General features: G+C 34.7%; 51 protein-coding genes and 2 pseudogenes (2 of these 53 cut by a window edge). 9 read left to right on the top strand and 44 right to left on the bottom strand.

The window, feature by feature from the left end; translation table 11 throughout:
* The 10 genes from MG290_RS00820 to MG290_RS00775 all read right to left on the bottom strand — a co-directional run.
* Positions 1 to 173 carry the beginning of a lipopolysaccharide biosynthesis protein gene (locus tag MG290_RS00820; protein ID WP_264562044.1) on the bottom strand. Its footprint begins 1,243 nt before the window's first position, so the window shows 173 of its 1,416 coding nt (coding positions 1-173); the start codon lies at positions 171 to 173; its stop codon lies beyond the left edge, outside the window.
* Between the two features lie 7 nt (positions 174 to 180).
* A complete protein-coding gene (locus tag MG290_RS00815; RefSeq protein ID WP_264562043.1) occupies positions 181 to 1,638 on the bottom strand; it encodes a nucleotide sugar dehydrogenase in 1,458 nt (485 codons plus the stop codon).
* Between the two features lie 33 nt (positions 1,639 to 1,671).
* The gene (locus MG290_RS00810; RefSeq protein ID WP_264562042.1) at positions 1,672 to 2,046 is read right to left on the bottom strand and encodes a four helix bundle protein; all 375 of its coding nucleotides are present in this window, start codon (positions 2,044 to 2,046) and stop codon (positions 1,672 to 1,674) included.
* A gap of 96 nt (positions 2,047 to 2,142) precedes the next feature.
* Positions 2,143 to 3,117 (bottom strand): SDR family oxidoreductase, encoded by a 975-nt coding sequence (locus tag MG290_RS00805; RefSeq protein WP_264562041.1) that lies wholly within the window; start codon positions 3,115 to 3,117, stop codon positions 2,143 to 2,145.
* A gap of 12 nt (positions 3,118 to 3,129) precedes the next feature.
* Entirely contained in the window at positions 3,130 to 4,515 is a 1,386-nt protein-coding gene (locus MG290_RS00800; RefSeq protein ID WP_264562040.1) for a nucleotide sugar dehydrogenase, read from the bottom strand.
* Between the two features lie 50 nt (positions 4,516 to 4,565).
* Entirely contained in the window at positions 4,566 to 5,423 is an 858-nt protein-coding gene (rfbA, locus tag MG290_RS00795; protein ID WP_264562039.1) for a glucose-1-phosphate thymidylyltransferase RfbA, read from the bottom strand.
* Positions 5,424 to 5,581: 158 nt separating this feature from the next.
* Positions 5,582 to 6,010 (bottom strand): adenylyltransferase/cytidyltransferase family protein, encoded by a 429-nt coding sequence (locus tag MG290_RS00790; protein ID WP_264562038.1) that lies wholly within the window; start codon positions 6,008 to 6,010, stop codon positions 5,582 to 5,584.
* Between the two features lie 52 nt (positions 6,011 to 6,062).
* Positions 6,063 to 6,665: an ArsR family transcriptional regulator gene (locus MG290_RS00785; RefSeq protein ID WP_272585829.1), complete on the bottom strand. Its 603-nt coding sequence runs from the start codon at positions 6,663 to 6,665 to the stop codon at positions 6,063 to 6,065.
* A 1,093-nt stretch (positions 6,666 to 7,758) separates the two neighbouring features.
* Positions 7,759 to 9,069 (bottom strand): ATP-binding protein, encoded by a 1,311-nt coding sequence (locus MG290_RS00780; protein ID WP_264562036.1) that lies wholly within the window; start codon positions 9,067 to 9,069, stop codon positions 7,759 to 7,761.
* A 437-nt stretch (positions 9,070 to 9,506) separates the two neighbouring features.
* On the bottom strand, positions 9,507 to 10,109 hold the full coding sequence (locus MG290_RS00775) for a hypothetical protein (RefSeq protein WP_264562035.1): 603 nt from the start codon (positions 10,107 to 10,109) through the stop codon (positions 9,507 to 9,509).
* A gap of 567 nt (positions 10,110 to 10,676) precedes the next feature.
* Between MG290_RS00775 and MG290_RS00770 the strand changes: the two genes are divergently transcribed.
* Positions 10,677 to 11,042, top strand: coding sequence for an endonuclease domain-containing protein (locus MG290_RS00770; RefSeq protein ID WP_264562034.1), 366 nt, complete (start codon positions 10,677 to 10,679; stop codon positions 11,040 to 11,042).
* Between the two features lie 529 nt (positions 11,043 to 11,571).
* Here the strand turns inward: MG290_RS00770 and queA are convergent.
* The 12 genes and pseudogenes from queA to MG290_RS00715 form a co-directional block, all read right to left on the bottom strand.
* On the bottom strand, positions 11,572 to 12,621 hold the full coding sequence (queA, locus tag MG290_RS00765; RefSeq protein WP_257499214.1) for a tRNA preQ1(34) S-adenosylmethionine ribosyltransferase-isomerase QueA: 1,050 nt from the start codon (positions 12,619 to 12,621) through the stop codon (positions 11,572 to 11,574).
* A gap of 124 nt (positions 12,622 to 12,745) precedes the next feature.
* Positions 12,746 to 13,972, bottom strand: a complete 1,227-nt coding sequence (locus tag MG290_RS00760; RefSeq protein ID WP_264562033.1) for a 3-phosphoshikimate 1-carboxyvinyltransferase — start codon at positions 13,970 to 13,972, stop codon at positions 12,746 to 12,748.
* 100 nt (positions 13,973 to 14,072) lie between these two features.
* Positions 14,073 to 14,669: a porin family protein gene (locus tag MG290_RS00755; protein WP_264562032.1), complete on the bottom strand. Its 597-nt coding sequence runs from the start codon at positions 14,667 to 14,669 to the stop codon at positions 14,073 to 14,075.
* Between the two features lie 141 nt (positions 14,670 to 14,810).
* Positions 14,811 to 15,137, bottom strand: a complete 327-nt coding sequence (locus MG290_RS00750) for a nucleotide pyrophosphohydrolase (protein WP_264562031.1) — start codon at positions 15,135 to 15,137, stop codon at positions 14,811 to 14,813.
* A gap of 204 nt (positions 15,138 to 15,341) precedes the next feature.
* Positions 15,342 to 15,794: a D-aminoacyl-tRNA deacylase gene (gene dtd / locus MG290_RS00745; RefSeq protein ID WP_264562030.1), complete on the bottom strand. Its 453-nt coding sequence runs from the start codon at positions 15,792 to 15,794 to the stop codon at positions 15,342 to 15,344.
* Positions 15,795 to 16,760 carry a ribosome small subunit-dependent GTPase A gene (gene rsgA / locus MG290_RS00740; RefSeq protein WP_264562029.1) on the bottom strand — a complete coding sequence of 322 codons (966 nt, stop codon included), beginning with the start codon at positions 16,758 to 16,760 and terminating at the stop codon, positions 15,795 to 15,797. It abuts the gene before it with no gap.
* A 213-nt stretch (positions 16,761 to 16,973) separates the two neighbouring features.
* Complete coding sequence (locus MG290_RS00735) at positions 16,974 to 17,495, bottom strand: hypothetical protein (RefSeq protein ID WP_264562028.1); 522 nt, start codon at positions 17,493 to 17,495, stop codon at positions 16,974 to 16,976.
* Positions 17,496 to 17,550: 55 nt separating this feature from the next.
* Positions 17,551 to 18,633, bottom strand: coding sequence for a chorismate mutase (locus MG290_RS00730; RefSeq protein ID WP_264562027.1), 1,083 nt, complete (start codon positions 18,631 to 18,633; stop codon positions 17,551 to 17,553).
* A 75-nt stretch (positions 18,634 to 18,708) separates the two neighbouring features.
* Positions 18,709 to 19,473 (bottom strand): annotated as a pseudogene (locus MG290_RS00725) (IS982 family transposase); the annotation flags it as partial.
* Between the two features lie 17 nt (positions 19,474 to 19,490).
* On the bottom strand, positions 19,491 to 20,372 hold the full coding sequence (locus MG290_RS00720) for an IS982 family transposase (RefSeq protein WP_264562026.1): 882 nt from the start codon (positions 20,370 to 20,372) through the stop codon (positions 19,491 to 19,493).
* Positions 20,373 to 20,424: 52 nt separating this feature from the next.
* A pseudogene (locus MG290_RS14830) lies at positions 20,425 to 20,574 on the bottom strand (IS982 family transposase); the annotation flags it as partial.
* 166 nt (positions 20,575 to 20,740) lie between these two features.
* Entirely contained in the window at positions 20,741 to 21,727 is a 987-nt protein-coding gene (locus MG290_RS00715) for a T9SS type A sorting domain-containing protein (RefSeq protein ID WP_264562025.1), read from the bottom strand.
* A gap of 91 nt (positions 21,728 to 21,818) precedes the next feature.
* Here MG290_RS00715 and gldA point away from each other — a divergent pair, with 91 nt between their 5' ends.
* Positions 21,819 to 22,715, top strand: a complete 897-nt coding sequence (gene gldA / locus MG290_RS00710) for a gliding motility-associated ABC transporter ATP-binding subunit GldA (protein ID WP_264562024.1) — start codon at positions 21,819 to 21,821, stop codon at positions 22,713 to 22,715.
* Positions 22,716 to 23,010: 295 nt separating this feature from the next.
* Here gldA and MG290_RS00705 read toward each other — a convergent pair whose 3' ends face one another.
* The 10 genes from MG290_RS00705 to MG290_RS00660 form a co-directional block, all read right to left on the bottom strand.
* On the bottom strand, positions 23,011 to 25,278 hold the full coding sequence (locus MG290_RS00705; protein WP_264562023.1) for an inorganic phosphate transporter: 2,268 nt from the start codon (positions 25,276 to 25,278) through the stop codon (positions 23,011 to 23,013).
* A gap of 101 nt (positions 25,279 to 25,379) precedes the next feature.
* Complete coding sequence (locus tag MG290_RS00700; RefSeq protein ID WP_264562022.1) at positions 25,380 to 26,111, bottom strand: DUF2807 domain-containing protein; 732 nt, start codon at positions 26,109 to 26,111, stop codon at positions 25,380 to 25,382.
* Positions 26,112 to 26,216: 105 nt separating this feature from the next.
* Positions 26,217 to 27,317 (bottom strand): acyloxyacyl hydrolase, encoded by a 1,101-nt coding sequence (locus tag MG290_RS00695; protein ID WP_264562021.1) that lies wholly within the window; start codon positions 27,315 to 27,317, stop codon positions 26,217 to 26,219.
* A 1-nt stretch (position 27,318) separates the two neighbouring features.
* Positions 27,319 to 27,933, bottom strand: coding sequence for a deoxynucleoside kinase (locus MG290_RS00690; protein ID WP_257499227.1), 615 nt, complete (start codon positions 27,931 to 27,933; stop codon positions 27,319 to 27,321).
* A gap of 6 nt (positions 27,934 to 27,939) precedes the next feature.
* Complete coding sequence (locus MG290_RS00685) at positions 27,940 to 28,653, bottom strand: hypothetical protein (RefSeq protein WP_264562020.1); 714 nt, start codon at positions 28,651 to 28,653, stop codon at positions 27,940 to 27,942.
* A 52-nt stretch (positions 28,654 to 28,705) separates the two neighbouring features.
* The gene (locus tag MG290_RS00680; RefSeq protein ID WP_264562019.1) at positions 28,706 to 29,200 is read right to left on the bottom strand and encodes a dihydrofolate reductase; all 495 of its coding nucleotides are present in this window, start codon (positions 29,198 to 29,200) and stop codon (positions 28,706 to 28,708) included.
* A gap of 34 nt (positions 29,201 to 29,234) precedes the next feature.
* The gene (locus tag MG290_RS00675) at positions 29,235 to 30,059 is read right to left on the bottom strand and encodes a thymidylate synthase (protein WP_264562018.1); all 825 of its coding nucleotides are present in this window, start codon (positions 30,057 to 30,059) and stop codon (positions 29,235 to 29,237) included.
* Between the two features lie 2 nt (positions 30,060 to 30,061).
* The gene (locus MG290_RS00670; RefSeq protein WP_257499233.1) at positions 30,062 to 30,730 is read right to left on the bottom strand and encodes a bifunctional nuclease family protein; all 669 of its coding nucleotides are present in this window, start codon (positions 30,728 to 30,730) and stop codon (positions 30,062 to 30,064) included.
* Positions 30,731 to 30,865: 135 nt separating this feature from the next.
* Positions 30,866 to 31,693, bottom strand: coding sequence for a hypothetical protein (locus tag MG290_RS00665; protein ID WP_264562017.1), 828 nt, complete (start codon positions 31,691 to 31,693; stop codon positions 30,866 to 30,868).
* A gap of 3 nt (positions 31,694 to 31,696) precedes the next feature.
* Positions 31,697 to 32,305 (bottom strand): hypothetical protein, encoded by a 609-nt coding sequence (locus MG290_RS00660; protein WP_264562016.1) that lies wholly within the window; start codon positions 32,303 to 32,305, stop codon positions 31,697 to 31,699.
* 159 nt (positions 32,306 to 32,464) lie between these two features.
* Between MG290_RS00660 and MG290_RS00655 the strand changes: the two genes are divergently transcribed.
* Positions 32,465 to 33,211, top strand: a complete 747-nt coding sequence (locus MG290_RS00655; RefSeq protein ID WP_264562015.1) for an electron transfer flavoprotein subunit beta/FixA family protein — start codon at positions 32,465 to 32,467, stop codon at positions 33,209 to 33,211.
* A gap of 30 nt (positions 33,212 to 33,241) precedes the next feature.
* Positions 33,242 to 34,210, top strand: a complete 969-nt coding sequence (locus MG290_RS00650; protein ID WP_264562014.1) for an electron transfer flavoprotein subunit alpha/FixB family protein — start codon at positions 33,242 to 33,244, stop codon at positions 34,208 to 34,210.
* A 131-nt stretch (positions 34,211 to 34,341) separates the two neighbouring features.
* Here MG290_RS00650 and MG290_RS00645 read toward each other — a convergent pair whose 3' ends face one another.
* Positions 34,342 to 35,205: a PPK2 family polyphosphate kinase gene (locus tag MG290_RS00645; protein ID WP_264562013.1), complete on the bottom strand. Its 864-nt coding sequence runs from the start codon at positions 35,203 to 35,205 to the stop codon at positions 34,342 to 34,344.
* A 41-nt stretch (positions 35,206 to 35,246) separates the two neighbouring features.
* Between MG290_RS00645 and MG290_RS00640 the strand changes: the two genes are divergently transcribed.
* The gene (locus MG290_RS00640) at positions 35,247 to 36,041 is read left to right on the top strand and encodes a DUF6929 family protein (RefSeq protein WP_264562012.1); all 795 of its coding nucleotides are present in this window, start codon (positions 35,247 to 35,249) and stop codon (positions 36,039 to 36,041) included.
* A gap of 74 nt (positions 36,042 to 36,115) precedes the next feature.
* Here MG290_RS00640 and MG290_RS00635 read toward each other — a convergent pair whose 3' ends face one another.
* The 5 genes from MG290_RS00635 to MG290_RS00615 all read right to left on the bottom strand — a co-directional run bounded on the left by MG290_RS00635 (position 36,116) and on the right by MG290_RS00615 (position 40,690).
* Positions 36,116 to 36,727, bottom strand: coding sequence for a hypothetical protein (locus tag MG290_RS00635; RefSeq protein WP_264562011.1), 612 nt, complete (start codon positions 36,725 to 36,727; stop codon positions 36,116 to 36,118).
* A 110-nt stretch (positions 36,728 to 36,837) separates the two neighbouring features.
* On the bottom strand, positions 36,838 to 37,326 hold the full coding sequence (locus MG290_RS00630; protein ID WP_264562010.1) for a glutathione peroxidase: 489 nt from the start codon (positions 37,324 to 37,326) through the stop codon (positions 36,838 to 36,840).
* 51 nt (positions 37,327 to 37,377) lie between these two features.
* Positions 37,378 to 39,534 (bottom strand): S9 family peptidase, encoded by a 2,157-nt coding sequence (locus tag MG290_RS00625; protein ID WP_264562009.1) that lies wholly within the window; start codon positions 39,532 to 39,534, stop codon positions 37,378 to 37,380.
* A gap of 59 nt (positions 39,535 to 39,593) precedes the next feature.
* Positions 39,594 to 40,028: a DUF2750 domain-containing protein gene (locus MG290_RS00620; protein WP_264562008.1), complete on the bottom strand. Its 435-nt coding sequence runs from the start codon at positions 40,026 to 40,028 to the stop codon at positions 39,594 to 39,596.
* Positions 40,028 to 40,690, bottom strand: coding sequence for an ABC transporter ATP-binding protein (locus MG290_RS00615; RefSeq protein ID WP_264562007.1), 663 nt, complete (start codon positions 40,688 to 40,690; stop codon positions 40,028 to 40,030). Before MG290_RS00615 ends, MG290_RS00620 begins: the two co-directional genes overlap by 1 nt.
* 104 nt (positions 40,691 to 40,794) lie before the next feature.
* On the opposite strand from MG290_RS00615, the gene msrA reads away from it, so the two are divergent.
* Complete coding sequence (gene msrA, locus MG290_RS00610) at positions 40,795 to 41,340, top strand: peptide-methionine (S)-S-oxide reductase MsrA (protein ID WP_264562006.1); 546 nt, start codon at positions 40,795 to 40,797, stop codon at positions 41,338 to 41,340.
* A gap of 48 nt (positions 41,341 to 41,388) precedes the next feature.
* Positions 41,389 to 41,691 carry a hypothetical protein gene (locus MG290_RS00605; protein WP_264562005.1) on the top strand — a complete coding sequence of 101 codons (303 nt, stop codon included), beginning with the start codon at positions 41,389 to 41,391 and terminating at the stop codon, positions 41,689 to 41,691.
* Between the two features lie 60 nt (positions 41,692 to 41,751).
* On the opposite strand, the gene MG290_RS00600 is transcribed toward MG290_RS00605, so the two are convergent.
* The 6 genes from MG290_RS00600 to MG290_RS00575 form a co-directional block, all read right to left on the bottom strand.
* On the bottom strand, positions 41,752 to 44,157 hold the full coding sequence (locus tag MG290_RS00600; RefSeq protein WP_264562004.1) for an alpha-ketoacid dehydrogenase subunit alpha/beta: 2,406 nt from the start codon (positions 44,155 to 44,157) through the stop codon (positions 41,752 to 41,754).
* 194 nt (positions 44,158 to 44,351) lie between these two features.
* Positions 44,352 to 47,336: a protein translocase subunit SecDF gene (gene secDF, locus MG290_RS00595; protein ID WP_264562003.1), complete on the bottom strand. Its 2,985-nt coding sequence runs from the start codon at positions 47,334 to 47,336 to the stop codon at positions 44,352 to 44,354.
* 203 nt (positions 47,337 to 47,539) lie between these two features.
* Positions 47,540 to 49,480: a DNA topoisomerase (ATP-hydrolyzing) subunit B gene (gyrB, locus tag MG290_RS00590; protein WP_264562002.1), complete on the bottom strand. Its 1,941-nt coding sequence runs from the start codon at positions 49,478 to 49,480 to the stop codon at positions 47,540 to 47,542.
* A 115-nt stretch (positions 49,481 to 49,595) separates the two neighbouring features.
* Complete coding sequence (locus MG290_RS00585) at positions 49,596 to 50,042, bottom strand: hypothetical protein (protein ID WP_264562001.1); 447 nt, start codon at positions 50,040 to 50,042, stop codon at positions 49,596 to 49,598.
* Between the two features lie 215 nt (positions 50,043 to 50,257).
* On the bottom strand, positions 50,258 to 52,006 hold the full coding sequence (locus tag MG290_RS00580; protein ID WP_264562000.1) for a TonB-dependent receptor: 1,749 nt from the start codon (positions 52,004 to 52,006) through the stop codon (positions 50,258 to 50,260).
* A gap of 6 nt (positions 52,007 to 52,012) precedes the next feature.
* Positions 52,013 to 55,021 carry a tetratricopeptide repeat protein gene (locus MG290_RS00575; RefSeq protein WP_264561999.1) on the bottom strand — a complete coding sequence of 1,003 codons (3,009 nt, stop codon included), beginning with the start codon at positions 55,019 to 55,021 and terminating at the stop codon, positions 52,013 to 52,015.
* Between the two features lie 289 nt (positions 55,022 to 55,310).
* Between MG290_RS00575 and MG290_RS00570 the strand changes: the two genes are divergently transcribed.
* Together MG290_RS00570 and MG290_RS00565 are read left to right on the top strand one after the other, a co-directional pair.
* On the top strand, positions 55,311 to 56,816 hold the full coding sequence (locus MG290_RS00570) for a hypothetical protein (protein WP_264561998.1): 1,506 nt from the start codon (positions 55,311 to 55,313) through the stop codon (positions 56,814 to 56,816).
* 51 nt (positions 56,817 to 56,867) lie between these two features.
* Positions 56,868 to 57,671 carry the beginning of a cytochrome-c peroxidase gene (locus MG290_RS00565; RefSeq protein ID WP_264561997.1) on the top strand. 987 nt of this gene lie beyond the right edge of the window, so 804 of the gene's 1,791 nt are visible here — the first part of the coding sequence; the start codon lies at positions 56,868 to 56,870; the stop codon falls past the right edge of the window.

Below are 57,671 nucleotides of genomic sequence, written 5' to 3'. Positions count from 1 at the left end.
TGAATAATCACAGAAAAAACCATTGCCATTCCAATGATTCCGAAATCGGAAGGAACTAACAGTTTTGCTAATATCAACTGTAAGAGAAACTGCAAACCAGCTTTCCCAACAAAGTCCAATCCTGTCCAGACTACACCTTTTTTTATACTTTTATTTAGATTGTTTTTTTCCACTTATCACTTACAACCTATTATCACTATTTTCTAAAATCCCTTTCACATCATACACCACTCCGTTGTCTTTGAGGTATTGATTTAATTCTAAATCTAAAAACTCTTTATGTGCTACCGTTAGGACGATGGCATCAAATTGGTGACTGGGTGACTGGATGACTGGGTGAGATTGCTTCGCCGATTTGCTGTTGCTCGGGTCTGAAACAAGTTCAGATTGACACACTTCGGCAGGCTCAGTGTCCAAATTTGAATGACTTACTAAATTATATTCATGTAATACTTCTTCTGGGTTAGCCCATGGGTCGTAGGTGGTTACGGTGATGCCATAATCTTGTAAATGATGAATGACATCTACGGCTTTGGTATTGCGCACATCGGGGCAGTTTTCTTTAAAGGTAATACCTAAATTCAAAACGTTCGCACCATTTACATTAATACCTTTTTTAATCATGCATTTCACCACTTGCGAGGCTACATATTCGCCCATAGAATCGTTCAATCGGCGTCCTGCCAAGATAATCTCTGGGTGATAGCCCTTTTCTTGTGCTTTTTGAGCCAAATAATAAGGGTCAACACCAATACAGTGACCGCCTACCAAACCTGGTTTAAACGGCAAGAAGTTCCATTTGGTTCCGGCTGCTTCCAACACGGCATGCGTATCAATTTCTAACAAATTAAAAATCTTTGCTAGTTCGTTCACAAATGCAATATTGATATCGCGCTGAGAGTTTTCAATTACTTTGGCAGCTTCGGCTACTTTAATGGTTGGTGCCAAATGCGTACCTGCGGTAATTACTGATTTGTATAAGTCATCTACTATTTTGCCAATCTCGGGCGTAGAACCTGAGGTTACTTTCAATATTTTTTCTACGGTATGTTCTTTGTCTCCTGGATTGATACGCTCTGGTGAATATCCTGCAAAGAAATCTACATTGAATTTTAAACCAGATACTCGCTCCAATACTGGAATGCATTCTTCCTCAGTTACACCAGGATATACGGTAGATTCGTAAATCACAATATCACCTTTTTTCAACACTTTACCAACTGTTTCAGATGATTTGTAAAGTGGTGTAAGATCCGGACGATTGTTTTTATCTACCGGTGTTGGAACGGTTACTACATAGATATTAGCTTCTTTGATGTCATCGATATTTGCTGAGCAGTAGAGACCGGAGGTGGCTGGGTGGCTGGGTGATGGGGTGATGCGGTGTGAAAACGGATTTTCATTGACCAATACATATTGTAGCACCTCATCAGAAACCTCAAGCGTACTATCTGTCCCCTTGTTTAATTCTGCTATTCTTGATTGGTTGATATCAAAACCTACTGTCGGATATTTAGTTGCAAATAATCTTGCCAACGGCAAACCAACGTATCCGAGACCTATCACGGCGATTTTGTGAAGAGGTGACTGGGTGTTGGGGTGACTTTGTGACGATAAGTCTATATTTCTTGATTCCATTTTGTTAATTTGCTATATTTTAAAAAAATTTAATTATAGTGACCATTTATCTGGGTTTATCATCATGGAAACGAGCATTCCCAATAAATGATTGTATTTTAAATTCAATTCATTAAACAATTCTTGACTGATGTAATTACAGCCCAATGCATATTCGAGCCAAACTTGTGTTTCTGCAGCTTCCCCATCCGAATCAGAAAGCTTAGCTACAAAAGATTTTGGATAACGTCTTTTTCGCCATGCCTCAGCAATATTTCCTGAAACAGAACGAGAAGAACGACGGATTTGATCTGTAAGCGAGTACATTTCTTCCCGAGGAAAAGTTTTGGTCAATTCATAAATTTCCATTCCTAACTCAAACGATAATTTATAAACTCTTAATTCGGTATGACAAACAATTTTAGCCATAATTTACTTAATAAACACTCTAATTCTCCAATTCTCCTCTTCTCCAATTCTCCTCTTCTCCAATTCTCCTCTTCTCCAATTCTCCTCTTCTCCAAATTACAACATCTCTTTATGCTCCCAATACCAATCAACAGCTTCTTTTAAACCTTCTTTAATCACGTGAGTAGGTTTATAACCCAATAATTGTTTTGCTTTCTCTACAGATGCCAAAGAATGCGGAATATCACCTACCCTATTCGGTCCATGATTCACTTTTATTGCAGCAATAGACTCATCATAAGTAGTTAAAAACTCTTTGATATAGCTAACCAATTCATTAAGATTGGTGCGATCGCCTACAGCTGTATTGTACACTGTATTTACCGCTTCAAGATTTTCGGTTAGCATCGCACGTTCGTTCATCTGAATGACGTTATCAATATAGGTGAAATCACGAGAATTTTCACCTGTTCCGTTGATGGTTGGGCTTTCGTGTTGTATCAATAATTTTGTAAACAACGGAATCACAGCAGCGTACGCCCCACGCGTGTTTTGACGACGCCCAAACACATTAAAATAACGTAAGCCAATAATCTCCATACCATATGTTTTAGCAAAAACATCGGCATACAACTCATTCACATATTTGGTTACCGCATAAGGTGATAAGGGTTTTCCAATGATGTCTTCTACTTTTGGTAAAGCTTCGGAATCGCCATAAGTAGATGAACTTGCGGCATAAATCATACGTTTAACACCGCCATCCCTAGCCGCTACCAACATATTTAAAAACCCAGAAACATTGACTTCATTGGAAGTGATAGGATCGTTTACCGAACGAGGAACTGAACCCAATGCTGCCTGATGCAACACATAATCCATTCCTTCAACTGCTTTATGACATGTTTCTATATCACGAATATCGCCTTCTATCAATTCATAATTAGCATTATCTAAAAATTCTTCGATATTATGACGATATCCAGTAGAGAAATTATCTAAACATCTTACAAAATAACCTTTGTTTAAAAAATACTCCGTTAGATTAGAGCCAATAAAACCTGCTCCTCCTGTAATTATTATTTTTTTCATCATAATTTTTAATTATTCTCCACCAATGGTATAAAGAACAAAACCATTCTCTTTTAAACTTTTACCATCTAAAACATTTCTACCATCAAACACAAACGCCGGCTTATACATATTGTCATAAATATTTGACCAATCATACGTTTTAAATTCATCCCATTCGGTAAGAACTGCCACGGCATGTGCTTTGTTGCACGCTTCATAAGGATCATTTACCACCTTTAGCAATCGGCGATTTTCTTCAGGAGAGCGTGTACCTAAATAGTCTAAATCGGCATAAATTTTTTCAGCTGGTACCTTTGGATCGTATACGGTAATAAATGCTTCTTCCTCTAGCAAGTGATCTGCAACATAAATGGCAGCAGACTCACGCGTGTCATTGGTGTCTTTTTTGAATGCCCACCCCAAAAAGGCGATATTCTTACCGTTTACGGTATTATACAATGTTTTAATAATATTATCGGAAAAGCGCTCCTTCTGATGATCGTTCATAATGATAACCTGCTCCCAATAATCTGCGACTTTATGCAAATTATAAGAACGGGCAATATAAACCAAGTTCAAGATGTCTTTTTGAAAGCAAGATCCGCCAAAACCGACTGATGCTTTGAGAAACTTAGCGCCGATACGACTGTCTTTTCCAATAGCATACGCCACTTCATTCACATCTGCTCCTGTTACTTCGCATAATTCTGAAATGGCATTGATACTTGAAACTCTTTGCGCTAAAAAAGCATTTGCTACTAATTTAGACAATTCTGAAGACCATAGATTTGTAGTAATGATTTTCTCTTGAGGCACCCAAGTGCCATAAATGTTTACCAAAGCTTGAATAGCTTCTTCATTTTCACCACCAATTAATACCCGATCCGGGTTTTGTAAATCTTGAATAGCAGTTCCTTCTGCCAAGAATTCTGGATTTGAGAGAATATGGAAATTAACACCATTACCTGTATTGTGCAAAATGCTTTTTAAAGCTTCTGCGGTACGTACCGGTAAGGTTGATTTTTCTACCACAATTTTATCATTTGTAGCAACTGCAGCAATCTGACGGGCACATAATTCAATGAATTTTAAATCGGCAGCCTGTCCTTTACCCTTTCCATAAGTTTTGGTGGGTGTGTTTACAGAAATAAAAATCATATCTGCTTGTTGAATTGCCTGTTCTACATCTGCAGAAAAGAAAAGATTTCTACCACGAGCTTCTGAGACAATCGCATCAAGCCCAGGTTCATAAATAGGTAATTTAGATAAATCACTATCATTCCACGCTGCTATACGTGCTTCATTTAGATCAACAACTGTAACAGTGATGTCAGGGTTTTTCTGAGCGATTACCGACATCGTTGGGCCGCCCACATAACCTGCACCAATACAGGTGATATTTTTTATTTGTTTCATTATTTTAAACTACAATAACTTTATTAAAACTATTCAATTTTACAATTTTATTATTTAAGCCTTATCAAATACTCTCCATACCCACTTTTCTTTAGTGGTTCGGCAGCTTTTATTAATTGTTCTTTATTGATGTAGCTCATGCGGTAGGCTACTTCTTCAATGGCGCCGATTTTCATACCTTGGCGTTCTTCGATGACCTGCACAAACTGCCCCGCTTGCATTAAGGATGCAAAGGTACCAGTATCTAACCAAGCAGTGCCACGATCGAAAACGCCTACACGCAATTTGCCTTGTTTTAAATATTCTTTGTTTACATCGGTGATTTCGTATTCACCACGCGCTGATGGTTGGATATTTTTAGCAATCTCCACCACCGAATTGTCGTAAAAATACAATCCTGGAACTGCGTAGTTTGATTTGGGTTGCGCTGGTTTTTCTTCAATGGATAATACGTTGTTATCCGCATCAAATTCTACCACTCCGTAACGTTCCGGATCGTGTACCGGATATGCAAATACTACGCCACCATCTTCTTTGGTACAGTCTTGCAGCAACTTGCTCATACCACTGCCATAGAAAATATTATCGCCCAATACCAAGGCTACTTTATCATCACCGATAAATTTTTCACCAATCACAAATGCTTGTGCCAAACCATTAGGTTCGGGTTGCTCGGCATATTCAAAACGGCAACCGATTTGAGAGCCATCGCCTAATAATTTTTTAAAATGCGGTAAATCATGCGGTGTGGAAATGATTAATATTTCATTGATCCCTGCCAACATTAGGGTTGATAACGGATAATAAATCATTGGTTTATCATACACCGGCATTAACTGTTTGCTAACTGCTAACGTTAAAGGGTGTAAACGGGTTCCTGACCCACCAGCTAATATGATTCCTTTCATTCTTTGTTGCTATATGGTTATATAGTTAAAAGGGTATAAAGTTAAATTTGTATAACTACCCCCATTCGGTACTTCTATAGTTCGACAAACTCACTAACCACAAGCTCAGTGACCGAGCTCAGAAACCGAAGATTAGTGCTTGACTTTAATTTATTTTGTTATTCAGCTAGTTTTGTTATTTCCTTTTCGATTACTTCTTTGCGTAAACCAGAGCTTGAAAAACGGTGGTCTCTGCTATTGTAATACAGCTCAATACCTTTTTCTTCGCAGTAGGTTCGACCTGTAAAATTCTTATCTTTATATTCATCACCCAAAATACGCAGATCGATTTTAAAAGAACGCAAAATATCTTCTAAATCTTGTTCGGTGGCATACGGAACTACCTCATCTACAAACGAACACGCCTTTAACTGAATGTAGCGTTCTACCACTGTTTGAACCGGGCGGTTTTTTTCCGGACGGTCAATAGTAGGGTCGGTTTGTAATCCACAAATCAAGTAATCGCACTGACGCTTGGCATCTTCCAGCATTTTGATATGACCAGCATGCAATAAATCGAATGCACTAAAAGTAATTCCTATTTTCATAAACTTTTTTTTAATTAATACATTAAGCAAACTTTTCATAAAGCAATACCGTTCAACCTATCGAACTTTTATAACTAGAATCGTTTGCGCTTATTTGTCCTTCACCCCCAAACAGTACAATGCCGTCTTTTGAGAGTGGTTTGTTGTAATAAAAACAAATACTGCGGTGGGCAATATCTTTTATTTTAGGGATGATGTTTTCGGTGTATTCCGTATTGATGTCGGTGCCCACAATGTTTATTTCAATGGTGCCGCTATCAATGCCTTTGGCGTAATCACCGATTAATTCAATCTGCTTTACATCGCCCATGCGCTCTAAAATCTGCTCTACAATGGCATCTAACCCTAAATATTTGTGCACCACTTGTTGCAATAATTGAAACATGGGGTGTTTGGTATTGGCATTGTAGGCAATTTTGTTGCTTACTTCTTTTTTTTGCAAATATCCGGCTTCCGATAAATGGTTCAACTCTTTCCGAATGGCATTGGTTGACTCGTTAAACTCGGATGCCAAACCTCGCAAATGCCCTGAATTGGCGGAAGTTACAAAAAACTTTACCAATAGCTTTACACGGGTTTTTGAGGTAATTAATGATTCTAACATATACATTGCCCAAATGAGCAGTAAAGGTACTCGTTTTTTGTTAATGAACAAATTTTTGCTAAAAGTTTTACGATTTGGTAATGTGTTTTTTTTTACTGTATAGCGTATGAATGTATATTGTATGTCCGGGTGATGTGGTTGATAGCGCCATTCGTGGGATTCTTTTAATCTGGGGTTGATTTGTTTAAAGTTTAAGGTTTAAAGTTTGAATGAAACACTAATTCTTGTTTTGAAGCTGAAAAACTCCCCCTTTGAAGGGGGATTAAGGGGGATGTAATTTTTGTCTGTATATTGTATGAATGTATAGTGTATGTTTGGGTGATGTGGTTGATAGAGCCATTCGTGGAAATTTTTTAATCTGGGGTTGATTTGTTTAAAGTTTAAAGTTGTAGTGAAATGCGGATTCGACTGTTTACTTATATTTTTTTACATTATACAACAATACAGTTTACAATATACATTTGTGTATTATAAATATTGCAACATCCCCCCTGCCCCCCTTCAAAGGGGGAATATTTGCAGTTTTGTTTTTAGTTTGGGATTATAAAAAAGTTACTTTAAACTGGAAGTTTTAATAGGAACTACCATCTTATTTTGAAGCTGAAAAACTCCCCCTTTGAAGGGGGATTAAGGGGGATGTAATTTTTGTCTGTATATTGTATAAATGTATAGTGTGTGTCTGGGTGATGTGGTTGATAGCGCCATTCGTGGCAATCTTTTAATCTGGGGTTGATTTGTTTAAAGTTTAAAGTTGCAGTGAAATGCTGATTCGACTGTTTACTTATATTTTTTTACATTATACAACAATACAATTTACAATATACACATAATTTTTTTTCGGTATAGTGTATGAATGTATAGTGTATGTGCGGGTGATGTGGTTGATAGAGCCATTCGTGGGATTCTTTTAATCTGGGGTTGATTTGTTTAAAGTTTAAGGTTGCAGTGAAAAGCGGATTTGACTGTTTACTTATATTTTTTTCACATTATACAACAATACAATTTACAATATACACATAATTTTTTTTCGGTATAGCGTATGAATGTATAGTGTATGTCTGGGTGGTGTGGTTGATAGAGCCATTCGTGGAAAAATTTTAATCTGGGGTTGATTTGCCTTTAAAAATTATTTTAATTGTTAGTTTTACATGTTGGTTAATGAAAAACCTTGATAATCTATTTGATAATTTTTAAACTGTGATTGTAAGTTTTGTGTTTTTTCTTTTAATTTTTTTATATCTATTTTATTCTGATTTCTCTTAACTTCTCCAAAAAGTACTTTTTTATCCAAATCGTTAACAGCCACTATGTCAATTTCATTTTGATTATTACGCTCCCAATACGATCCAATATTATTGTAGCTTTTAGTATCACTTAATTTTTCAATAAAATACCGCTCTAATATTTTTCCGCTGTATACAGCATAATCACGTTGAATAATATTTTTAACATATTCTAAATTACCTATTTCTACCGCACTGCGGTATTTATAAATGAATCTGAACCAAAATTGAAGAAAATTATCTTCTATGCTGTATTTTACACTTCTACTATTTGGTTTTGCCAAGATTGGACGTGTTTTTTTTATAAGTCGATATTCATTTTCCAAACGATCTAGGAAACCTCCTGTTTGCATTTCCATAATCGATTCTATTTCTGTTCTAGACGTTTTGCCTGAAGCAATTAGGCTTAAGATTGAAAAATAGTTACCATAATCTTTACCAAATTCGTCAATCAATACATTTTTTCCTTCTTCTAAAAACAAAGAGTTTTCTGTAAGTATCTCTTCTAAAATAGCTTCAAGTGAAAATGCTTTGGCCTGTACCAGCAATTCTACATACTTTGCAACGCCACCGGTAAAAAGAAAAAATGCCAGTAGATCTTCGTTTGAATAGTTGGGTGAGTAATCATTGAGAATCTCTTTTAATGTTGCAAGATTAAAAGCTTTAAGATATATTCTTTGTGTTGCTCTTCCAAAAAGCGGTTCTTTAGCATTTTCGAAAATACGCATCATCATAGAATATACAGAACCACATAAAATTAAGTTTATTTTACTGTACGATTTATTAGCATCCCATATGTGCTGCATTTCAGAATATACGGACGGATTTACCGAAGTGAATTCTTGAAACTCATCAATTATCAATGTAAAGCGCCGCGTTTTTGATAATTCCATTAAAAAGCCAAATATTTCTTTAAATGTTTTTATTTCACCAAAAACAGGTATATTCAACACTTGCTTGATTTCATCTACAAACTCTGCACAAAGCAATACTTCACTTTTTTTTGCAATAAAAAAATATAAACATTCCGATTTTTCTGTAGCTTTAATTAATAAACTAGTTTTTCCGATACGTCGCCTACCTACCACAAAGGTCATTTGAGCGGCTTCAGCAGAACGATCGCTTATATTTCTTAGTTTGTTAAGTTCTTTATCTCTGTTATAAAATTTCATAATATCGCAATACGAATTACAGTAATGTAGATTACAATAACAAAAATACAAAAATAATTTGTATGAATAGTAAGATATCACTTTTATTCAGGTAAATAAATACGGTTAGATCAGAAAAATGGTTTTACTTGATGTATATTGTATATTGTATATAGTATTTTGTATCACACCCATCCGAAAGTTGGATAAAAAAAAGTGCCTGAGAATGCTTTACTTTGAAAAACATCTCAACTTTTTTCAACGATGGCATTATTCAGGCGTTCCAAAAATACAAATAAACCGTTACTTGGTCAAATTATTCAATTAATTCCCAAACATTTACTTAATAACGAAATCCGTAAGCACCAATCAGACAAAGGTTGCCTTAGAATTTTTCTGTAACAAATTAATAAAATGACAATGAAGAAAGTTTTATATACCTTTCCAAAATTCATCAGTTAAATAAAAAACGGTATCAATGAAGTATAAAATATCATTTTGTGTAGAACATTTTCATCATGTAAATCTTCCAATATGATTCCTATTTCCTTATTGATATAATCATTGTTACGGTTATTATAAAAACCATTTGCAGTCAAAAAACTTTTTACCTTATCTAAATCGGTTACAGATGTAACAGAAACATAGTTTTGCTGCACAACCGCATATAAAACATTATTATCTTTAGTAAATCCTTTTAATTCATAAGCTGTATCGGCGAAAAAGAAATTATGAAGAAGTAAATTAAATAAATAATCTCGCCAAGAACTATAATAAAAAGCGTCGTTTAATTTTAATACATATTCGCTATCTTTCAGATAAACCTTTTGTTCAGCTCCCTCACTTACATACTGCGAAAAATCAATGTTATTAATCCACAAATGATTTGCGGTTATATAACTTTCTAAGACCTTTGTTTCTTGTTCTTTGAAAGACTTTTCAACTTCAGTTGTTGTGCTTGCTTGCGTGCCATTGCTAAGGTAACTGGTAATTGCTTGGATAACTGTTCCAAACCTAACTTGGCTCTTTCCTGAAAGGATATGGTATAATTCATGTTTCAAACTATTTTGCATCTACAAATATAAAGAATATTTTTATTTCACTAAAAGAGATGATTCAATGGATAAATGTGAATTTGCTGATAAACAAATGATTCGCTGAAATAAATCTAGTTCAGAATGCAATATGTAGAAATTATTTATATATGGTTTATTTGTTTAAAGTTTTGTTTGCTGTATAACGTAAAATGTATATTGTATGATCGGGTGATGTTGTAAGTAGCGTAATTCGTGGAAAACCATTAATTTGTCGCGAATTGGTTTAAAGTTTAAGTTTGTTGTGAAATGCGGATTCGACTGTTTACTTATATTTTTTTACATTATACAACAATACAGTTTACAATATACATTTGTGTATTATAAATATTCTAACATCCCCCCTGCCCCCCTTCAAAGGGGGAATATTTGCAGTTTTGTTTTTAGTTTGGGATTATAAAAAAAGTTACTTTTAAACTGGAAGTTTTAATAGGAACTACCATCTTATTTTGAAGCTGAAAAACTCCCCCTTTGAAGGGGGATTAAGGGGGATGTAAGTATCATGAAATCAAAGTGATTTATTATTTTTACATTATGAAAAACAAAATTATTCCTTACAATCAAAGGCTAACAGAGTACGCTCGATATCTCAGGAATAACAGCACGTTAGCTGAAATATTATTGTGGCAAAAAATAAAAAGAAAAGCCCTTTCGGTAGAATTCCATAGACAAGTACCTATGCTCAATTACATTGTTGACTTTTATTGTCATGAATTGATGTTGGCAATAGAAATTGATGGAAATAGCCATGATTTTAAATATGAATACGATACTAATCGTCAAGGTGAACTTGAAAGATGGGGTGTGCAGTTTATTCGTTTCACTGACGTGGAGGTAAAAAAAGAAATTTTTAGTGTTATTTTAGCAATTGAACAGCAAATTGAACAACTTAAAAATTAAATCTACATCCCCCCTGCCCCCCTTCAAAGGGGGAATATTTACAGTTTTGTTTTTAGTTTGGGATTATAAAAAAGTTACTTTTAAACTGGAAGTTTTAATAGGAACTACCATCTTATTTTGAAGCTGAAAAACTCCCCCTTTGAAGGGGGATTAAGGGGGATGTAATTTTTGTCTGTATATTGTATAAATGTATAGTGTGTGTCTGGGTGGTGTGGTTCATAGCGGAATTTGTGGGAATATTTTAATCTGGGGTTGATTTGTTTAAAGTTGAGTGAAAAAGCTGATTTAAGTTGTCTTTTGCGTTAGGGATGGAAGTGGATAGCCCACAGCGAGGAGGCACGACGAGCGAGGACTTGGAACAAACAGCCCGACCCGACTATTTGAAAGGATGGTTTGTTTTGCACATAGTGTAATCAAATTAAATTTTGCTCTTGAAACGAAAATGGAGGGGAACGCCCTGAACAAAATCAAAAAAACTCACCTGATTGCCAGATGAGTTCTCTTTTAACTATATAACTAAATAAAAAAACTATAAAATTAGCATGGCATCACCATACGAATAAAATTTATATCCTTCTTTTACGGCTTCGTCGTATGCCTTCATCATTAAATCGTGACCTGTAAATGCAGAAATCATCATTAATAAGGTTGATTTGGGCATGTGGAAGTTGGTTATCATACAATCGGCTATGCTGAAATCGTATGGTGGAAAGATGAACTTGTTGGTCCAACCTTGGTATGGATTTAGTGTGTGGCTCGATGAAACAGAGCTTTCTAAGGCACGCATAGAGGTGGTACCTACGGCACAAACTTTACTTTTTTTAGCTTTTGCGTTGTTTACCACATCACAGGCTTCTTGGGTAATGATTAATTCCTCTGAATCCATTTTGTGTTTTGATAAATCTTCTACTTCCACCGGGTTAAAGGTTCCTAAACCTATATGCAGCGTGATTTTTGCAAAATCAATGCCTTTTATTTCTAATCTTTTTAATAAATGCTTAGAAAAGTGCAAACCTGCTGTGGGTGCTGCTACGGCGCCTTCTTCGGTTGCATAAATGGTTTGGTAACGGTCTTCGTCTTCTGGGGTTACATCGCGGTTGATGTATTTTGGTATGGGAGTTTCTCCTAATTCGCGTAATTTTAAACGAAATTCTTCATACGAACCATCGTACAAAAAGCGTAGGGTACGTCCGCGCGATGTGGTGTTATCAATCACTTCGGCTACTAATGAATCATCATCGCCAAAATATAATTTATTTCCTATACGAATTTTTCGGGCTGGATCTACTAAAACATCCCAAAGGCGTTGCTCTGAATTTAATTCGCGCAATAAGAACACTTCGATACGTGCACCGGTTTTTTCTTTATTACCATACAAACGTGCCGGAAAAACTTTGGTGTTGTTTAGAACCATTACATCGCCTTCATCGAAATAATCGATTAAATCTTTGAACAACTTGTGTTCAATGGTACCTGTTTTGCGGTTTACTACCATTAAGCGAGATTCATCGCGGTTTTCAGCAGGAAATTCTGCTAATAATTCGGTTGGTAAATTAAAATTAAAATTTGATAACTTCATACAAAAAAGTCCGTTTTAGTTGCGCTTAATCAAAAAAATTAAGTGTGCAAATATACGACTTGCAGATAGCCTTTGTCAAGTAAATACCGATATATTTTAAAAAACAAAAACAAATTGTTGATTATCAACCTTTTAAACAACTCTTAATATCGCTCCAAAAATCGGGATATGATTTTGAAACAACTTCGGCATTTTTAATTTCTAAAGATTGTTTTAAAGCTAATGGTGCAAATGCCATTGCCATGCGGTGGTCTTGATAGGTTTCTATAGCGATACAATGATTTTGAAAAGTTATAGAATTCGTTAACTGAATGGTATCAACAGAAATGAAAACTTCTGCACCGAATTTCGTTAACTCGTTTTTCAACGCTTGCAATCGATCGGTTTCCTTGATTTTTAGGGTATGTAAACCTGTTAAATCGCAGGTAATACCTAATCCCAAGCAAGTTACAATGATGGTTTGGGCAATATCGGGTGCATCATTCAAATGCAGTTTTATATGTTTTATGGATGGATTTTCAATTTTTGTAAGGATCATCTTTTGGTCTTCAAATGTGGTCTGAACTCCAAATTTTTGATAGATTTCAGCCAAATTGGCATCGCCTTGCAAACTGTGCTGCTTGAAATATCCCAATGTAATTTGCGTATCGGTTTTTGATAAGGCAATAAAACTATAAAAATACGATGCCGAAGACCAATCTGATTCTACCGTAAACGTATCTTTTGCAAGTTTTTCGGTAAATGGAATTTTTATGATATTATCGTGAAATGATGCTTTAATTCCTAATGCTTGCAACACCGAAAGTGTCATTTTTATATACGGAATAGACGTAACAGTGCCTTTTAATGCTATTTCGAGTCCGTTTGGTAAACTTGCCCCAATCAGCATTAGCGAGGTAATGTATTGGCTGCTTACATTGGCATCAATTAAAACTTTATTGCTATGAATTTTTCTGCCGATTATTTGTAAGGGCGGAAAACCGTCATCTTTTAAATAGGAAATATCGCATCCTAACTGTTTAAGGGCTTCGACCAAAATTTTAATTGGCCGTTGGTGCATTCTGCTTGATCCTGAAAGCACTACTTCTACCCCTTCTTGAATTGCAAAATAGGCTGTTAAAAAGCGCATGGCTGTACCGGCATGATGCACATTGATTTCGTTTGATGTTCCAACTGCCTGCAAAGCATTTTTCATTACTTCTGAATCGTCTGAATTGGATGCATTTTCAATTTTTAGATTTGGATACAATGCTTGAAGCAAAAGCAATCTATTGGTTTCGGATTTAGAACCCGAAATGATGATTTCCCGATTACTTATAAATTCACTTTTATGGAGCAAGAGGTTGTACATAGCTTTTGTGTAGCGTAATTTTAACCAAAAATACTAAACTATTTACAAAAAAAATCGGGCAAATAGCCCGATTTTCTGTTTTATTAATTGCAATTAGGTATTAAAAGTTTTTAGAAATACCAATGTTTACCGTTTTTCCAAAGTTGAAATCAAAACCAGATGATTTTACAGATGGTGTAGTATCAGTTGTCATTGAGTTGTATTGAAGACCGCCGATTGAGAAGTTTAAACCAAAGCTGTTTTTCATGTTGATAAACAAAGCTGGAGTAATCCCCGCGTAAAAACCATTTGCTTTTAATGATGTTGCAGGCATTCCAGTAACGGTGTTTTCTGCTTTAGCTGTTTGGTAACCAGCAGAAACATCAGCAAAAACAGCAAATAAATCGCTTAACGGTTGTGTGTAACGATAAAATGCACCGATTTTGAACATGTTTTCTGTGTATTCTGAAACTGAAGTAGTTGTACCAACCATCGTAGATGTTTCGTCTTTTGAATTTGCAATAGACGCTTGTAAACCAACCGTCATGTTTTCGTTGAATTGGTAACCAACTGTTGGTGAAAATTCAAATGTTGAATATTTATTATCTCCCACTTTTTCAGAAGTAATTCCAACATTACCGCCCACTAAAATAGTTCCTTCTTGTGCATTTGCCATACCTGTTACAGCAATTGCCAACATTAACATGATTTTTTTCATTTTTTTCTTTTTTTAAATTTGGTGCAAATGTATTCTGTTTTTTAAATAAATTGATATTTTTTTGCAATATGGGCGCAAAATAACATATTTATAGTACACGTTTTTTAGCAACAATTACTCCTTTTTTAAAGAAAGAAAATTTTATTTTAGCTTTTGATTGTTGTGATGACGGTCGTGGTCGCGGTTGGTTTTTAAATCCATTTTTTTATCGAAAGCTTCCTGCAAGTTTACACCCGTTTGATTTGCCAAACACAACACTACAAAAACCACATCAGCCAATTCTTCGCCTAAATCTTTGTTTTTATCGCTTTCTTTTTCAGATTGTTCGCCATATCTGCGGGCAATAATTCGGGCTACCTCTCCTACTTCTTCTGTAAGTTGTGCCATATTTGTTAGTTCGTTGAAATAACGAACACCGTGTTCTTTTATCCAATTGTCAACTTCGAGTTGTGCGTTTTTAATGTTCATATTATAATTAATTCTGTTTTTTAAAAATTCGTGGTTTTATTAATCGATCATATATATAAAGTAGTAATAAAAAAATTAAATATTTACCTATTAAATTATACCAGCACAATTCTTCGCCGTTTAAGGCGCATTGAATTTCATTATAACTCATTAAAAATGAAACTACAATATATATTAAGGTATATAAAAAGAGTTTTTTTAGCATTATTCTTTATTCTTGGTATCAATGATTATGGTAACAGGTCCATCGTTTATAAGGCTTACTTTCATATCTGCACCAAATTGTCCGGTTTGAACCTTTTTTCCTACTGATTTTTCAATCGATTTAATAAAAGCTTCGTATAACGGAATGGCGATAGGTGGTTTTGATGCTTTAAGATAAGAAGGTCGGTTGCCTTTTTTGGTTGATGCATGCAAGGTAAACTGACTTACGACAATGATATCTCCATTTACATCTTTAACCGATTTATTCATTACTTCATTTTCATCGTTAAAAATACGTAGTTGGGCAATTTTTGCAGTTAACCAATCAATATCATCTTGCGTATCGGCATCTTCAATTCCGACTAAAATCAATAATCCTAAACCAATATTGGCTACTTTTTCATTGTTTATGGTTACCGAAGCTTGCGAAACTCTTTGAATTACTGCTCTCATTTATTCGTCGGTTTTTTTTCCGTTGCCATACACGTCGGTTCGGTAATTGTCTTCATCACCCTCTAAAATTTGGATGTAGCTTTTATAACGCGACCATGAAATTTCATCGTTATCTAATGCGTCTTTTACCGCACAATATGGTTCTTCTCTATGCAAACAATTGTTGAACTTGCATTGATCTTTTAATTTAAAAAACTCCGGGAAATAATCGCCCACTTCTTGTGGTTCCATATCTACGATTCCAAAACCGCGAATTCCGGGTGTATCAATAATTTTTGCATTAAAACTTAAATCATACATTTCGGCAAAAGTGGTGGTGTGCTGTCCTTGTTGGTGCTGTTCGGAAATTTCTTTTGTTTTTAAATTCAAACCCGGTTCCAAAGCATTCACCAATGTAGATTTCCCTACACCCGAATGACCAGTAAACATGGAAACTTTATCAGTCATTTCTGCTTTTAACTTTTCTAAACCTTTGTCCTCTACAGCCGAAACCCGCAAGCATCTATAGCCAATACTTTCATATATATATTGCAAATACAATTGATCATTCAGAGTTTCTTCTGAAAAAGTATCTACTTTATTAAAAACCAAAACCGCTTCAATATCATATGCTTCGGCTGTTACCAACAAACGGTCGATAAAACTGGTGGTGGTAACGGGATTATCAATCGTAACCAAAATAAAAAGCAAATCTATGTTTGATGCAATGATATGAACCTGCTTAGACAAGTTTACCGATTTGCGAATTAAGTAGTTTTTGCGCTCGTGAATTGTGGTGATGATGCCTGTGACGGTATCGGCAGTGTTGTCTAACTCAAAATCTACCTTGTCGCCAACAGCAATTGGGTTGGTACTTTTAATACCTTGCATTCTAAATTTTCCTTTAATTCTACATTCATAAAAAACATTGGTATCCGCTTTTACGGTGTACCAACTGCCTGTAGATTTATAAACAATTCCGGTCATTTTTTAAGATACAATTTAGAATTTTCACAAATATACTATTTCTAAATAAACAACACTTATTCTGTTTCTATTTAAATCAATCCTGATACAAATAAGCAGCCATTTTAGATTGATAATTGTACTGTTTTCAGATATATTTTGTTGGAATCGAATGAAATTTGGCAACAAAAAAAGACTGCCATGCAGTCTTTATATAATTATTGAAATCGTATATTAGTATTTGTAACCAATTCCTTTTTTAATGTTTTGAGAACCTCCTAAAGCATTTGAATTGGCACCAACAGTAGATTTGTCTGAAGTCATTAATACAAAGGGGCAACCTTCTTTAGCAGCCGCCATTTTTAATTTTTTTTCGGCTTTTCTATCACCTGTGTTTCCGCTGTGATAATTAATTAAGCTTGTTTTACCTCTAAGTTCATCTACTTTCTTCAATCCTGCAATGTAAGCTTTGTCTTCTAATATCACTACTTTTTCCCAATCGTCTTCGGAAGATACTACAATTTTTTCTGTCATCTCTTCTACTCTTCCGCTTTTTCCATATACAATCTTTTCAATTGCATATTTACTAATCACGTTTTCTGCTTCTTCACCATCGTAAACAAAGGTAATTGTGTACTCTTCATTTCTAAGCACTTTCCCTTGAAGTGTTTCTCCATTATGTTTTTTAACCGCATCTGTTTGCGCATTAACAATTGTTGTTACCAATAAAACAACAAGCATCAAGATTTTTTTCATTTTTTTAAAAATTTTAGTTGGCTATATTACAACTTTTTTTTGATTTTTAAAACTGCTATTTTCTGTTGATTATATGGTCTTGTCTGGTGATGCTTTCATCGTGTATTGCCTTGAATAATGAGGTGATGAATGCTTCGCCCAATTTATTTTCCTTGCCTTCGCGACTCATTTTTATTAATACTTCTTGCCAGCGTTCTGGTTGCAAAACGGCTACGTTTTTGGCTTTTTTAAGCATTCCTATTTCATCGGCAATTTGCATGCGATCTTTTAATAAACGTAAAATTTGAGTATCAATTTCATCAATTCGGGTTCTAAAAAGTTGCATTTCGTGTACATACGAATCTTCTTCGTTCACTAAATCGCGCTGCACTAAATTTGAAACAATGGCAATTAATTGCGCCGGAGTTACTTGTTGTGCGGCATCACTCCATGCTAAATCGGGTGTGCAATGCGTTTCAATCATCAATCCGTCGAAATTTAGATCCAAAGCTTTTTGAGCTACTTGTTCAATCAAATCGCGATTTCCCGTGATGTGCGATGGATCATTAATCAATGGAATTTCCGGAAAGCGAATCTGTAAATCAATAGGAATTTGCCATTCGGGTGTATTGCGGTATTTTACTTTTTCATAGCTTGAAAATCCGCGGTGGATAAACCCTAATTTTTGAATTCCGGCATTCTGTAAACGCTCAAAACCACCAATCCAAAGGCTTAAATCAGGATTTACTGGATTTTTTATAAAAACGATTTTATCGGTTCCCTGCAACGCATCGGCAATTTCTTGCACCGCAAAAGGATTCACAGTGGTTCTTGCACCAATCCACAGCACATCGATACCGTGGGCTAATGCCAATTCCACATGCTCTGCAGTGGCAACTTCGGTAGCCAAAAGCATTCCAGTCTCTGCCTTTACTTGTTGCAACCATTTTAAACCAATAGCACCAACACCCTCAAAACCGCCTGGACGTGTTCGTGGTTTCCAGATACCAGCACGGAAAACAGTTGCGGTATTTTTTATTTCATGCGCAATTTGAAGCACTTGATCAGGTGTTTCTGCACTGCACGGACCTGCGATTAATAAAGGGTTATTGCCCGATAATTCTTTAAACCACAAAGCTTTTTCGTTCACTTTTGTCATATTACAAATTTACAGATATTTCGGTAATATTATTAATTATTTAAGTTGTTATATTCCTTAACCCCTGGTGCATTATTAAACGAGATTAATTTTTAGGTTGTTAATATTTCTATTAAACACAAATTTATTCAAATATTGAATAGTTGTCAGTGTTGTAATTTTAGCCAGAATTCTTTTTTAAAATCCTTCAAAGGTCTTTGCGTAACTTCTTCTAATCATAAATTGGTCACACAATTGTGAGAACAGAGTTTCAATTCTTTTTCTATATTTTTTGAAATGATAAAATTGAGGTTTATAACCTTTTTGATTTTTTCTTTTCGGAGTTTCTAATTGGATATTGACCTGGTTAAATAAATCAAGTTGAATGGTTTGTGAAAGATAACCTTTATCTCCAAGTAAAACACAATCAGACATTTGCTTTCTTATATCCTGCAAATAATGAATATCGTGGACAGAGGCAGGAGATAAATCAAAACTTTGAAAAACACCAGAAATTGAGCAAACAGCGTGTAATTTATAGCCATAAAAATGTAAATTTTGTGAAGCACAAAATCCCTTGTTGGGAATGGCATAATCGACCTCCTTACATATTTTACTTCTGGAAGAACGTGTTATTTTACACACTTCCAAGGGCATACTATCGACCACAAAATAGTTTTCAAACTCATTAAATTTTTTTACCATTTTCATTCTGATTTCTTCGATAAATGGAAATAATTTTCTTTTTCTTCTGTTGTAAACACTTCGCTCAATTTTAGATTCAATTTCAAAACCCTTAATTTCTCTAAATAGCTGATGTTCAGAATCAATCGATTTAAATTCTGACAAGATTATTAAACTAAACCCCTGGTGCATTATTAAACGAGATTAATTTTTAGGTTGTTAATATTTCTATTAAACACAAATTTATTCAAATATTGAATAGTTGTCAGTGTTGTAATTTTAGCCAGAATTCTTGTTTTAAATCCTTCAAAGGTCTTTGCGTAATTTCTTCTAATCATAAATTGGTCACACAATTGTGAGAACAGAGTTTCAATTCTTTTTCTATATTTTTTGAAATGATAAAATTGAGGTTTATAACCTTTTTGATTTTTTCTTTTCGGAGTTTCTAATTGGATATTGACCTGGTTAAATAAATCAAGTTGAATGGTTTGTGAAAGATAACCTTTATCTCCAAGTAAAACACAATCAGACATTTGCTTTCTTATATCCTGCAAATAATGAATATCGTGGACAGAGGCAGGAGATAAATCAAAACTTTGAAAAACACCAGAAATTGAGCAAACAGCGTGTAATTTATAGCCATAAAAATGTAAATTTTGTGAAGCACAAAATCCCTTGTTGGGAATGGCATAATCGACCTCCTTACATATTTTACTTCTGGAAGAACGTGTTATTTTACACACTTCCAAGGGCATACTATCGACCACAAAATAGTTTTCAAACTCATTAAATTTTTTTACCATTTTCATTCTGATTTCTTCGATAAATGGAAATAATTTTCTTTTTCTTCTGTTGTAAACACTTCGCTCAATTTTAGATTCAATTTCAAAACCCTTAATTTCTCTAAATAGCTGATGTTCAGAATCAATCGATTTAAATTCTGACAAGATTATTAAACTAATTAATTCAATATCAGATAGTTTAGGCTTTATTGGTTTAAAATATAAATTCTCTTTTTCCGAAATTTTCCGCAATTCCTTCAAAATTAATTTGTAACTTGCTTCTAAGTTGCTCATGATTGTATTTGATTGTCAGTCAATACAATATACTACTTTTTTGTATCTTGAGCAACTTTTTATATAATGCACTACGGGTTAAACTAATTAATTCAATATCAGATAGTTTAGGCTTTATTGGTTTAAAATATAAATTCTCTTTTTCCGAAATTTTCCGCAATTCCTTCAAAATTAATTTGTAACTTGCTTCTAAGTTGCTCATGATTGTATTTGATTGTCAGTCAATACAATATACTACTTTTTTGTATCTTGAGCAACTTTTTATATAATGCACTACGGGTATTCCTTATTAATTTAATTAAAAAACCCCAACAAAGTTTAATACTTTAATGGGGTTGAATCATTAAAAATTATTTATAAATAATTCATTATTTTTTAACTACTTTTTTTACAGCCTTACCTTCGTTGGTTTTAACATATAACATATACGTACCCGAGGCTAAATCTGAAATATTCAATTGTATTTCGTTTTCGTTATTAAATTTTTGTAACTTAACATTCTTTCCACTTACATCATAAAGTTCTATCTCTTCAACACCTATGTTTTCGTTGTTGGTTATGGTAACGATATCTGATGCAGGATTTGGAAAAATATTAAATTTAGACGTTAAAAATTCATCAACATTTAAATAAGAAGGTAATGTTGGAATGGCAGATATTTTCATGTTATCTATTTTAATAATGGATAATGAATTTAGTGCATATATAGAAAAAGATATACTTTCAGGTTCCAAATTGTGAGAAAAATTTCCATATCCTTGAAGATTGAGTGTTTGCAAATAAAAAAAGACATTATTTGTGTTATAATCTATAAACATCTCTACTTTAATCCAAGCGTCAGATGGAAAAGTAGAAGTATTATATTTTTTCAAGTTAACTTCTGAATTTTTTGGAGATTTAAAATATCTTCCTATCAAATGATTATGAAGCGAACTATATTTTAAATCTATTAAAACTTCATTTTGATGGAGAATACCTCCTTTTGGTCCCTCATTAAATGATCCAGAACCATAAATTTCATATTCATATTTTAAAATATTATTACCCACAATACGGTTTTTCCATAAATTATATAATATACCAGGTACTTGTTGTAAAATTATTTGAGAATAACCACTATTCTGATCTGTTCTTTTCAAAACCAAAACATTTCCTTTTCCTGTTTCAGGCGTGACAAATGCGTTTGAATCCAAATTTAGTGTTTCAACATACCAACCACCTTGCCCAGGTGTTTGCCCGGTAAGATTTGTATTTAAAGTTCCAACCGTATAACCATCAAAATCATCACTCCACAACAATTGTGCATTAGTTGATTGAAAAGTTATTAAAAATAAAATAAAGTAAAGATTTTTCATAAGATTCTTTATTAATTTAACCTATACAAGATAAAACAAAATAAATTGTATAACAAAAAAATACGTATTTTTGTGTAAAACAAAAAATTCTATGTCGATAGAAGTACAAAATATCTCTAAAAACTACGGAACGCAAAAAGCGTTGGATGCGCTTTCTTTCACAGTAAATAAAGGCGAAATTGTAGGTTTTTTGGGTCCAAACGGTGCCGGAAAATCTACTTTAATGAAAATTTTAACCACCTATATCGATGCCGATAACGGAACGGCTGTTGTAAACGGATTTAATGTGCGTACGCAACAAAAAGAGGTTCAAAAATCGATTGGTTATTTACCTGAACACAATCCGCTTTATTTAGATTTATATGTGCGTGAATATTTAGCTTTTAATGCAGATGTTTACAAAGTGGATAAAAAACGTATTAAGGAAGTGATACAGCTTACGGGTTTAACGCCAGAAGCACACAAAAAAATCGGACAATTATCAAAAGGTTACCGCCAACGCGTGGGCTTGGCTACGGCTTTGCTACACGACCCTGAAGTGTTGATTTTAGATGAACCCACGACTGGATTGGATCCAAACCAATTGACAGAAATTCGTGAGCTGATTAAAAACATTGGCAAAAACAAAACGGTTTTTTTATCGACCCATATTATGCAGGAGGTGGAAGCGATTTGCGACCGTGTGCTTATTATTAAAAAAGGGGTGCTTGTGGCCGATAACAAACTGCAACAGATTTTTACCACAGATAATGATCAAGTAATTGAAATTGAATTCGATTTAAAGATTGAAGAGGAATTTATAAAACGTTTGCCTCATTTAAAATCTTATCAAAATATTCACGATATGCAGTGGGAACTAGTTTTTAATGCGGATGCAGACATGCGTGCACAATTATTTGATTTTGCTAAAGAGCTAGATGTGAAAATTTTGTCTATGCAGCTTAAAAATAAAAATCTGGAAACTATTTTTAGAGAAAAAACGATGTAAAAAAATCCCTTTCGGGATTTTTTTATGAACCAAACAAGCGTTTCCAAAAGCTTGGCTTTGCGTTTAACGTTTCGCTCTCATTTTTTTTATTGGTAGGAATCCGGTTCTTGATGAATCACCTTGCGTTCTGCTTTTATTTAAACACCAGATTTTCAATACTGAAACACTTCATTTTTATTTTGCAAGTATAAATAGATGCTATTATTTGTCATTTCCGACATTAAAACACCTGCAGTATATAAAATAAAAAATCCCCAAATGGGGATTTTTATTACTAGCGTTTATTGCTTAGATTTTAGTTTTTCGTTATTTGATCATAGCGATTGAATTCCTGAAACAATTCTAATAATTTCATTGTAGCCGAAACCAAATCGTTTGTTTCTAATAAAAATGAAAAATACAATTGACTATTCTTTGGACTTGTTTCGGTGGTTCGAATACGCTCAATTTGTTTTTGAATAGACTCTTCGATATTAACACTTAAAGTATTTTTGTGTGCTAACGTAATTTCTATTTTAGTAAAATCTTTTGTTTGAAATAACGTATGTACTTCTATAAGCACTTTGTTTAATTCTTGTTCGATGAACTTAATATCTTTGATCTGATTAAACTTCAATTTTTTGTGGTTGTTATCCACATGTGTCATACAGCTTTGAGAAATATATCCTAAAGATTGAATAATATCTTGTAAGTATCCCAACGTATGAACATAGAATTTACTTGCTTCAACAGATGTATCGTCTAAATGCTTGATAAAATAATAAACATTGTCTTTAAGTTTTTCAATCTCTTTTTCGATCTTTTTAACCTTTTTCTTATTGCGCTTTAATGCTACCAAATCTTGGTGCACTAAACCTTCAATAACTTCTGAATAGATAGTGTTTGTATGGTTAATTACTCTTGATATTTGATGAGAACTTTCTGTTATCACTTCTTGAATGGTAACAATATCTTCTTTACTTAGAAGTTTATCTTCTTCTAATTTTTCTTTCTGTTTTGTTTTGTGCGCTCTATGGCTTCTGTACAAGCTAATTCCTAATACTACTAAAACACCAACAAAAGCAAACGTTTCTCCATAATATAAAAGTGTTGCAATGATAACCGAAGTGATAAAAGCCACGATTGCAGTTGCAAACCATCCGCCAATTACATTAAAAACACCTGAAACCCTGTAAACAGCACTTTCTCTATCCCACGCTCTGTCTGCGAACGATGTACCCATTGCTACCATGAAGGTAACGTATGTGGTTGATAAAGGTAATTTTAAAGAGGTTCCTAAAGCAATTAAAATACTAGCAACCATTAAGTTAACCGAAGCGCGAATCATATCGAAAGCTGGTTCTTCCATGCGTTCTTTTTTAGATTTTTTCACTTCTTCTTTAATAAAACGCTGGTCTAATTTTAATTGAAACGATTTAGGAAGCACATAGTTAACCACGTTTCCAAATAGTACTGTTCCACGAACAATAACGCGTGCAATGCCATTTGGGGCAAACTTTTCTTGTCCTTCGCCTTGTCTAGAAAGACTCATTTCGGTTTCTATTACCTTTCGTGCTTTTTTAGAAGTCCACAAGGTGAAAACCATCACTAATCCTGCAAATAACAAATAGTAAAACGGTGCCACGATTTTGTTGTTTGCCAACTCGCTCATCATGTACGAATTAGGATCAGCACCTGCCGATGCAGAGAAAAATTCGTACGATTGAATTGCAGCAATTGGTACACCAATAAAGTTGACTAAATCGTTACCTGCAAAAGCTAAGGCTAAAGCAAATGTTCCAATAAGAATAATAACTTTAAGGATATTTACTTTGAAAACCGTCATTAAAAATTGAGAAATTATCGTCCAGAATACAAAACAAATTCCTAAAATCAATAGTTGATTTCCTTTAATAAAACTAAGCGTTTCTTTATCGATAAACGAAACACCTTTTAAACCTTTTATAAGGATAAAGAAGGAAATAAACGAAATGGCGAATCCACCAAACAGCGCTCCAAATTTTCGGATACGATCTGCCGATTGAAAGGTAAAAATAAGTCGTGAGAAATACTGCACAATACTTCCCAACAAAAAAGAAAGTAGAACCGACAGCAAAATACTTATGACAATTTCAGATGCTTTATCTGTATTTATATAGGAACCTAAGGTGCTTAGCGAATCATCTATCGCCAAAATCTTAATTACCCCTAAACATACAGCCGCACCCAGCAATTCAAATACAATAGACACCGTTGTTGAAGTGGGTAAACCTAATGAATTGAATACATCTAACAGCAAGATGTCTGAAACCATGACGGCGAGAAATATAATCATCACCTCATGAAAGGAAAACATGGAAGGATTGTAAATACCGCTTCTGGCGATTTCCATCATTCCACTTGAAAAAATTGCACCAAACAATATTCCTATCGATGCTACAATCATGGCTGTTTTAAAAGATACCGCTTTAGATCCTAAAGCAGAATTTAAAAAGTTAACAGCGTCATTACTTACTCCTACCGCAATATCTATAATTGCTAAAACTGCAAGAGCAACCAACATAATAATATAAATCTGTTCCATTTATTTTGGATTGCTAATTTTGATGCAAACTTCTTATTATTTTTAATACTGTATGTTAAGTAAACATTATCAATTAAATAAATAATCGTAAATTTTCACTTTTATTTGTAATATACATTTCCTGCGTATAAACGTTCTATTTTTACGGTATCGGGCTTGTTGTACACATAAATATTTCCAACAGATGCAATGGTTCCTTCTAATTTATTTTTTGCAACAACATGAATATTTTGGTTACTGCGGTGATAGGTTTGAACGGTTTTGGCATGCAACAATTTAGCATCAACTGAGCCGTTTGCACCGTATAATTTCACGTCCAAAACATTGGTTTTACCTTTTAAAATAAAATTACCCACCTGATTATCTTCTACCGTTACCGAATTGTTATTTACTTTTAAATCAAAGTTGGTAGATGCACTTTCTTCGTTTGGAATACTTGTTAGCAAATACAAATTTGGATAGCGCAAGGTATCTTTTGAAACCACATGGAACTGCGTACGCGAATTGATTCTCTTCAAAATGGGCGTGTAAATTTTTAAAACTGCGGTTTCATAACTTTTAAGCATTTGGCACGAAACTTCGTTTTTTATAGTGAGAACAGAATCATTTACGGAAAAAGAAAGTGCTTCGATCCTATTTTCAAACGATTGAATTTCCATTTTAAAAGTTGTACTCGGAATTATTTCTGCCGAAACATTCATGGGAATATCAACAGTATGAAATCCTGATAGCTGATGTTGCTGAGAAACAGCATTTCCTTTTTTTGATAAACACGCATCCTCACCGGTACAAGCAGTCAATATCAACAATAATAAAACGATACTTTTTTTCATAATTCTATTTTTTTTCACAGATGCACAGATTTTCATTTAGCCACAGATTTAAGAAACCTTAAACCTTAAACCTTAAACCTTAAACTTTAAACCTTAAACCTTAAATTACAACTTATACCCCACTCCAACTTCAAAAGCTTCGGCTTTCGCAAAATGGGTTTTTAAAGACATAATGCCAAAAACATTTGGAGTGACATAATAGCGCAATCCCAAACGCTGATAAAATGCAGTATTCTTCTTGTATTCATCGTGCACGTAATAACCAATGTTTCCTTCGGCGGTTAGTTTGTTCAAATACCATTCATAGCCCACAAAAAGCCCCACACGTTTCCAATCGGTGTTTTTATCCATTCCTTCTTCCGGAAAAGATGTTGCCAAAAACGGAATCAATTCTTTCATTGACTGCGACAAAAAAACATCTACACCTAATTGTGCCGCTCCGTAATTATTTAACGGTTTTTCAAAAATGGCTGCAATATGATAAAAAGGCTTTTGTCCCATGCCAATTATATGGCTTTCGTTTACGCCCGTTCTAAAAAGTAAATTGTATCTAAAATTTTGCGGATGATTTACAAAGTTGTTGGTCTTGGTGATTTCGTCTTCAGCCGAAAAGTGATAGGTTAAGCCCACATTCAACCCCAAAGTGTTAGTGCTTGTGTTGGGTGATTTAATGGTGGCGTTTGAATGATGCACAAACAAAAAACCAGCATTGATACCTATATTGTTCCAAATGCGAGGTTGGTCATAACTCAACATAAAATAGGTCGATGGCATGAATTTGGAACCATAAGCCACATTGCGAAAATTGGTTTCTTTGTTGTAAGGATTGGTCGCATAAGCCACACCCTGCCCTACGCGAAACTGTAATCTTCGTTGAAAAAAGTAGAAATTATAATGCCCGTAGAAGCCATACAAATCACCCAAAGTTTCGTTGTGATTGTTTTGAGTGTGAAACGAAAAACCCACTTCTGGAAAACGATAGGTGTGATGCCACTCTTTAGAGCCATTTACCCTATGGTTCAGTGAAAACAAGTAACCAGTTGGCTTATTGGTGATTAAATGTTGAATATTGTTGCTGTGTGGCAAAATAGCACCTTTGTAGGTTTGTAACGATACGCTCCAATTTTCTTGACCATTTGCTGAAAAAATAGTCGAAAAGAAAACCAACACACAAATGGTAAATTGCAACCTCAGCAGTATTTTCATCTTAAAACAAACCATTAATTTCGGCATCAATTCTATTAATGATTGCTCCCAAATCTTCCGGATTATCTACAAAATTAATAGGATCTACATCAATAATCAATAATTTACCTTTGGTATAACTCTTAATCCAATCTTCGTAGCGCTCGTTCAGTTTGTTCAAATAATCAATCGATATGGAATTTTCGTATTCGCGGCCACGTTTGTGAATTTGTCCCACCAAATTAGGAATGGAACTGCGCAAGTAAATCAATAAATCAGGTGCGCCAACCAAGCCTTCCATCAATTCAAATAATTGTTTGTAATTATCAAAATCGCGGTTCGACATTAAGCCCATGGCATGCAAATTCGGAGCAAAAATATGCGCATCCTCGTAGATGGTTCTGTCTTGAATGGTGTTTTTCCCACTTGATTTCATTGCCAAAACCTGACGAAATCGACTGTTTAAGAAATAAATCTGCAAATTGAACGACCAACGATCCATTGAATGATAAAAATCGTCTAAGTAAGGATTATCAACCACATCTTCATAATGCGGTTCCCATTTGTAATGTTTGGCCAACAACTTGGTTAAAGTTGTTTTTCCGGCACCAATATTTCCGGCAATTGCAACTTGCATATTTTCTTAATTTATTTGGTATAAATACAATGTATCAGCAGTAAAAACGCTTAAACTTTTGGTATTGAAAATCGCCCATTCAGCGGCTGTTTCTATATTTGATAAATGTTCGGTTTCGTTCTTCTTTGTGTGGAACAAAAATAATTTATTGTTTAATACATAGACCAATAAATCGCCATTAATTGCTAACAATTGCGCTTTTTTAGGTAATTTTTGTTCTTTAATCAATTTTCCATAAATATCAATTCCGTAAACCACATCTTCTATTTGCCAATAAGCAAAATTGCCCGAAGTAGTTAGAAATGAATAATTGGTAATAGGGTTACTCACAAACTGCGGCTGCTCTTGTTGGTTTGATATCATGCACCAGCGCTTGGAGATTCCGTCAAAAATCCAAATTGATGTTTGAGCGGTTAAGGCAGCATAAACGGCATCGATTTCAGGAAAACGCTCGTTTAAAACAATTTTGTCTTTAACGCTTAATTGATTGTCTAACAAAATCACTTGCTGGGTGTTTTTATAAAAAACCAATTGCTGCAACGGATTTCGCTCATCATATTGTGCTATTTGTCCTAAAAAAGGATCTTTAAATGTAAATGTTTGTAAGGGTGTTTCTTTGGCAATTTCATCGGATACAATGGATGATGTATCTCCCAAATGGTTCAACGCATAATACGTTAAATTAGGTGGCTTGGGCAAGGCAACCTTAAACGTAGCCATTTGTGCATGAAGCGCATAGGCTGAGAAAAAAATAGCTATGAAACAAAGCTTATTAATCATTTGCATAAACCATTATCGTAAAATCAAACTCATTTTTTTCATCGGCTTTATGTTTTTTTTCAGAGATAATTTTCCAATTAGATGTTATTTCGGGAAAAAACGCATCAGCATCTTTAAACTCAGCATTTACATGTGTAATTATCAATTCGTTAGCAATACTGATTGTTTCCTTATAAATTTCGCCCCCACCAATTACATACACCATTTTTTGATTTTGCTGTTGTGCAAATACCAAAGCATCTTTAACAGAAGCAAAGGCATAACAATGATCCGGAACAGTGTAATTTTTCTGTCTGGTAACGATTAAATGCGTGCGGTTAGGCAAAGGCTTAGGAAACGATTCAAAGGTTTTTCTTCCCATTAAAATAAAATGACCGCTTGTGGTTTCCTTAAAATGCTTAAAATCGGCCGGTAAATGCCAAAGCAGTTGGTTGTTTTTCCCAATTGCATGGTTTTGGGCAATGGCAGCAATTAAACTTATTTTCATTTTTTTATTTTTTATGGAACGATTTTGCACAAGTTTATACAGAAACTTGCCCTTTAATTGCCGGATGCGGGTCGTAATCAACCAAAGTGAAATCTTCAAATTTAAAGTCGAAAACATCTTTTATATCTGGATTTAAGATCATTTTTGGCAACGGACGTGGTGCTCTTGACAATTGTAATTCAACTTGTTCAAAATGATTATTGTAGATGTGCGCATCGCCAAAGGTGTGAATAAAATCGCCATAACCCAACCCACAAACTTGAGCCACCATCATGGTAAACAACGCATAAGATGCAATATTAAACGGAACGCCTAAGAAAATATCCGCCGAACGCTGATACAATTGGCATGACAATTTACCATCGGCAACATAAAACTGAAAAAAAGCATGACACGGAGGCAAAGCTGCTTTTCCGTTGGCAACATTTTCTTCAAAAGATACAGATGTATCAGGCAAAACCGACGGATTCCATGCCGAAATCAACATTCTGCGGCTGTTTGGATTGGTTTTTAAGGTGTGAATTAATTCTTTAATTTGATCTATTTCTTCACCGTTCCAATTGCGCCATTGATAGCCATAAATAGGTCCTAAATCGCCATTTTCATTTGCCCATTCATCCCAAATACGCACGCCATTTTCTTTTAAATAGCCAATATTGGTGTCGCCATTTAAAAACCAAAGCAATTCATGAATGATTGATTTTAAATGTACTTTTTTGGTGGTAACCAATGGAAAGCCTTCTTCTAAATTGAAACGCATTTGGTATCCAAAAACACTTTTTGTTCCGGTGCCTGTTCTATCGCCTTTTTGAACGCCGTTCTCTAAAACGTGTTTTATTAAATCTAAATATTGTTGCATAATTACAGGTTTCTTTTTGATAATTCATCGCGCAAGCGAGCGGCTTTTTCGTAATCTTCGTTCAAAACAGCCATTTCTAACAAATCGTTTAATTCTTGCACCGACAAAGAGGCAAATTCACTTGCTTTTTCGTTGGGCACCAAATTTAGAAATTCATCAATCGCATCGTTTAACGATTCGTCGTTCGAATCATCGTTATCGAAATCATCGTCTTCATCATCAAAATCTTCCTCTTCATTATGATCTGCTTCTTCTTGTTCACGCAGATAAATTCCTGCTTTGTCTAATATATTTTGATAGGTAAAAATAGGCGCATCAAAACGTAATGCAAGCGAAATAGCGTCAGAGGTGCGTGCATCGATGATTTCTTCGATACCATCGCGTTCGCAAATAATGCTTGAAAAGAAAACACCATCTACCAATTTGTGAATAATTACCTGCTTTACAACGATATCAAATCGGTCGCAAAAGGTTTTGAACAAATCGTGTGTTAAAGGGCGTGGTGGTTTTAAATCTTCTTCAATGGCAATTGCTATCGCCTGCGCTTCAAACGCACCGATTACGATGGGAAGTTTACGCGCGCCATTTACTTCATTCAAAATCAAAGCATAAGCTCCATTTTGGGTGTGACTGTACGAAATTCCTTTTATTGTTAATTGTACTAAACTCATGTTGATAAAAATAGCCAAAAAAATGCTGTTTCGCAAAGATACATTTTAAATTTTAATGGGGTTTGATTTTGCTTTTTTTTATGTATCAACAATCATCTGCCTTACCAAACTGATTTTTTTAAATGAACAATATAGCTACCGTATGCCCTTGTAAACAAACAAATCACCGTTCCATTCGTAAATTAAATTTTTGTTGGTTACATTTTGTTGTTCATCGACTAAAGCAATTTTTAGCATGTTATTTTCCAACGTAATTAATTCAACCGGACGTTCAGGTCTATCCACTACACTAAAAAAATCAAATTCTACATGAATGTGTTCTAATGTATCGGTCTTAGTTTTAAAGACAGCAGCAGGCTCTAGATTTTCTGAATTTATTTTATACGCATTTACATGTTGCACGGAATATTTACTGGAAAGCACACTGTTTGAAATAATTAAATAAATTGGTTCTTTAGCGCTGTTTTGAACCGTGAAAATCTTTGAAAAGAATGCTTGCGGATCGTTTGAAGCTAAATGTTCTTTTGCAATGATTGTTCCGTTTGCACTAAATTGATAGATTTGATTGTAAAACCGCATAGTTCCCCCCAAATTGTTATCCCAACTGTAAACTTTAAGATTATTATCGGTAGATGTTGCCATTTTTAAAGCATTCTCTTTCTGCAATTTTTTAAAAGGATAATACAATGTATTTTTATTGTTCTTGATTAAATCGTTTAAAGAATCGGTAAACTGCTTGCTGCTTGCCGCAACTAAACTATCGTTCCTTAGATTACCCATTGCCACCTGAATATTGTTATGAATTTGCACTAATTTGTTTTCTTCGATAGATAAATCAACCGTATCAATCACTTTTTCCGTTTGTTCTTTTGGTGCATTTTCTTCCACTTTTGCCGTGTTTGTTTTCTTATCACTACATGCACATACAGCAATAAAAATTGTTAGATAAAATATTTTTTTCATAGTTTAAAATCCCATTTTTTTAAGTTCTTTTTTAATAGCATCGGCATTTTTGAATTGCGCTTTCCATTCTTGTTCAGCTTTAAAACCTTCAAAATCGCCTTGAAAACGCTCTAAATCTTTTCTATAAATGGCTTTAAGTTGATTTGGAATGGTATTGTTTTCAAAATTGTCGTAAAAGTAAATACCGTAATCCCTGCCTTCGTATAAATATTGTAATCGGTGGTCATTAGCTGTTAAAACAATTAGTTCTTTTTCTTTATCGTTGTCTATATTTGCAAAAAACACACTCAATATTTCGGTAGCTACATTGTCGTCTTCATACGCATCAATCAAAACCATTTTGTAGGTATTTTTGTAAGGAACTAATAAAAAGCCCCTTACTTTATTATGTGTATAAGTTATGTTTTTATATTGACGATAAACAGGCGTTTCGTAAAAAACAATCACCACATTTTCTATATTCCACAATTTGGTTTTTATGGGTTGATGTGCAATGGTGTAATTTTCAGGAAGCCATTTTTCAGCAATAAATGATGTGTCATTTTCTTGAGCTATAATTTTAGCAGTCCAAAAAGGCATCAATAGAAATACAATTGCTTTTAGAAAACTCATTTTTTTGAATTGGATTGATAAACGTAAAGATACTTTTTTAAAAAGGAATAGCAACCAAAATTACAAATGCAAAAAAATATATGCACGCATAGTATTTTTATTTTAATTTTTTTTATCTTCGTAGCTCATTAAGAATAAATCTCATAAAACAAAAAATAAATGAAAATATTAGTTTGCATCAGCCATGTGCCTGATACTACTGCAAAGATTAACTTCACAAACGGTGATACAGAATTTGATACAAACGGTGTTCAATTTGTAATTAATCCAAACGATGAATTTGGTTTAACACGTGCCATTTGGTTTAAGGAAAAACAAGGTGCGCATGTAACGGTTGTAAATGTGGGTGGCGCTGAAACAGAGGCCACTATTCGCAAAGCATTGGCTATTGGTGCAGATGAAGCAATTCGTGTAAATGCGGTTCCAACCGATGGCTTTGCAGTTGCAAAACAATTGGCAGAGGTTGTAAAAGCAGGTAGTTATGACGTGGTTATTTGTGGTAAAGAATCGTTAGATTACAACGGCGGAATGGTTCCGGGAATGTTGGCATCTATGTTAGGATACAATTTTGTGAACTCATGCGTTGGTGTAGAAGTTGAAGGATCTAATGCCACGTTGATTCGCGAAATTGATGGTGGAAAAGAAACCTTAACCACAAACTTACCATTGGTAATTGGCGGACAAAAAGGTATTGTGGAAGAAAAAGATTTACGAATTCCAAACATGCGCGGAATTATGACGGCTCGTACCAAAGCTTTAAACGTTATGGAACCAGTTGCTGCAGATGCAAAAACAAAAGCGGTGAAGTTTGAAAAACCAGCTCCTAAATCGGCAGTAAAATTAATTAGCCCTGATAATTTAGATGAGTTAATTAACTTATTACACAACGAAGCAAAAGTAATCTAATTCTAAAAATCCAATTAAAATTTAAAAAGTATGTCAGTTTTAATATATACAGAGTTTGCAGAAGGAAAATTTAAAAAAGTAGCTTTAGAATTAGCTTCTTATGCAAAAAAAGTAGCAGAATCATTAGGAACAACACTTACGGCAGTTACAGTTAATGCGGGTGATGTTTCTGAATTAGGAAAATACGGTGTTGATAAAGTTCTAAAAGTAACAGATAGTAAATTAGACAAATTCAACGCAAAAGCGTATGCCGATGTGGTAAAACAGGCAGCACAAAAAGAAGGGTCAAAAGTAGTGGTTTTATCATCTACAACCGATTCTTTATATTTAGCTCCAATCGTTGCGGTTGGTTTAGACGCTGGTTATGCATCAAATGTTGTAGCGTTACCTGTTTCAACAAGTCCATTCCAAGTTAAGCGTAATGCTTTTTCTAGCAAAGGATTCAACGTTACAGAATTAACATCCGACGTAAAAGTATTGGCATTGGCTAAAAACTCATTTGGTTTAGCAGAAGCTTCGGGTGCAGCAGCTACAGAAGATTTTGCTGTAACATTGAACGATGCAGACTTCAATATCCACATTCAAAACCAAGAAAAAGCATCTGGAAAAGTTTCTATTGCCGATGCAGAAATCGTGGTTTCTGGTGGTCGTGGTTTAAAAGGACCTGAAAACTGGGGAATGATTGAAGAGTTAGCAGGTGTTTTAGGGGCAGCAACCGCTTGTTCAAAACCTGTTTCAGATTTAGATTGGAGACCACACTCTGAACACGTGGGGCAAACTGGTAAACCGGTAGCATCAAACTTATACATTGCAGTTGGTATTTCTGGTGCCATTCAGCACATTGCAGGTATCAACGCTTCAAAAGTAAAAGTAGTAATCAATTCAGACCCAGAAGCACCTTTCTTTAAAGTAGCTGACTACGGAATTGTTGGCGATGCGTTTCAAATCGTACCAGAATTGACTAAAAAATTAAAAGAATTTAAAGCAAACAATAACTAATAGTGCGCTTTTATATGATACAACAGCCGTAAGAAATTACGGCTGTTTTTTTGTGTTGAAAAACACATACTAATTTTTATACCAACGTAAGCTTTTGCAAAGTTTGTAAAAACCTTATTACTCCATCAATATTACTCCATCAATTGCTTTTTATATTTATTAATGTGTTCTAATATTTCAGGTTCTGGTTTGGGGTACGAAATGTCTTTATAATTTTTTAAGGTTTGATAAATAATTTTAGCAACTAGTAACCTACTCACATCTTTGTTGTCGCTTGGAATGATATACCACGGTGCTTTTTTATGACTGGTATTTTTCAAAACTTCTTCATAACAGAATTGATATTTTTGCCATTGTTCGCGCTCTTTTAAATCGCCTGGTGAAAATTTCCATTGATGATGGGGTTTTTCTATTCGTTTTAACAATCGATTTTTTTGTTCCTCTTTACTCAAATGCAAGAAAAACTTCAAAATAATGGTTCCATTATCGGCCCAAAATTTTTCAAATTGAACCATTTGTTTCATGCGATTGTTCCAAAAATCATCAGATAATTCATCTAATTTAATCTTTGGATTGCGTTCGTTCAATAAATATTCAGGATGCACCCTTGTTACCAAAACATTCTCGTATTGCGTGCGGTTAAAAACGGTAAATTTTCCTTTTTCTGGTAATTTTATATAATGCCGCCACATAAAATCATGCTGCAATTCTCTGTAAGATGGTGTTTTAAAACTTTCTACCACTACCCCACGCGCATTAAATCCTTTAAAAACTTCTCGAATCATGCTGTCTTTTCCGGCTGTGTCCATACCTTGAAAACAAATCAATACCGCATATTGATCGTGTGCATACATCATATCTTGTATTTCGGCAATCTTTTTTCGATACTTTTTTAGCTCTTTTTTTACCGCAAGTGGGTCTAAGCCTGTCACATAATTGGTTGAAATATCGTCTAACTTTAAATTTTCTGGAACTTTAAAATAATTTCGCTTCATATTGATACTTTTTATCTAATTTAGAGAAATATTTAGTAGAAATGAAAAAATATTTGCTTTCCACTTGGTTAAAAATTTCTGGAATTGTGGCTGCGTCTGCAATCGGGTATGAAAATAACCAATTACTTTTAGTTTCTGACAACAGTAATGCCTTGTATCATTATTTTATAGAAAATGATTCGCTGGCAACTTACAGTTTAGATGAACAAACTACGGTTCATCAAATGCTTAAATCTGAAAAATATGATTTAGAAGCTTTTACAATTGTTGATAATTCATGGTATGCGTTTGGTTCGGGCTCAAAAGAAAACAGAACAAGGGGTTTTATGTTTAACAAATTTTCTAAGTTTTCCACACCGATAGATTTAACCGGACTGTATGATGAAATGAAGAGTTTCTCTGAATTGACCACAGCCGATTTTAATATAGAAGCGGTGGTTACTTACAAAGAAGATTGGCTTTTTTTGAATCGCGGAAATGGTCCAAAAAACGCCAACTATATCTTTGTGGTACAAGGAAAAAATTTAACCGATGAGTATAATATTTACTATTTTGAATTTGATTTGCCAAAGGTAAACAATGTGCAGACAGGCTTTTCGGGCGGCACCGTTATTAATAACACGCTTTATTTCACTGCCACTGCAGAAGACAAAAAATCGACTTATGAAGACGGTGCGATACAAGGAAGTATTTTTGGCGCGATTGATTTAAAAAAAATGCAATTGCTTTTTACAGAAAAAATTAGTGACACCAACAAATTTGAAGGTATTACTGTTTTAGAACACAACAAAAAAAAAAGTCGTTTTTGCTTTGTGCGAAGATGCCGACGATGCTAAAAATAAAGAAGCAATTGTTTACAAGCTACAAGTTTCTTTAAAAAGAAAAATAAAATAAGCAGTCTTTCAACTGCTTATTTTTCTTTAACGGTTTTAAACGTGGGAGTGGGAACACTCGCCCAATTTTCCCCTGTTTTAATGCGATATAATTGCATTTCGCTTATTCCAAATTGCTTCGCAATAATGCGCATGCGGGTTTTGCGTTGTGGGTCGTGAATCATTCGTTTAATACGCATCACTTGGGTGGTATCTAGCTTCATCCCTTTTTGCGTTAAACGCTTGGTTTCAATACGCTTCACATGTCCTTCTTTCACATTGGGATTTATGCGCTGATGGGCATATTTCTCTTTTTCGGTTACCCATTTTAAATTGGTATAATGATCGTTTGCATTATCAAAATCTAAATGAATAACATGCGAATGCTTATCTGAAGGTTTGTGTACAAAAGCCTCTGCAACTGCGCGCGAAAGCATCACATGTTTATGTGCATAGGTTTTGTCTTCTTTGCGCACTTTGTATCTAAAAATGCGGAGGTTATTGGTTACATTAGGTTTTAATAGATTGCCGTCTTTAAACGTTTCTTTGTAACTTATTAATCTACCAAAGTTTGAAACCGCATATCGCAAGCGCTTCTCTACTCCCAAATCTAATTGCGTAAAAACTTCACCAGGGTATAAAACTAACATAATAATTTAATTATCTATATTTTAAGTATATATGAAAAGATAATTTTTTGGCTAAAATGTAAGTGTTCTTATTTTTAAAGGTATAGCAAATATATGTTATTATTTTATTTCTAGCTTTCTTTTACAATATTATTTTTAACTAAATAAGTGTTAATTTTTTCGGGTGATGTGAAGGGTGCAAAGCGTTTTATGGGTTTTCCGTTTGCATCGATTATAAACTTAGTAAAATTCCATTTTACAGCATTGGTTATGAATCCAGGTAAAACGTTCTTGAGATACTTAAAAATTGGATGTGCATTTTTTCCGTTTACCAAAACTTTTTCAAAAACGGGAAACGATACACCATAATTTATCAAACAATTATTTTTTATAGAAGATGCATCGCCTGGTTCTTGATTATTAAACTGATTGCACGGAAAAGCCAATACCACCAGTCCTTGATCTTTATATTTTTGATACAACTTTTCTAAACCTTCGTACTGAGGCGTGAAACCACATTTGCTGGCTGTATTAACAATTAGCAACGTTTTGTTTTGAAAATCACTAAAATCGATTTCTTTGCCCTGAAGCGTTTTTGCTTTGTATTGATAGATACTCATTGATGCTTTAATTAATAAAAAAAATGCATCATTGCTGATGCACTTTTGTGGTTATTTTTTTAAATGTGTCATAAAATAATCGGCAATTTTTGCATTCAAATGAATACGGTCTCTTCCAGAAACATTGTGCTCATGGGTTGGATACAAGAAATAATCCACTTGTTTACCTTCTTTGATACACTTTTCAATAAACTCCATACTGTGTTGTTGCACCACCACCGGATCTTGCGCTCCATGAATCATCAACAGCCTGCCCTTTAAATTTTTCACTTTGTTCAAGGTTGATGTCTTTTCGTAGCCTTCCGGGTTTTCTTCTGGTGTATCCATATAGCGTTCGCCATACATTACTTCGTACCATTTCCAATCGATTACGGGACCGCCGGCAACTCCCACTTTAAAAGTATCGGGATAGTTCAACATTAAACTTGTGGTCATAAAACCACCGAACGACCAGCCATAAACCCCGATTCGGTCAGCATCCACAAACTTTTTCGATTTCAAAAATTTCACACCTTCCATTTGATCTGCCATCTCATTCTGACCCAATTGTCGGTGAATTACATGCTCAAAATCACGTCCGCGGTTTTCGCTTCCTCTGTTATCCAACGTAAACACTACAAAACCTTGTTGTGCCATATAATAATCAAATCCGCCTGCACCGCCACCAAAACGATTGGTAACCAATTGCGCATGAGGTCCGCCGTAAACATATACCATCACAGGATATTTTTCGTTTTCATTGAAATTTACCGGATATAACAACCTTCCGTTTAAATCGGTTTTTCCGTCTGCTGCTTTTATAGTAACCATTTCTACTTTCGGCAAAACGGTTTTTCCTTCATACGGATTGCTAGCGTTTAACAATTCTATGGTTTCCTTTCCATTTATATGCTTCAACGACACATGATTTGGAGTTGTTAAATTGGTGTATTGTGAGTAATACCAAGTTTTTTCAGGATTCATTTCTACTGTATAGGTCGCAGATGTTTTGGTAACAGCTTGTGTTTTTCCTGATTTTAAATCAAGTTTATAAAGCAATTTATCCATTCCTTTATTTGCCGTTCCCATATAGTAAATTTCTTTAGGCGACACATTCACAAAGTCTTTAAAAACCACATCGTTATACACATAGCTGTTCAATTGCTTACCGTTGATATCATATCGAAACATGTGGCGGTAACCGTCTTTTTCAGAAATATAGATAAATTCTTTATCGTTTAAAAATTTCAGTGGTGTGTTGGGTTCCACATACGTTTTGCTCTTTTCTTCAAACAATAATTTATCAAAATTACCAGAAGCAGCGTTGTATCTTTGTAATTTTAAATGATCTTGACCGCGATTTAAAACACCCACATAGACCATTTCGCTGTTTGGTGACCAAGTAGGCATTGTTAAGAACTGTTCTTTATCGCCCTCGATATTTATTTTTTTGGTGGTTTTTGTATCGATGTTATAAATGTGCAAAGAAACCTCTTCAGATTTCATTCCGGCCATTGGATATTTAATGGGATTTTCTTCGGCTATGCGGGCTCCAAAATCGATGAGTGGATAATCTTTCACCATACGTTCATCTTTTTTATAGAACATAATTTTTTTTCCATCTGGACTGATCCACATCCCTCTGTCAATTCCAAATTCGTTTCTATGGGTATTGCTGCTACCGTTCACCACATGCTCCGGATCGTTTGTAACTTTAACCACGGTACCATTGTCAAAAACCAATTCAATATTATTTTTATTCAAATATGCGATATAGTTTTTATTAGGAGAGATGATTTCTTCTGTTGCTTCTGCATTAATTTTTATGGTTTTATCAACATTTTTGGTAAGGATGTTATACACCACATAATATTTATCATTTTCGCCTTGATACGTAAACGATAGTTGGTTTTCATTTTCCCAATGATAATCAAAAGGAATGGTTCGCAAACTCACTTTTTCGTTAATCGATCGGCCCACTGCCGTTTCTAAATCGGACGTTGTAATAAAATTTTCAACCACTTTATCATTCGTAGATTTTGCAGTCAAAGCTTTAAAAGAAGCGTCGATAAAGGTTATTTCATTATTTGTTCGCCATTGAGCACCGTAGATCGATTGGGTTGCTAAACCTCTTTGAAACGGCATTGTAGCGTCTTCTATCGTTAAATTATTTTGTGCTTGGGCAAAAAAACCTGCAAGCATAAAAGCAAAAAGGGAAATTTTCTTCATAAAAAAAGTATTTGTGCTAATGTAGTATTTCTATTAAAATTGGGCAAAAAAATGTGTTATTAAAGTAACTTTTGCAATTGGCGTTCTAAGTCGGCTAAGTTTTTGAAATACTCAAAATCTAATTCCATCTTTTGCTTTTTCAGCAATTGTATGATATTCGAGATGATATCCAACGGATCGGCTTCTATACCTTCCATTTGGTCATTAAAATTAATCCCCACAATAAAACTTTCATTATAAATATTTACTAAGTAATCTTCAATAAAAGTGGTAAGACATATTTCTTGGGGCGTATAATCTCGCCAAATATCAACACAACAAGCTTTAGCCAAATCTTCATTATCCCAAAAACAAACCACATTCACAGGTTCATTTGCATTATTTGTGAATAACAGCGATTGTGAAATGGCTATTTCGTTTTTATGCTCAATAATAAAAACCTTATTATTTTGAACAATGTGGTTTAAAAAATCTTCTATCATTTTCACTTCCATTAAATTACAAATTTACCATCGCTCATAACCAGTTTTCGATCGGCTAAATTGGCCAATTCTTCATTGTGAGTAACAATTACAAATGTTTGTCCGAAATTATCGCGCAGTTTAAAAAAAAGTTCATGCAAATTTTCCGCAGAGGTAGTGTCTAAATTACCCGATGGTTCATCTGCAAAAATCACTGCTGGTTGATTGATTAATGCACGTGCCACAGCCACTCGTTGCTGCTCACCACCCGACAATTCAGAGGGGAAATGATTTATTCTGTGACTTAAACCTAAATAATCAAGCAATTTTTTAGCCTCGTGCACTGCTTCCTCTTTCGATTTACCAGCAATAAACGCAGGAATACACACATTTTCTATTGCCGTAAATTCAGGCAGTAATTGATGAAACTGAAAAATAAAACCCAAGTTTTTATTTCTAAATGCAGCCAATTGTTGGTCTTTTAACTTTAAAACATTGGTGTTGTTAATCATAAGTTGGGCATTTGTGTCTTTCTCAGGAAAATCTAAAACGCCCAAAATTTGCAACAAAGTAGTTTTTCCGGCACCCGAAGCTCCAACAATAGCCACCACCTCGCCTTTATTTATTTCGATTGAAACATTTTTTAAAACTTGTAAACCATTAAATTGTTTACTGATATTTTCAGCTTTAATCATATTCATGTATTTACCAACGAAATTAATTAAACTTTTAGTTAAATAATATTATTAACCGTTTTTTTAATCGTAACTTTAAAATTAAATTGTAAATTTTATTGATTATGACAGTAGTAAGAGAACAAACAGCAATTTTTGCAAATGGATGTTTTTGGTGTTCTGAGGCCATTTTTCAGAAAATTAACGGAGTTAAAGAAGTGCTGCCTGGTTATATTGGTGGAACAACTGAAAACCCAACTTATGAAGAAGTTTGCACAGGCCAAACCAATCACGCCGAAGCTATTAAGATTGTTTTTAATGAAGAATTGGTATCTTATCAAGAATTATTAGAAGTTTTTTTTGCTACCCACGACCCTACTACGCTGAACAGACAAGGAAATGATATAGGTACTCAATACCGAAGTGAAATTTTTTACACCAATGAAAGTCAAAAAGAACAGGCAATGTTGTTCGTAAAAATTTTAAATGAGGAAAATATATTCGAAAAGAAAGTTGTGACAAAAGTTTCCAAAGCCGACACGTTTTATTTGGCTGAAAATTACCACCAAAATTATTTTAACAACAATCCCGAAAAGAGTTATTGTGCAATGGTTGTGTCACCAAAGGTAAAAAAATTCGAGAAATTTTTTCAAGAACATGTTTCTAAATAATTTGGCATATTGTTTGTTTAATATCAGTAAATTAAATAAAAATTTGAAATGAATGAAATTGTAATTAAACCTGATACAATCACAACAGATAAACAAAAATATCGTTTGCTGTTTTTGGGATTGTTGTTTGATTTTATTGGAACTTTATCGTTTACGATTCCTTTTTTGGGCGAGTTTACAGATGTCATTTGGGCGCCCATATCAGCTATTTTACTAAAAACCTTGTACAAAGGAACCATAGGTACTGTTGGCGGTATGGTCTCTTTCGTAGAAGAGATTTTACCCGGTTTGGATTTCGTACCTACCTTTACACTTACTTGGTTGTACACCTATGTGTTTAAAAAACAGTAATTGACGTTTTATTTTGTTTATTGATATAAAAAAAGAGCCACAAAAAGGGCTCTTTAATTTTTAATACAAACTTGGATATTGTTCAGGATTAGCCTCGTTCATAATGGCATATACTTTTTCAAATACATCTTCCGCTGATGGCTTCGAAAAATAATCGCCATCGGTTCCATAAGCAGGGCGATGCGCTTTTGCTGACAAAGTTTCCGGCTTACTGTCTAAAAACTTGTAGCCTTCTTGCTCATCAACAATTTGCTGTAAGATATAAGCCGAAGCTCCACCCGGAACATCTTCATCAACCACCAATAATCGATTTGTTTTCTGAAGCGATTTTACGCAATCGTGGTTTCTGTCAAATGGCAGTAATGACTGTGCATCAATGATTTCTACATCAATACCTATTTCTAATAATTCTTTTGCAGCTTGCTCCACAATTCGCAAGGTGGATCCGTATGAAACTATGGTTAAATCTTTTCCTTCTTTAATGGTTTCAACCACGCCAATAGGGGTTCTAAAAGCACCTAAATTGGTAGGCATTTTTTCTTTTAAGCGGTAACCGTTTAAACATTCAATAACCAATGCTGGCTCATCGGATTGCAATAAGGTATTGTAAAAACCAGCCGCTTTGGTCATATTTCTCGGTACTAAAACATGCATACCACGAATTGCATTAATAATCATTCCCATTGGGGAACCTGAATGCCAAATTCCTTCTAATCGATGACCGCGTGTACGCACAATTAGTGGCGCTTTTTGTTTACCAGCGGTGCGGTATTGAACGGTCGCTAAATCATCGCTCATGATTTGCAAAGCATACAGCAGATAATCTAAATACTGAATTTCTGCAATTGGTCGCAAACCACGCATTGCCATTCCAATTCCTTGTCCCAAAATAGTGGCTTCGCGAATACCTGCATCTGAAACACGAGTTTCGCCGTATTTTTCTTGCAAACCTTCTAACCCTTGATTTACATCGCCTATATTACCTGAATCTTCACCAAAAATTAATGTTTCGGGATTATTTTCAAATATTTTATCAAAATTATTTCTAATGATTAAACGCGCATCAACCATTTCAGAATGATCGTCATAAACAGGCGTTACTTCTTCGATATTTTCGGCTTTTTTAGCAGAATGCGACATTAAATGCGAACTAAACTTTGGCTGAATTTCATCTGTATAGTTTTTGATCCAAGCGGATAATGTGTGTTGCCCAGCTTCACCAATAACCATACGCAAAATTTTGCGTGCAGTTGCTAAAAGTTCTTTGCGAATAGGTTCTTTGATACTGTTTAAATCGGCAATCATTTTTTCAATAAACACTTTGTTTGCCGAAGAAACTGCTACTGAATTTAAAACTTCAACTAACTTGGTTCTTTCTTCTTTAATAGGGTTTAGATATGCTTCCCAAGCTGCTTTTTTTCCTGCTAAAACTTCTTTCTTTAATTCGGCATCTAAAGTGTCTAATTCTTCATTAGTTGCGATATTATTATCGATCATCCACGAGCGCATTTTAACGATACAGTCAAAATCGCTTTCCCATTGCAAACGGTCTGCTGATTTATAACGTTCGTGCGAACCAGAAGTAGAGTGTCCTTGAGGCTGGGTTAATTCTTTTACGTGAATTAATACCGGTGTGTGGTTGGTGCGAGCTATCTGAGCTGCTTTTGCATAAGTGTCAACCAAGGCTGGATAATCCCATCCGGAAACGGTTAATACTTCATATCCATTTGTATTTTCTTCTTTTTGAAATCCTTTTAAAATTTCAGAAATACTTTCTTTGGTTGTTTGGTGGCGTGCATGTACAGAAATACCATACATATCGTCCCAAACACTCATAACCATTGGCACTTGCAAAACTCCGGCAGCATTGATTGTTTCAAAAAACAAACCTTCAGAAGTCGATGCATTTCCTATGGTTCCCCAAGCTACTTCATTTCCTTCTACTGAAAATTTTTGTTCTTTATCGGCATTAGGAAATTCACGGTATATTTTTGATGCTTGTGCCAAACCTAGCAAACGAGGCATTTGCCCTGCTGTGGGAGATATATCGGCACTAGAATTTTTTTGTTGGGTAAGGTTTTTCCACTCCCCGTTTTCATCTAAGCTGTGTGTGGCAAAATGTCCGCCCATTTGGCGACCACCAGACATGGGATCATGCGCCACATCTGCATGACCATATAATCCTGCAAAAAACTGCTGAATGTTTAAAGCACCAATTGCCATCATAAAAGTTTGATCGCGGTAATAACCTGAACGAAAATCGCCATTTTTAAATGCTTTTGCCATTGCAAGTTGGGGCACTTCTTTTCCATCGCCAAAAATTCCGAATTTTGCTTTTCCGGTTAAAACTTCTTTTCGGCCTAACAAACTACATTCACGCGATATGCGTGCTGTTTTGTAATCGTTTAAAACTTCTTTTTTAAAATCTTCAAAAGTTAAAGCTTCTTTTGTAGCTGCTTGCGTCATAATATATAGGAACTGTTTGAAACAAATTTATTTAATTTACGAAATTAAACAATCAATCACTAAAAAACTAATTTTATAAAAAATTATCGAAGCGAATTACTTGTTTTATTGTTGTATTTGTAAAAACCAAAACCGCCTTAAACAAAAAGTTTAAAGCGGTTTTATTATTTGGATCATTTGTATGATGAAAGCGTTTATTCTTCTGAATTTTCAGCTTCTTGTTTTGCTTTAAGTGCTTCTGCACGTTCGCGTTCTGCTGATCCTTTAATGGTATCAACCAAAATAGGTGTTGAAATAAATAGTGATGAATAGGTTCCTACTCCAATACCTAATAGCATTGCGAACACAAATCCACGGATTGATTCCCCACCAAAAATAAACATGATTAACAATATTAAAATCACGGTTGCAGAAGTGTTGAATGTTCTTGAAAGTGTGGTGTTAATTGATTTGTTTACCACTTCCTCAAAAGATCCTTCCACATCACCTCTAATAAAATCACGAACACGGTCGAATACAATTACAGTATCGTTCAATGAATAACCAATTACAGTAAGCAAAGCTGCTACTAGTGATTGATCTACTTCCATGTTAAACGGTGCGAATTTATAAAAGAATGAGTAAACACCTAATACAAGCAACACATCGTGTGCCACAGCTACTACCGCACCTAACGAGTATTGCCATCTACGGAAGGAAATTGCTAAGTACACAAACACCACTAGCAATGCACCACCTACAGCCCAGTAAGCATCGGTTTTTACATCTTTTGCCACAGTTGGTCCTACTTTTGATGCTTGTACAATTCCTAAACCACTGCCTGCCGGATGTGTGAATTGCTCGTAGGTTAAATCAGTTTTAAAGTATGGCTTTAAGTTGTCATAAAGTATTTTGTTTACTTCTTGATCTACTTGTGCACTTTCCTCATCAACCTTATATTTGGTAGTAATTTTTAATTTTGAATCTTTTCCAAAAATTTTAGCTTCTACATTGCTATCAAAAACTTTTGATAATTTGTTTGAAACAGATGATGCATCCACATCATTATCAAACTGCACTTGGAATGTTCTACCCCCTGTGAAGTCAATTCCATAATTTAATCCGTTTATGAATAGGGTTCCAACACATAACAACATAGTAATTGTGGTGAACACATAAGCGATTTTCTTTTTTCCTAAGAAATCAAAATTGATATTTGTAAACCAATTTTTAGTGATTTTTGTACTAAATGATAGTTTTGAATCTTTTGCTTCTGCCCAATCTACTAAAAGTCTTGTAATAACAATTGCCGTGAATACTGATGTTGCAATACCAATTAATAAAGTAGTTGCAAACCCTTTGATTGGCCCTGAACCAAAAATCAACAATACCAAACCGGTTAAAGCAGTTGTAACGTTTGCATCGGTAATTGCAGACATAGCGCCACTCCATGAAAAAGCATGCTTTATAGCTTCTTTAGAAGTTTGTCCTGCCCGAAGCGATTCTTTTGCGCGCTCGTAAATAAGTATGTTTGCATCTACTGCCGTACCAATTGTTAAAACAATACCTGCAATTCCTGGTAAAGTTAAAACAGCTCCGATACTAGCCAAAATACCAAATATAAATAATAAGTTCACTGCCAATGCAATGTTTGCAAACCAACCCGATTTACCATAGAAGAAAACCATCCATAAAGCAATGATGATTAAACCTACTACAGAAGAGGTCATACCTGCATCGATAGCTGCTTGCCCTAATGAAGGACCAACAATTTCAGACGAAACAATATCTACAGAAGCTGGTAATTTACCTGCTTTTAGAATATTTGCTAAATCTTTTGTTTCTTGAACAGTGAAATCACCCGAAATACTTGAGTTACCTCCTGAAATTGCGCCTGTAGTTACTCCAGGTGCTGAATACACTACATTATCTAAAACAATAGCAATATTTGATTGTTGTGAATAAGCTTTTCCTGTTAATTCTTCCCAAATTTTTGCACCATTTGCATTCATCTGCATTGATACAACTGGCTTTCCTGTAACTTGGTCATAATCATCACGAGCTTCTGTAACTACCGAACCTGATAAAGGTGCTGCATTTTGCACATTTCCTTTTAAAGCATATAATTCTACAATATTAGCTTCTTTTTTAGGTTTTCCCCATGCAAATTTCACATATCGCAATTCGCCATTTAATAGTCCACGAACTTGTGGATCTTTTAAATAGGTATTGATTTGTGCAGTATCTTTTGTAGCAAAAAACGCAATGATTGGAGAACCTTGATAACCTGGCGCTTGAATCAATGAAAGGATTGGTCCTAAATTTTGTTGTGTATTTGCTGTTGTATCTTTAGAAACACCCGTTATTAATTTATCAACATCGGTTTTAGGTTTTGCGGTGCTATCGTTTGCGACAACTGCAGCTGGTTTTTCCGTATTTTTCTCTTTTAGAACGGCATTGGCTGCAAATACAAAATCACCCAATTGTTCTGATTTATAAGTTTCCCAGAACTCTAATTGTGCCGTAGATTGTAACAGGTTTTTAATACGATCAATATCTTTTGCTCCGGGTAATTCTACCAAGATTCGTCCAGATTCACCCACCATTTGAATAGTTGGAGAAACCACACCAAATTTATCAATACGCTCACCAAAAACACGGTATGCACTTTCTATTGCTTCTTTTACTTTTGCGTTGATGATGGTTTTCACCTGCGCATCGCTCATGGAAGGGTTTACTTCTTGCAAGTTTCTGTTTGCAAAAATTTCAGATGATGACAATTTTACTTTTCCTGCTGAAACTGTTTCAAACGATTCATAAAACGATTCTAAATAGGTTTGATTTCCATCGCGGTTTTTCTCTGCTTCAGACAACGCTTGATTGAAAACGGCGTTTTTTGAGTCGTTCGCCAATCCTTTTAAAATGTCTTTAACAGAAATTTGAAGCATCACGTTGATACCTCCTTCTAAATCTAAACCTTTTTGAATTTGTTCTGAACGTACTTGAGCAAAAGTTTTTCCTAAATAAACCTTTTCGTTTGAAATTGAATCTAAGTAACGAGCTTCTTTGGTTAAATCACCTTTAGAAAACTCTTTTGCATTACTTTCATAATGATTCGTTACAAACGTAAAGGACAATTGGTAGATACTTACCAACGCAAAAACAATCGCAATAAACTTAACGAGTCCTTTATTCTGCATTTTTTAAAAATTAATAGTTTTTAAATGATTTTGTTTTGAATGATTAATCGCTTTAAAACGAAAAAATCTTATAAAACGGACAAATATATAACTTCACAAAAGATTTAACAATAAAAAAAGAGGTTAATTTGAATATCTTTTTAGGAGGTTATTAACAATTTGATGCATAAAAAAAACCGACATCCGTCGGTTTTTATATTGTTTTAAGCATCAATGTTTGCATAAACAGCGTTTTTCTCTATAAACTCTCTTCGAGGTGGCACTTCATCGCCCATTAACATAGAAAAAACACGGTCTGCTTCGGCTAAATTGTCCACTGTAATTTGTCGAAGTGTTCTAAATTCAGGGTTCATGGTGGTTTCCCATAATTGCTCTGCATTCATCTCTCCTAAACCTTTATAGCGTTGTACCGAAGCGCCTTGCCCCATTTGTTCCATTAGTGCAATGCGTTCTTCATCGTTCCATGCATATTGTTTTTTTGTTCCTTTTTTCACCATATAAAGTGGTGGTGTAGCAATATAAACATATCCCCTTTCAATTAAATCGCGCATATACCTAAAGAAAAATGTAAGTATCAATGTGGCAATGTGGCTTCCATCCACATCGGCATCACACATAATTACTACTTTATGGTAACGCAATTTTGAAAGGTTTAACGCCTTGCTGTCTTCTTCGGTTCCAATGGTTACACCTAATGCCGTGAAAATATTACGAATTTCTTCATTTTCAAAAACCTTGTGCCCCATTGCTTTTTCAACGTTCAAAATTTTTCCTCGCAAAGGCATAATGGCTTGAAAATTTCGATCACGTCCTTGTTTTGCAGTTCCACCTGCGGAATCTCCCTCTACGAAGAAAATTTCACATTTTTCTGGATTCTGCTCTGAACAATCTGATAGTTTCCCTGGCAAACCGCCTCCGCTCATTACCGTTTTACGTTGCACCATTTCGCGTGCTTTTTTAGCTGCGTGGCGTGCTTGTGCGGCTAAAATTACTTTTTGAATGATGGTTTTGGCATCTTGCGGGTTTTCTTCCAAATATGCTTCTAGCATATCGGCAACCGCTTGTGACACCGGAGAAACCACTTCACGGTTTCCAAGTTTGGTTTTGGTTTGTCCTTCAAACTGAGGTTCCATCACTTTAACAGAAATAATGGCTGTTAAACCTTCGCGGAAATCATCGCCCGAAATTTCAAATTTTAATTTATCTAATAATCCGGATGTATCTGCATATTTTTTCAACGTGCGGGTTAACCCCATACGGAAACCTTGCAAATGTGTTCCTCCTTCGTGTGTATTGATATTGTTTACATACGAATAAATATTTTCTGAATAACTGTCGTTATAAATTAAAGCCACTTCTACAGGAATCTCGCCTTTTTCATTTTCCATATTAATTACATGGCTAATGATTGGGGTGCGGTTTCCATCTAAAAAGCGTACATATTCTTTTAAACCTTCTTTTGAATGGAATGTTTCGCTGTGTGCTTCACCTTTGTCGTTTACATTGCGTAAATCGGTCAACGTAATGGTTATTCCTTTGTTTAAGAATGATAATTCGCGCAAACGTGCCGCTAAAGTATCGTAAGAATACTCTAAGGTTTGTGTAAAAATGGTGGCATCTGGTTTAAAAGTAACCTTTGTACCAGTTTTATTGGTTTCACCAATTGGGCGTGCCGGATAAACTGCTTTTCCGCGTTCGTATTCTTGTTCCCAAATTTTACCATCGCGGTGCACTTCTGCATGCAAATGATCTGATAAGGCGTTTACACACGATACACCTACCCCGTGCAATCCACCAGAAACTTTATATGAATCTTTATCGAATTTTCCACCAGCACCAATTTTGGTCATAACCACTTCTAATGCTGATACGCCTTCTTTTTTGTGCATATCCACAGGGATTCCACGACCGTTATCTTGAACTGAAATTGAATTGTCTTGATTGATGATAACTTGGATGGAATCACAATAACCTGCCAATGCTTCATCTATAGAGTTATCAACAACTTCGTAAACTAAATGGTGCAACCCGCGAACACCCACATCACCAATATACATTGACGGACGCATGCGCACGTGTTCCATTCCCTCTAAAGCCTGAATACTGTCGGCTGAATACGAATTTTTCTTTACTTCTTCACTCATAATTTTAAGGTGTACTAAAATATACTAAACTACAAATGTACTAAATTTTAACGAATTTTTGCCCTCTAAAAGCATTTATTGTTTTTGAAGTTATCAACACTACAGATCGTTAAAACTAATATATATCTAATATTTGATACAAAATGGTGTTGAATGTTATTTCACTACCAATTTCTTTATGTAATAATTGTTGCACTAATGGTGCTTTTTCTGAAACACAAAATATTTTTTGATTTTGATACAGAACAGCTTGTAATGGAACACTGACATATAATATGGATTGATTGGTTTTTACAACAGAGCCAAAGGTCACTTTTTGCACCTTTTTTTCTATTGGTAATGTGCGAGCAATTTGATGCATTGCCTGCAACTGCTGTAATTTTGCAGTCAATTTTTCTTGTTCTAGGTGCATCATTGCCAGGCCGGTTTCGTGTTTATCACCGGCTGAACTCTTGGCATCGTTTAAAGAATCGGTTGCCAAATCGGTTATTTGATTTTGTATAATTGCTAGCTGATTGCTTAGCGTATTTAAAACCAATTGTTTTAGTTCTTTTCTTTCCATAAAAATAAAGCCCTTTTGGAGCTTTTGTAGTCAACTTCTGCTTGATTGTGATTACTTGTAAACCAAACGATATAAATATAGATGCCGATTCTGAAAGTTCTTATTGAAACCGTTTGTTTATTCTATCTTAAAAAAAGTCTTCAAGGCTAATAAAAGTTTTGAAGCAGTAATAGCTACAAGGTTTTAAAAACCTTGCAGCATTGTAATTATTGCTTTTATTTAAAATCGAATTTATATATGGCTCCACCCAACACTTGCAAACCTTGCACTTGGTATTGGTTAAAACGCAAATAATTTTCGTTTGCTAAATTTAATCCTTTGGCAAAAATAGTCCACTGAGCAGTTGGTCTATACCCCACAGTAACATTCAAATCATAGAAATCGCCCAGTTTTATATCATCGGTCATAGTAGATATCGGAGCACCGCTGAACTCGTAACGTTGCCCAACATATCCTAAATTCGCATCTGCAAACCATTGATCAGTAAAGTTATACAATACGTTTACATTAATTTTTCCTTGAGGTATATGAAACACATCTTGATATTGGTCTATATTGAAACTATTGTATTCACCTGACAAACCAATTTGAGCTTTTCCTGAAAAATCAAAATTCAACTCACCAAATAAGGTAAATGTGGTTACTTTATCATAAATCAAACCAAAAGAGTTTCCGTATTGATAGCCTTGTTTATTTTGTAGATTGATGTTGTATGGATTGATGGTAAACATGGCTTTATCGTCTTCGTTCTTGTAATTTGCGCGGACATTGTAGGATAAATTATGATACAATTTTCCTTTCATACCTGCATACACATCATAATTGGTTCTGGTTGGTCTTAAAACGAAAGTCGGTGCCAAAAACGGATTTTGATCTGCTAAGTCGGCATACGAATTTTGCTGCACACCTCCTACTGCTCCTAAATATGCCTGCACGATGTTTGGAACAAGATTAAAATTAGCTTTCACCATTGGATAAATCACTAGTGAATTGTTTTCAATTCCTTGTTCTTTGCCTAAAATATACGTTAAACCAGCACCTAATTCCAAGGAATAATCGGCATCAAAAAACTTGATACTTGGGTTCGCAGATAAGTTTAAGTGATTATATGTATCTACCACATTATCAATACCATTGTTTGCAAATTGCGTGTTTACATAATCTGCTTCTAAATTTATATATACGGTATTATTGGGCAGTTCCACACTAAATTTTGGTGCAATCACAAAGCGGCTTTCTTTACTGCTGTAATCGTCCCAAAAATATTTGTATCGAGCATCTATTTTTTCGAAAGCACCGATATAACTTTCATAAGAAGCACCAATATGCACATCGTTGTATTTTTGCAAAGGATCAACCAAATCAAAATTAAAATTCGATACAAAAAAATCGGCAGGTGTTCCATACCAATTATATTTCGATGTCATTGCTCCAAATTGGGTGTTCCATTGATTGTTTTCGTTGCGTTGACCCAGCGTGAAATCTAAATTACTTTTGCTGAACGAATCATCTAATTGTACATTTTCGATACCACCGCCCGACGATATGTGTTTAAGCAAACCGCCCACATACATATTTTTACTTCCAATGGTTTCTACAATGCCCAATTCACCCCGAATGGTGTTGTAATTTCCAAAACCAAACAATGCGTAATTACTGTAAAATTTTGCCAACGAATCATTGTCAACCTTTGCAGCTTCGCCTTTTGCAGGTGAAAAGGTAGATGCAACCGGAACCGAAAAAATAGTGTATTTTACTTCTTTTTTCTGGTTGATGTCTTCGTCTTCAATTAACGGGTTATCGTTAATTTTAAAAGCGTCGTTCAAAGTAGCTTGATATTCCGATGTTACGTTTACAACTTCGGTTCCTACTCCCTTATTCTTTTTATCTTTATCTTCTTGTGCATTTGCCTGATGAGCAAAAAATGCCGCTGCTATAGTGATGCTTAATGCGTACTTTTTCATAAAAAATTATTTAACCGATGAATTTCGTTTCGATTCTTCTGTTTTAATGCGATTCAACTCTGTTTGGGCTTCGGTAACCACATCTGCATATTCTGTGGCATTAGAAATTACACTCTCCAAAATATAAGTTGCCTGGTAACTGTCTTTCAATTGATAGAAGTTTTTAGCCAGCAAAACCAAGCCTTTGGCATTGTAATATTTATTTGCCGAATATTCTTTTACCAATTTTTCTATGATTTTGTTTGATGCATCGTATTTTTTATCAGCATTTTTAAAATAAGCATCGTAATACAAAGCTTCGGCTTTTAAATCACCCGATGCAATACTGTTTAACTGCTCGTATAATTTGCGCGCATTGGCAGTATCGCTGTTTTTAAACGCCATTCGGGCGCTAATCGCTGTAGCATCTGCTTTAATGCGTTTGTCTACTTTGTTGTTGGCAGCCAAAATATTGGCATATTTTGCAGCGGTGGTCATATCGTTTTCTTCATAAGCTATTTTCATAAGGTTTGCTTGTGCAAAAAGCTTATTATTGTCATTACTAGCATTGATTTCTAACAAATTCAAGACACGTTGAGCATTTGTTTTGTCTTTTTCATTGAGGTACATATTAGAAAGTCGAATTAAAGATTGCTCTGTATATTCCGATTTTCCTCGTTTAACCACCTGCTCATAATTGGCTTTTGCTTCGGCTACTTTATTATTTCCAAAATAAATTTCTGCCATGTTAAAATAAGCTTTTGTAGCATGTAATCCGTTGGAATAATTGCTCACATAATCGTTTAAGCTTTTCAACGCACCTTCGTTATTATTTTGTGCCATTTGATTTTCTGCCGACGTGAATACATCGTTTTCTAATTCGGCGGTAGAAATATCCACAAAATCCAGATTTTTAACCCAAGCGGCAAATTCATTAGATCTTCCTGAATCTAAATAAACAATTCGGGCATTTTGAACTGCTTCCATGGCATCTTGCGAACCCGGATAATCGGCCACCACTTTTTTAAATCGTTCAATTGCCTTGTCTTCTTGGTTTGCATTCACATAAACTAACCCTTGACGCAGAATTGTTTTTGAAATTAAATTGGACTGCGGATAATTGCTAATTAATTGATTAAATGTTTCAATAGATTTGTTGGTTTGATTGGTGTTGGCATAAGTGCTTCCCAATTCATAAATGGCGTCATCTATTAAACTAGACGACTTATAATTAGCGATAAATTTTTGTAATTCTTCAATTTTTGTGGGTGTTTTATCGATAAAACCATACGAAATAGCTTTTTGATATGCCGCATAATCTTTATAAGGCGAATTGCTGTTTAAAATGGAATTATACATTTCCATGGCTGCTCCGTATTGCTTGGTTACAAAGTATCCATCTGCCAAACGCAAAGTGGCATCTGTTTTTTTAGCATCGTCTTTCACCGCCGCCAAATAATTTTTAAAGTGCGTATTAGCATTGCTGTAGTTTTTCAACTTGTAGGCAGCATATCCCAAATTGTATTCTGCGCTTTTAAATTCTGGCGTGTTTTGCGCTTGTGGCAATTGTTTAAAAGTGGTAAATGTTTGGTAGGCATCTCCAAAACGGTTCAATGCATATTCGCTTTCGCCTCGCCAATAAGTAGCCCTTGCCACATATTTATTGTCTTGGCGCTCCGCAATTGATTTATTGAACATACTGTTTGCCAGACTGAATTTACCTTCGTTGAACAGTTCCACTCCCCTATAAAAAGTAACCTTTTGATAAGCTGCTTTATTCAGTGGCGTGCGGTTTGATTCTAAAACTTCTAAAGCTGCCTGATAATTTTTGGTTGATATATAGGAATCTACCAACAAGTCACTCATTTCTTGTTTGTAAGGCGTTTCGGGATATTTCACCAAAAAATCAGTTATTACTTCTGGAACACTTTTGTAAGGATTTCCAATATCGTAACTTAATTTGGCATAATTTGCATACGCATCTTCTTGAATTTTTGCAGAAAAATCCATTTCAGAAGCATTTTTAAATGCGTTTAAAGCTTGTGTGCGTTGATTTAATTTTAAATAACTTTCACCCAAATGATAATAGGCGTTTTGAGCCACAGCATCTTTTCCGCTGATGATTTTATTGAATTCAGAAACGGCTTTTTCGTAGTCTTTTTGTTGATAATACGAATAGCCCAATTGATAAAAATCCACATTGCTTAGCTTTCCGTTTTTACCTTCATAAGCCAATAAATAAGGTAATGCTTTATCATATTGTTTCAAGTTGAAATAGCTTTCGCCGATGATTTTTGAAAGTTCTGATTTTTCGGCTTCGGTAGATTTTGGCATTTGTGCCAAACCTTCTTCAATAGCTTTTTGAAAGTTTCCGCTTTTAAACTGCATATCGGCTTTGTAATAGCCCATACGTTCTTGATACTTTTCAACAGATTCCACATTGGCAAAGTATTCATTTGCTTGATCGTAATCGTTGTTGGCATACGAAATGTATCCTAAATAATATTTTGCTTGATTGCCATACGCTCCTTCCAAATTCACTTGATCGAGATATGTTTTTGCTTTGGCATTTTGCTTTTTGCTGAAATATGCATATCCTTTTTGAAAATTGATACGATCCTTATCTGCCGGACTTAAAATGGCTTCGTTTATTTTTTCGGCATAACGCAAAGATTGATCGTAATCACCTTGCGAGAAGTAAAAATTGCTTACATCAACATAAGCTTGTGCTTGTTTACTGCTGGTGGGATAATCATATATAAACTGACTGATTTTTTGTTCTGCTCCTGCCTGCCCTAAACGAATGGCACAATTGGCACTGTAATAGGCACTTTCTGCTTGTATTTCGTCGTTTGTATTTTTTATTTTTACTTGATCAAACAAAATTTGAGCAACGGCATATTGTTGTTCATTGTATAAACTTACTGCGTTGTAGAAATCTTTGTTTTCTTGCGTGTTGTTGTAAGATTGTTGGGCATTCATAGAAATTCCGCCCAACAAAAAGGATAGGTATAGAAAATGATTCGCTTTTCGCATTTCAACTATTTTTTTAAAAATCAAATATATTAAAATATATATATAATTGAAACGGATTATGTGATTATTAATTGTTTAAATAAGCGTTTTTTATTCGATCATGTAACTTGTTTTAAGTGGGTGATACAATCAAACACAACCTAATGTTAAGCCGAATTAAAATTACGCAATAAAAACTTTACAAATTTTACAAATTTTTAACTAAGAATCTGCTTTAACATAATTTTCTGCTAAAGATTTACTTACACACCTTGTTCTATGTTTGTATCGAACAAAATACAAATAAACAATGAAAAAAATTTATGTAGGAAAAATAGCTTTTTTAGCTTTTGCTTCTTTATTCGTTACTTCATGCCAGGATGAAGCGATTCCTTCACAAGAAGAAGAAACCAACCCTGAAACCGAAGTTCCAGAAACAACTATTAACCTTGTGAATCATTCCAATATACCGGCATTGGTTTATGGAATGCCCGGATTTGAAGATTTAGAAATTTTAACGCTTATTTCATCTTCGGACAAGTTAGAACAATCTCCTAATTTTGTGTTTGGTGCACAGCCAGACGGAGCCGGATTTATGAAAAACCCAAGCGGTGAAGGTTTTATGATGATTACCAACCACGAAATTTTACAATCGGTATCGCGTGTGTTTTTAGACAAAAACTTTAAGCCGGTTCGTGGTGAATACATTGTTGATGCAGTGGGTGGAATGACAAGGTTGTGTTCGGCTACCCTTGCAGAGCCAGCAGTTCATGGATTTGGACCGGTTTTTTTAACTGCGGGTGAATCGGGTGAAGAAAGCTTAGTGCATGCCATTGATCCATTGGGTTTTGTTAACGACCGTTCTAGAACAGACCGTGTGAAGCCCGCATTGGGAAGAGCGAGCATGGAAAACGCTGTTCCTTTGCCTTCAGATGTATCGGGAAATGGTACTTTTATTTTAATCGGTGAAGACCAAAGTTATTCAACCAATCATCAAAGTGCTGGTCAATTAATCATGTATCATTCCAACACACGTGGTGATTTGGATAACGGTAAGCTGTATGCTTTAAAAAGAATTGACAATACCATTACCGAAGGGAGCATGACAAAAAATCAATCGTATGCTGTGGAATTTGTGGAAATTCCTAATGCTAAAAATTTAACAGGTGCTGAAATAAATGCTGCGAACATCACCAATAATGCATTGCGTTTTTCAAGAGTTGAAGATGTGGATTACCGCAAAGGGAAAGGTAATGGAAATGAAATTTATTTTACTGCTACCGGACAAGCAAGTGGCGGACAACCAGTGCCTGGATATACCATGTGGGGACGTGTGTATAAATTGGTTTTAGACAAGAACAATATGTTTAAAGGAACATTAGAAATCATTGCAGAAGGTGATTCAAACCCTGGAAATGATTTAATAAACCCTGATAATATTTGCGTTACCGAAAACTATGTGTATATACAAGAAGATGGCGATTCTTTTTACGCTGGTGCCAATCACGACTCGTATATTTGGCAATATAGTATGGCAAAAAAATCATATAAACCTTGGTTAAATATGAAACACAACCGTGGCAATGCAGAATGGTTTAACTTATTTGACCAATCTGGTAAATTAGACAAATTTGGTTCATGGGAATATGGTGCGATGATCGATGTGTCTGATTTAGTAGGTATTCCTGGAACATTTGCCGTGAATATTCATCCACACACTTGGCAAAAACCTGAATTTTTGAATGCCGATGGCTCTGGTACACAAAGCAATAAAGAAGGCGGACAAGTAGTTTTAATTAAAAATGTTGAACGTTAATAACAAACAAACACTGGCTTTAGTGCCAGTGTTTTCTGTTTTTCTTGTAAAATGAAAAAAATAGTTCTTTTTTTATGTATTTCGCTGTTGTTATTCCAGTGTAAAAAAAACAACGATTACCAAATTAATCACGAGCAAACCGTGCAACAGCACATTATCAAAAACCTACAAAATCTATCGGAAGCTCTTCAAAATTTTGAACGTTTGGCACAGTCAAATGCTTCAGAAAGCGAATTGCAACAGCACTTTTTAAAATGCAGATTGCTTTTTAAAAACACCGAGTGGGCAACGGAATATTTTTTACCAAAATCGTCTAAATTGTTAAACGGTCCGGCTTTGGATCATTTAGATTTAGAAGAAAATAAATTTTTAGATGCTGAAGGTTTTCAAGTTTTAGAAGAATATTTATATCCTCATTATCAAAAAGAGCAACAAACCGAAATTATAAAACAAATTCGCATTATTGATAATTTAATCAGAGCCGGAATTACAAATTTTGAAGCTACAAAACCTTCAAAAGAGCAGGTTTTTGATGCCCTGCGATTGGGTATATTTAAAATTACTACTTTAGGCATCACTGGATTTGATACCCCTGTAAGTAATTTGCTTTTTCCAGAATCGCAAGCTGCTTTAAAAGGTATAGAAGATGTTTTAAATATTTATAAAAATGAATTACAAAGGTTTGAATCATTCCAAAATTCGATGGAGTTATTGAGAACCGCACAAACAACCATCAACCAATCATCCAATAAAAATACGTTTGATTATTTGGGATATATTATCAATTATTTAGATCCAATTGCACAAAAGTTACATCAATTGCAGCTTGATGCCCAAATTCCGTTTGTTAAACGT

The sequence above is a fragment of the Flavobacterium sp. CBA20B-1 genome (genome assembly GCF_028473145.1).
GTDB lineage: Bacteria > Bacteroidota > Bacteroidia > Flavobacteriales > Flavobacteriaceae > Flavobacterium.
Note: the sequence above shows the minus strand (reverse complement) of the source record. Positions and strands in the feature narration are given on the sequence as shown.

Coding starts and splice junctions, on each gene's coding strand:
- MG290_RS00815 (WP_264562043.1), bottom strand. CDS start 1,638: ATGGAATCAAGAAATATAGACTTATCGTCACAAAGTCACCCCAACACC.
- MG290_RS00810 (WP_264562042.1), bottom strand. CDS start 2,046: ATGGCTAAAATTGTTTGTCATACCGAATTAAGAGTTTATAAATTATCG.
- MG290_RS00805 (WP_264562041.1), bottom strand. CDS start 3,117: ATGAAAAAAATAATAATTACAGGAGGAGCAGGTTTTATTGGCTCTAAT.
- MG290_RS00800 (WP_264562040.1), bottom strand. CDS start 4,515: ATGAAACAAATAAAAAATATCACCTGTATTGGTGCAGGTTATGTGGGC.
- rfbA (WP_264562039.1), bottom strand. CDS start 5,423: ATGAAAGGAATCATATTAGCTGGTGGGTCAGGAACCCGTTTACACCCT.
- MG290_RS00790 (WP_264562038.1), bottom strand. CDS start 6,010: ATGAAAATAGGAATTACTTTTAGTGCATTCGATTTATTGCATGCTGGT.
- MG290_RS00780 (WP_264562036.1), bottom strand. CDS start 9,069: ATGAAATTTTATAACAGAGATAAAGAACTTAACAAACTAAGAAATATA.
- MG290_RS00770 (WP_264562034.1), top strand. CDS start 10,677: ATGAAAAACAAAATTATTCCTTACAATCAAAGGCTAACAGAGTACGCT.
- queA (WP_257499214.1), bottom strand. CDS start 12,621: ATGAAGTTATCAAATTTTAATTTTAATTTACCAACCGAATTATTAGCA.
- MG290_RS00760 (WP_264562033.1), bottom strand. CDS start 13,972: ATGTACAACCTCTTGCTCCATAAAAGTGAATTTATAAGTAATCGGGAA.
- MG290_RS00755 (WP_264562032.1), bottom strand. CDS start 14,669: ATGAAAAAAATCATGTTAATGTTGGCAATTGCTGTAACAGGTATGGCA.
- MG290_RS00750 (WP_264562031.1), bottom strand. CDS start 15,137: ATGAACATTAAAAACGCACAACTCGAAGTTGACAATTGGATAAAAGAA.
- dtd (WP_264562030.1), bottom strand. CDS start 15,794: ATGAGAGCAGTAATTCAAAGAGTTTCGCAAGCTTCGGTAACCATAAAC.
- rsgA (WP_264562029.1), bottom strand. CDS start 16,760: ATGACCGGAATTGTTTATAAATCTACAGGCAGTTGGTACACCGTAAAA.
- MG290_RS00735 (WP_264562028.1), bottom strand. CDS start 17,495: ATGAAAAAAATCTTGATGCTTGTTGTTTTATTGGTAACAACAATTGTT.
- MG290_RS00730 (WP_264562027.1), bottom strand. CDS start 18,633: ATGACAAAAGTGAACGAAAAAGCTTTGTGGTTTAAAGAATTATCGGGC.
- MG290_RS00720 (WP_264562026.1), bottom strand. CDS start 20,372: ATGAGCAACTTAGAAGCAAGTTACAAATTAATTTTGAAGGAATTGCGG.
- MG290_RS00715 (WP_264562025.1), bottom strand. CDS start 21,727: ATGAAAAATCTTTACTTTATTTTATTTTTAATAACTTTTCAATCAACT.
- gldA (WP_264562024.1), top strand. CDS start 21,819: ATGTCGATAGAAGTACAAAATATCTCTAAAAACTACGGAACGCAAAAA.
- MG290_RS00705 (WP_264562023.1), bottom strand. CDS start 25,278: ATGGAACAGATTTATATTATTATGTTGGTTGCTCTTGCAGTTTTAGCA.
- MG290_RS00700 (WP_264562022.1), bottom strand. CDS start 26,111: ATGAAAAAAAGTATCGTTTTATTATTGTTGATATTGACTGCTTGTACC.
- MG290_RS00695 (WP_264562021.1), bottom strand. CDS start 27,317: ATGAAAATACTGCTGAGGTTGCAATTTACCATTTGTGTGTTGGTTTTC.
- MG290_RS00690 (WP_257499227.1), bottom strand. CDS start 27,933: ATGCAAGTTGCAATTGCCGGAAATATTGGTGCCGGAAAAACAACTTTA.
- MG290_RS00685 (WP_264562020.1), bottom strand. CDS start 28,653: ATGGCTACGTTTAAGGTTGCCTTGCCCAAGCCACCTAATTTAACGTAT.
- MG290_RS00680 (WP_264562019.1), bottom strand. CDS start 29,200: ATGAAAATAAGTTTAATTGCTGCCATTGCCCAAAACCATGCAATTGGG.
- MG290_RS00675 (WP_264562018.1), bottom strand. CDS start 30,059: ATGCAACAATATTTAGATTTAATAAAACACGTTTTAGAGAACGGCGTT.
- MG290_RS00670 (WP_257499233.1), bottom strand. CDS start 30,730: ATGAGTTTAGTACAATTAACAATAAAAGGAATTTCGTACAGTCACACC.
- MG290_RS00665 (WP_264562017.1), bottom strand. CDS start 31,693: ATGAAAAAAATATTTTATCTAACAATTTTTATTGCTGTATGTGCATGT.
- MG290_RS00660 (WP_264562016.1), bottom strand. CDS start 32,305: ATGAGTTTTCTAAAAGCAATTGTATTTCTATTGATGCCTTTTTGGACT.
- MG290_RS00655 (WP_264562015.1), top strand. CDS start 32,465: ATGAAAATATTAGTTTGCATCAGCCATGTGCCTGATACTACTGCAAAG.
- MG290_RS00650 (WP_264562014.1), top strand. CDS start 33,242: ATGTCAGTTTTAATATATACAGAGTTTGCAGAAGGAAAATTTAAAAAA.
- MG290_RS00645 (WP_264562013.1), bottom strand. CDS start 35,205: ATGAAGCGAAATTATTTTAAAGTTCCAGAAAATTTAAAGTTAGACGAT.
- MG290_RS00640 (WP_264562012.1), top strand. CDS start 35,247: ATGAAAAAATATTTGCTTTCCACTTGGTTAAAAATTTCTGGAATTGTG.
- MG290_RS00635 (WP_264562011.1), bottom strand. CDS start 36,727: ATGTTAGTTTTATACCCTGGTGAAGTTTTTACGCAATTAGATTTGGGA.
- MG290_RS00630 (WP_264562010.1), bottom strand. CDS start 37,326: ATGAGTATCTATCAATACAAAGCAAAAACGCTTCAGGGCAAAGAAATC.
- MG290_RS00625 (WP_264562009.1), bottom strand. CDS start 39,534: ATGAAGAAAATTTCCCTTTTTGCTTTTATGCTTGCAGGTTTTTTTGCC.
- MG290_RS00620 (WP_264562008.1), bottom strand. CDS start 40,028: ATGGAAGTGAAAATGATAGAAGATTTTTTAAACCACATTGTTCAAAAT.
- MG290_RS00615 (WP_264562007.1), bottom strand. CDS start 40,690: ATGATTAAAGCTGAAAATATCAGTAAACAATTTAATGGTTTACAAGTT.
- msrA (WP_264562006.1), top strand. CDS start 40,795: ATGACAGTAGTAAGAGAACAAACAGCAATTTTTGCAAATGGATGTTTT.
- MG290_RS00605 (WP_264562005.1), top strand. CDS start 41,389: ATGAATGAAATTGTAATTAAACCTGATACAATCACAACAGATAAACAA.
- MG290_RS00600 (WP_264562004.1), bottom strand. CDS start 44,157: ATGACGCAAGCAGCTACAAAAGAAGCTTTAACTTTTGAAGATTTTAAA.
- secDF (WP_264562003.1), bottom strand. CDS start 47,336: ATGCAGAATAAAGGACTCGTTAAGTTTATTGCGATTGTTTTTGCGTTG.
- gyrB (WP_264562002.1), bottom strand. CDS start 49,480: ATGAGTGAAGAAGTAAAGAAAAATTCGTATTCAGCCGACAGTATTCAG.
- MG290_RS00585 (WP_264562001.1), bottom strand. CDS start 50,042: ATGGAAAGAAAAGAACTAAAACAATTGGTTTTAAATACGCTAAGCAAT.
- MG290_RS00580 (WP_264562000.1), bottom strand. CDS start 52,006: ATGAAAAAGTACGCATTAAGCATCACTATAGCAGCGGCATTTTTTGCT.
- MG290_RS00575 (WP_264561999.1), bottom strand. CDS start 55,021: ATGCGAAAAGCGAATCATTTTCTATACCTATCCTTTTTGTTGGGCGGA.
- MG290_RS00570 (WP_264561998.1), top strand. CDS start 55,311: ATGAAAAAAATTTATGTAGGAAAAATAGCTTTTTTAGCTTTTGCTTCT.